Here is a 57671-nt window from a genome sequence, read left to right on the forward strand (position 1 = left end):
GCTGGACGGCCTCAGCCTGTCATTGGCCACCGGCGAGTTCGGCATCGTCATCGGCTCCAACGGCGCCGGCAAGAGCAGCATGCTCAACGCCATTTCCGGAGCTCTCGTCCTGGATTCCGGCAAGATCCTGATCAACGGCGCCGACGTGACAGCCATGCCGGTGTACAAGCGCGCCACAAGACTGGCGCGTGTCTTCCAGGACCCGATGCGCGGCACCGCCGCCAGCATGACCGTGGCGGAGAACATGCTGCTGGCCGATCTGCGCAGCCAGAAACGCACGCTGCGGCAAGGGCTGTACGCCACGCGGCTCGCGTCCTACAAGGAGCGCCTGGCGATATTGGGCCTCGGCCTTGAAAATCGTCTCGACACCCGCGTCGACCTGCTCTCGGGCGGGCAGCGGCAGTCGCTGTCGCTGATCATGGCGGTTGGCGGATCGCCTGACCTGCTGCTGCTCGACGAGCATACCGCGGCGCTCGATCCGCGCACGGCCGAGATCGTCATGCAGGCGACGGTGCGTGCCGTCAACGCGCTGAAGCTGACCACGCTGATGGTGACCCACAACATGCAGCACGCCGTCGACTATGGCAGCCGGGTGATCATGCTCGACGCGGGCCGGGTCCTGCTGGAGGTCACCGGCGAGGAGAAGGCAAGGGTCACGGTCATCGACCTGATCGGGCATTTTTCGGTCAAGACCGACCGCATGTTGCTGGCGAGCTGATCACCATGGGCTTTGTTCAGGAGGTTCTCACCAGCTTCGTCGCGATCATGCCGGTCACCCTGGCGCAGAGCCTGATCCTGGCCTTTGTCGTGCTCGGCATCATGATCCCGTTCCGCATGCTGAATTTCCCCGATCTGACCAGCGAAGGCGCCTTTCCGCTGGGCGGCTGCGTCTGCGGCGTGCTGCTGGCTGCCGGTGTATCGCCGCTGACCTGCATCGTCGTCGCATTCGCGGCGGGCTTCGCGGCGGGCTGCTGCACCGCCTTCATCCATCTGCGCTTCCGCATCCACACGCTGCTGGCCGGCATCCTGATGATGACGATGCTCTACAGCATCAACCTGCGCATCATGGGCAAGTCCAATCTCTCCGTCTTCGGCTCGCCCACCGTGTTCGACTGGGTGCCGTTGGCGCGGCCGGGTTTTCCGGCCAGCAAGATCGTCGTCGCCGGCCTTCTCGCGCTCATCGTCTTCGTGGCGCTCTACATGTTCTTCAGGACAGAGAAGGGGACCGCCGTGCGCGCTGTCGGCGCCAATCCCGACATGGCCGAGGCGCAGGGCATCAATGTCTGGGCGGCGACCATCGGCGGTGTTGGACTGGCGAGCGCGTTTTCGGCCTCGAGCGGCGCGCTGATGGTGCAGTCGCAGGGATTTGCCGACGTCAATATGGGACTGGGCATCCTGATCAACGGCCTGGCCGCGCTGATGATCGGCGAGGCGGTCGTCGGCAAGCAGACAGTCTGGCGCCAGCTGCTGGCGCCCTTTGCCGGCGCGATCATCTACTACCAGCTGGTGTCGTTCTGCCTCGCCGCCGGCATGCCGCCTCCCGACCTGAAGCTCGCCACGGGCCTGTTCGTGCTCGCCATGCTGGCTCTGCCCAGCCTCAAGCGCAGCCGGGGACCCGCACCGGCTCGCGAAGCCATCCGTGAATAATCAGGGAATGTCACAAATCATGCGTGCAACGATCGATCTCGCCGCAGTCGAAGCCATGGATGCGGCGGATCCGCTGCGTGCCATGCGCGACCGCTTCATCCTGCCGGAAGGTGTGATCTACCTCGATGGCAATTCGCTGGGTGCCGCGGCGCCCGCCGTCTTCAGCGAACTGCAGAAGGCGGCGACGCAGGAGTGGGCGCAGGACCTCATCCGCGCCTGGAACACCGCCGGCTGGTTCGACATGCCGGTCGCGCTTGGCGACCAGCTCGGACGTCTGATCGGCGCCGCTGCCGGCCAGACGGTGGTCTGCGACACGACCTCGATCAACATCTACAAGGTGCTGCATGCAGCCCTTGGCATGCGCCCGAACCGCTCGGTCATCGTCGCCGAGGGCGACAGTTTCCCGACCGATCTCTACATGGCCGAAGGCGTGGCCTCGACGCGGCCGGGCACGGTGCTGCGGCTCGAAGGCGTCGACGCGCCAACCATCGAAGAGCTGATCGATGAGCGCGTCGCGGTCATCCTGGTCAACCACGTCAACTACAAAACCGGACAATTGCGCGACATGGCCGCGCTGACATGCAAGGCCCATCAGGTCGGCGCGCTAATCGTCTGGGATCTCTGCCACACCGCCGGCGCATTGCCGGTCGAACTCGATGCCGCGAATGCCGATTTCGCCATCGGCTGCACCTACAAATATCTCAATGGCGGTCCGGGTGCGCCCGCCTTCATCTATGCCGCGAAGCGCCATCACGACGATGTCCATCAGCCGCTGAGCGGCTGGTGGGGCCATGCGCGGCCCTTTGCTTTCGAACAAAGCTACACTGCGGGCAGCGGCATCCGCCGGTTCCTGTGCGGCACGCAGCCGGTGCTGTCGATGCGGGCGCTGAAAGGGGCTCTGGACATCTGGGACGATGTCGACATGGCGGCGGTGCGCAAGAAGAGCATCGCGCTCACCGACCTGTTCATCCAGCTCGTCGAAGCCAGATGTGGCGCCCACGGCCTCGAACTCGAAGGTCCGCGCGACGGCAATGCGCGTGGCAGCCAGGTGTCGTTCCTCCACCCCAACGGCTACCAGGTGATGCGGGCCTTGATCGAGCGCGGCGTGATCGGCGATTTCCGTGCGCCGTCAACCATCCGCTTCGGCTTCACGCCGCTCTATGTCGGCTACAAGGACGTCTGGCAGGCGGTCGAGGTGCTTGAGAACATCCTGCGCACCGGCGCCTGGCAGGAAGCGCGTTTCGCGGTCAAGACGGCGGTTACCTGAGAAGTCAAAGCCGGGTGCGGACCGTCCACAGTTCGGGAAACAGCACGACCTCGAGCATCTTCTTGAGGTAGGAAGCGCCTGACGTGCCGCCGGTGCCGCGCTTCAGGCCGATGATGCGCTCCACCGTGGTGACATGGTTGAAGCGCCAGCGGCGGAAATAATCCTCGAAATCGACCAGCTTCTCGGCCAGTTCATAGAACATCCAGTAGCGCTGCGGATCGCGGTAGACGGTCTGCCAGGCGACCAGGACTTCTTCGTTTTCGCTGCGCGTCTCGCGCCAGTCCGTGCGCCTGGCGTCGGCGCCGATGTCGAACCCGTTGCGCGCCAGAAGCAGCAACGCTTCATCATAGAGCGACGGCTCGGCCAGGATCGCCTCCAGCTTGCCGCTGAGGTCCGGCCGGTGCTTGTGGGGGCCGAGCATCGCCAAATTGCGGTTGCCCGCCATGAACTCGATGGCGCGGTATTGCCAGGACTGGAAGCCGGAGGACTGGCCGAGCGCGTCGCGGAACTCGGTGTATTCGCTTGGCGTCATCGTGCGCAGCACGTCCCAGGCATTGTTGAGCTGCTCGAAAATGCGGGCGACACGCGACAGCATCTTGAAGCTCGGCTCCAGCCGGTCTGCGCGAATGGAGCGGATCGCGGCACCGATCTCGTGCAAAGCGAGCTTCATCCAGAGTTCCGAAGTCTGGTGCTGGATGATGAACAGCATCTCGTCATGCGCCGACGACAGCGGCGTCTGCGCGTCGAGCACTTTTTCCAGGTGCAGATAGTCGCTGTAGGACATGCGCTCCTTGAACGACATCTGTGCGCCTTCGGACGCCGGATCGTAGGGCTCGCTCAATTGATTTTCTCCGTGCGCAGCCGGAAACGCTGGATCTTGCCGGTCTGGGTCTTGGGCAAAGCGGCGATGAATTTGACCGAGCGTGGATATTTGTAGGGCGCGATCGTCGCCTTGACGTGGTCCTGCAGGCGCTTGACGGTCAGCGCGTCGGGCGCCACGCCTTGCACCAGCACGACATGCGCCTCGACGATCTGGCCGCGTTCGCCATCCTCGGCGCCGATGACGGCGCATTCGGCGACATCGGGATGCGACAGCAACGCCGCCTCGACTTCTGGCCCGGCAATGTTGTAGCCGGCGCTGACGATCATATCGTCGGAACGCGCGGCGAAATGGAAGAAGCCGTCCTCGTCCTGGGCGAACGTGTCGCCGGTCAGGTTCCAGCCGTCGCGGACATACTCCTTCTGCCTGTCGTCGGCCATGTAGCGGCAGCCGGTCGGGCCGCGCACCGCCAGCCGTCCGGTCTCGCCGCGCGGCACCTCGCGCATCGTGTCGTCGACGATGCGCGCCTCATAGCCGCCGACCGGCTTGCCGGTCGACGCAGGCTTCCTGTCGTCGAAACGGTTGGAGATGAAGATGTGCAGCATTTCGGTGGCGCCGATGCCGTCGAGGATCGGCTTGCCGGTCTTCTGCGTCCACTCTTCGAAGACTGGAGCCGGCAAGGTCTCGCCGGCCGAAACGGCGACGCGCAGCGATGAAAGATCGGCGCCTTCATCCATGGCCTTAAGCATGGCGCGATAAGCGGTCGGCGCGGTGAAAGAAATGGTCGCTTTGTAGGTCTCGATGATGTGGATCATGTTGGGTGGCGTTGCCTGCTCCAGCAACGTTGCCGCCGCGCCGAAGCGCAAGGGGAAGATGGCGAGGCCGCCAAGGCCGAAGGTGAAGGCGAGCGGCGGCGAGCCGACGAAAATGTCGTCCGGCGTCACCTGGAGGATTTCGCGGGCATAGGCGTCGGCGATGATCAGGAGGTCGCGGTGGAAATGCATGGTCGCCTTCGGCACGCCCGTCGTGCCGGAAGTGAAGCCGAGCAGGGCGACATCGTCGCGGCCGGTGTTGACGGCGGTGAAGGTGACCGGCTTGTCGAGCGCGGCGCGGTCGAGTTCGGCATCATGGTTGGCGGTGCCGTCAAAGCCGATCACCTGTTTCAGGAAAGCGCTGTCCTTGGCGCAGGCGGTCATCTCGTCCATCAGCCTGGTGTCGCAGAGCGCGATGGTGATTTCCGCCTTGTCGACGATCTTGGTGAGTTCGCCGGCGCGCAGCATCGGCATGGTGTTGACGACGACCGCGCCGACCTTGGTGGCGGCCAGCCAGCAGGCGACCATTGCCGGGTTGTTGGCGGAGCGGATCAGCACACGGTTGCCCGGCTTGACGCCGTAATTCTCGACCAGCGCGTGCGCCAGCCTGTTCGTCCAGTCGGACAGTTCCTTATAGGTGCGGCGGCGGCCATTGCCGATGAGGGCGGTGTGATCGCCAAGACCCTTCTCGACCAGCCTGTCGGTCAATTCGACGCCGGCGTTGAGACGTTCGGGGTAGTCGAAGCCGTCGAGCAGGAAATCCGGCCATTGATCCGGCGGCGGCAGGTGATCGCGCGTGAACGTGTCGATATGCGCTGAAGGCCCAAGCATGTCGCCGCCATCCCATTTGCTGCCTGGCCGATGCTCGAAGCACGCGTCCCAGGTGGTGGATATGAAGTTCCCGTCTTTTCGCGAGAGGCTTCGTGCAGCCAGTTACACCTGTTCGGCGACGCACCGCAGGGCGGGCATCCGCAGGTTTGGACGGCACAGCAGACCTCCCATTGTCGGCTGTTCTTCGGGGAGGATCGCACCAGTCGAAATTTGTTTCAAGCCTAAAATGTTTTTGCCCTGACGCATTGACGCATGGCATGGTGACAGCCATTGCTAGCGCCAAACGGATGCGCTTTTGGGGAGGGTGCCAGTGCCTAGACATCGCATAGCCGATTGGAACAACGCCTACGCCAACGGCGCCAACATCGCCGGCAGCGATCGTTGGCCGGCCGCCTGGGCAGAACCGGCACAGGCGTTTCGCGACGCGCTGTCGGCTGAGGGGCGAGCACGCATCGATGTCGCCTATGGCGAGCGACCGCGCAATCGCTTCGATCTTTTCCTTCCCAAAGATTCGCCAAAGGGCCTCGTCGTGTTCATCCATGGCGGTTACTGGATGGAGTCCGACAAGAGCGATTGGTCCCATCTTGCAAATGGCGCGGTCAGCAGCGGTTTCGCAGTGGCGATGCCATCCTACACGCAGTGCCCGGACATACGCATCGCGGGTATCGTCCGCGAAATCGGCGCGGCGATCGAAAAAGTGGCGGCCATGGTCGACGGACCGCTGATGTTGACCGGACATTCGGCCGGCGGCCATCTCGCCAGCCGCATGGTGACCACAACGACGCCGTTAGCCGCCAATGTGGCCAAGCGCATACGCCACGTCGTCTCGATTTCAGGCCTGCATGACCTGCGCCCGCTGATGCGCACCGGCATGAATGCGGCGCTGGCAATCGACGAGGCTGAAGCCCAGGCCGAGAGCCCGGCGCTGCTGCGGCCCCAGGACGGCGCCCGCATCACCTGCTGGGCCGGCGGCGGCGAGCGTTCCGAGTTCCTGCGCCAGAATGCTCTGCTGGCCAATATCTGGACCGGCCTCGGCGCTACCACCAGCTGCGTGGTCGAGCCCGACCGGCATCACTACGACATTGTCGATGGCCTCGCCGATCCGGTGCATGCGCTGACGCGGACCCTGATCTCGGAATAGCGGATATTTATGTATTATCAGCTACTTATGTGGCTGATCTTCAGCGCAGCATCAGCACGCTGCAGGAATCTCCGGCAGCGGATGCAGGGGCAAATGGCGCTCGCACGATGAGGCCATTGGCATCGGCCAGCATCCTCAGCATGGACGAATCCTGGATGCTGAACGGCGTCGCCACCAGTCCGCCATCGTCTTCCCTGATCACCGCCCGCACATAATCCTGGCGCAGATCATTGGCCAGCATTGCGGCGCCCAATCGTGCTTGGCGTATGTCCTGGCGATGATCGCGGCCGCCGAGCCTTGCCAGAAGCGGCTTCAGGAACAATTGCGAGCAGACCAGGCTTGCCACCGGATTGCCGGGCAGGCCGATGCACCTGATAGCGCCGAGGCGCCCAAACATCAGCGGCTTGCCGGGGCGCATGGCGATCTTCCAGAAGCCGAGCGTCATGCCTTCGCCGGTCAGCACGTCATGGATAAGATCGTGGTCGCCGACCGAGGCGCCGCCAAGCGTGACGATGACATCCGCACCGGCCGCGACCGCCTTTTTGACCAGCGCGGCGATGGCGCCCTTGCGGTCGGCGGCAATGCCGAGATCGAGCGCGCGAGCGCCGACCGATTGCGCGGCGGCGGCAACGCCGTAGGCGTTGGATGAGATGATCTGGTCCGGTCCGAGCTCGCTGCCGGGCGGCAACAACTCGTCGCCGGTGGCGATGATGGCGACCAGCGGCCGTTTGACCACGCTCACTCTGGGGTGGTTGGCCGATGCCGTCAGCGAGAGCGCTGCCGGGTCGAGCAGGCGGCCTCTTTCAAGCAGGACGTCGCCTTTGGAAAAGTCGAGGCCGATGCGGCGGATGTTGCGCCACTCCGCCGTCGGTTCGATCACTTCGATCTCACCGCCGCCGATATCCCGGACGTTTTCCTGGATGACGATGGTGTCGGCGCCTTCAGGCAGCGGCGCGCCGGTGAAGATGCGCACCGCCTGGCGCTCGCCGACGGTGCCGTCAAAGCCGCGCCCGGCGGGCGCCATGCCGATGACCGAGAGTTTCGATGGCACGGACGCCACGTCGGCGGTGCGGACCGCGTAACCATCCATGGCCGAGGCATTGAAGGGCGGCTGGGTGCGCAGTGCCGCGACAGGCTCCGCCAACACGCGATCGACCGCCTCGAAGAGAGAAACGCTTTCGCCCGCCAGGGGTGCCGCACCATCCAGCAGGCGCTCGAGCGCCTCCGACACAGGAACCAGCGCCATCAGGCGCCCACCTTGTAGTCGACGGACTTGCCACCGGTCTTTTCGACCAGCCGGATGCCGGAGATGACCATGGCGCGGTCCACGGCCTTGGCCATGTCATAGATAGTCAGGCAGGCAACGGAAGCTGCGGTCAGCGCCTCCATCTCGACGCCGGTCTTGCCGGTGACGCGCGCCAATGCCGTGACTTTCAAGCCCGGCAGCGCATGGTCGGGCTCGATGTCGACGGAAACCTTGGTCAAGAGCAGCGGATGGCAGAGCGGGATCAGCTCATGCGTCTTCTTCGCCGCCATGATACCGGCGATGCGCGCGGTGCCGAGCACATCACCCTTCTTGGCGTTGCCGGCAAGGATGGTTTTCAGCGTCTCGGGCTGCATCGAGACGAAACCTTCGGCGATCGCCGTGCGGGTCGTTTCTTGCTTGTCGCCGACATCGACCATATTGGCCTCGCCCTGCGCGCCGAGATGGGTGAGGGCCGATGTCATCGTCAGATGGCCTCGGCCAAAGCCTTACCCGTCAGCAGGATACGGGTCGCCGCGGTGACATCTTCCTGCCGCATCAGGCTCTCACCGACAAGGAAGGTGCCGATGTCCTTCTTCTGCAGCCTGAGGCAGTCATCATGGGTGAAGATGCCGCTCTCACTGACCAGCAAGCGGTCGGCCGGCACCATCGTTGCCAGCCGCTCGGAGGTTTCGAGGCTGGTCTCGAACGTTCTCAGATTACGGTTGTTGATACCGATCAGCCGCGACGACAGCTTTAGCGCGCGTTGCGTCTCGGCTTCATCATGTACCTCGATCAGCGCATCCATGCCGAGTTCGAACGCAGTCGCTTCCAACTCGCTCGCCAGGGCATCGTCGACGCTGGCCATGATGATCAGAATGGCGTCCGCGCCCCAGGCGCGCGCCTCATAGACCTGATAGGGATCGAACAGGAAATCCTTGCGCAGCGCGGGCAGGGCGACGGCTGCCCGTGCCCTGGTGAGGAATTCCGGCGCGCCCTGGAAGGACGGCGCATCGGTCAATACCGAAAGACAGGCTGCGCCGCCCTGTTGATAGGCCCGCGCCAGCGCCGGTGGATCGAAATCGGCACGAATCAACCCTTTGGAGGGGCTCGCCTTTTTGATTTCGGCGATCAGGGCGAAGCGGCCCGATCTGCGCTTGGCCTCCAGTGCGGCGAGAAAACCGCGTGGCGCGTCGGCGTTCTTCGCCCGCGCCTTGATCTCGACCAGCGGTATCAGTGCCTTGGCCGCCGCGATCTCGTCGCGCTTGTAGGCCTCGATCTTGCGCAGAATGTCAGACACGGTTCACCCGTTGGAAATTTCGACCAGCCGGTCCAGCACTTGCAGCGCCCGGCCGCTGTCGATGGCTTGCGCCGCGAGCGCGATGCCGTCGCCGAGCGGCGTCGCCTTGCCCGCGATCACCAGCCCGGCGCCGGCATTCATCAGCACGGTGTCGCGGTAGGCACCGACAGCGCCGCTCAGCATGTCGCGCAAGGCCTTGGCATTGTAGGCAGCGTCGCCACCGCGCAACTCGTCCTTGGTATGCCGCTTCAGCCCGACCTCTTCGGGGGTCAGCGTGAAGCTGCGAATCTCGCCACCGATCAGTTCCGCCACCTGCGTCTCGCCTGTGGTGGTGATTTCGTCATAGCCATCGCCATGGACGACCCAGGCATGCTCGGTGCCCAGCGCCTTCAATGTCTCGGCCACCGGCATGATCCATTCCGGCAGGAACACACCGACCATCTGCCTGACGACGCCAGCCGGATTGGAGAGAGGGCCGAGAAGGTTGAAGATGGTGCGGGTGCCGAGCTCGACGCGGGTCGGGCCGACATGTTTCATCGCCGGATGGTGCGCGGGCGCGAACATGAAGCCGACGCCGGCTTCGTGGATGCAACGGCCGATCGCCTCGGGCGCAATGTCTATCTTGACCCCAAGCGCGGTCAGGACATCGGCCGCGCCGGTCAGCGAGGACAGGCCGCGATTGCCGTGCTTGGCGACCGGTACGCCGGCGGCGGCGATGACGAAGGCCGACCCCGTCGAAATGTTGACGCTGTGGGAATTGTCGCCGCCCGTGCCTACGATATCGATGGCGCCCGCAGGCGCCTCGACGCGCAGCATCTTGGCCCGCATCGTGGCGACGGCGCCAGAAATCTCGCTCACCGTTTCACCGCGCACGCGCAGCGCCATCAGGAAGCCGCCGATCTGCCCGGGGGTCGCGTCGCCCGACATGATGATGTCGAAGGCCTCGCGCGCTTCCTCGAAGGAAAGCGCGGTGCCTGCCGCCACCTTGGCGATATGGGTTTTCAGCGCGCTCATCTTGTCGAGGCTTGGGCAACGGCGGCCTGGTCGATGCGGACGTCATACTGCGTCTGCAACTGCGCCACCAATTGGTCGAGCAGATCGTCCGACATGCCGGAGGTGAAGGATTTCTGCGCGTCTTCCGGCACCGAGCTGGCATCGGCTCCGGCGGGCTCGAACACTTCGGCGACCTTGAACAGGATCTGTCCGTCACCGGTGGGCGAGGGGATCAAGCCGGTGCCGCCTTCGCCGACGCCAAACATCACGGCAGCACCTTCCTTGCCGAAGTCGGCATCGTCGGCTTCGCGCTTCAGGCCCCGCTTGGTCTGCTTCTCCAGCTTGAGATCACCGGCGATGACATCGAGCGTGGCGCCGGCCTTGAGCCGCTTGTCGAGCTCGCTCGCCTTGGCGGCGAGCCGCTTTGTGGCCTCGGCCGCAGTCCAGTCGGCGACGACTTTCTGGCGAACCTCGTCCAATGTGCGGTCGCGCGCCGGCGTGATCGAAGCAACCTCATAGAAGACAAAGCCGTTGTCGGCCGTGGTCAGCGCTTCGTTTTCGGTGTTGGGTTCGGCGTCGAAGACCGCCTTGATCAGCGCCGGCGATTCCGGCAGATCCTTGACGATCGAGCCGTCCGGCCTCTGGCCGCTGCGATCGATGGCGTCGATGGTGACGTCCTTCAGCTTCAGCTTGGCGGCAGCGTCCGCCAGCGAACTGCCGGAAGCACGGGTGTCTTCGTAATTGTCATGCACATCCAGAAGGATGCGGCTTGCCTCGCCCAGCGCCAAGTCCTTGCGGATCTGGTCGGACACTTCGGCGAGCGGCTTCACCACCTCGGGCTTGACCTCGGTGACGCGCAGCAGCACCGGACCGAAGGCGCCCTGGACGACCTGGCTGACTTCATTGGCGTTGAGCGCGAAGGCGGCATCGGCAACCGCCTTGTCGGCGATCTTGTCCTTGGCCAACGTGCCTAGCAGCGTGTCGGCAGGCGTCTTGCCTTCGGCGGTCACCAGCTTTTCGAAAGTGGCGCCGGCCTTGAGCGAATCGAGCGCGGCCTTGGCCGCATCCGGGGTCTTGAACACAAGCTGCTCGATCGTGCGCATTTCGGGCGTGGTGTAGCGCGCCTTGTTCTTGTTGTAGTCGTCGCTGACCTGCTGGTCGGTAACGGCGGTAGGATCCATGATGTCCGCCGGTTCGAGGCGGACATAGGAGAATTTGCGGTACTCGGGTGCAGCGTAGGTCTTCTTGTTGGCCTCGAAATAGGCCTGAAGCACGCCGTCGCTCGGTGCCTCGATCGGCTCGACGAGCGTCTTTGGCAAGACCAGATAGTCGACGGTGCGGTCCTCACCGCGGTAGAGCGCGACCGCCTTGAAGAAAGCGTCCGGCGCCTTGAGGCCATCCGAGACCGCCTCGACGATCTGCTGGCGCACCGCCACCTGGGCGCGGTTCTTCAGGTAATCCTCGGGCCGCATTCCGACCTGGCGCAGCATGTACTCGAATGTTCTCCTGTCGAACTCGCCGCCTGGGCCCTTGAACGCCGGATCCTCGCGCGTCAGCTCCGCCAGCCGGTCCTTGGACAGGCCAAGGCCAAGCTTGCGCGCCTGTTCGTCGAGAACGGCGCCGGAGACAAGCTGAGCCAGGACCTGGTTGTCGATGCCAAGCGCCTTTGCCTGTTCGTGGGTGAGGCGCTGACCGAACTGCTGCGACATCACGGCGAGCTGGCGATCATAGGCGAGGCGGTATTCGTTGATCGACACCTTGGTGCCGCCTGCCGTTATCACCGAATCGTGGCCGGCAAAGCCGCCCATCAGCCGCCCGGAGATGCCCCAGGCGGCGAAACTGACCACCAGCAGCGAAAGCAATGTCTTCGCGACCCATGTACCCGCCGCGCTTCTCAATATGCCAAGCATCGTTACTTCCGATTTATGCGCATTTTCGCATGCGCCGAGTCTGAAACAAGCGCAATAGCGCCCTTCCGGCCCACTGTCGATTGCTTTGTGGCCTGATTTTGGTAGTGAGGGCCAGAGCCTGATATTGCCCGGAGAAGCAGACCATGACGCCAGGAATTCGCCCGCTTGTCGCCGGCAACTGGAAAATGAACGGCACCAGCGCCTCGCTGAACGAGCTAAGGATGATCGGCAACGGGTTCATGAGCGGGCTCGACGCGGAGACCGAGGCGCTGGTCTGCGTTCCCGCGACGCTGCTTTCCCATGCCGCGGAGATTATGTCGCGCACGCCGGTCCATGCCGGCGGTGAGGACTGCCACACCAAGGAAAGCGGCGCATACACCGGCTGCATCTCGGCGGAGATGCTGAAGGACGCCGGCGCGAGCCATGTCATTGTCGGCCATTCCGAATGCCGAGAGCAACGCGGCGAGGACGACGCGACGGTCCAGGCCAAGGCGGCCGCCGCATGGCGTGCCGGGCTCGTGGCCATCATATGCATCGGCGAGACGCAGCAGCAGCGTGAAGCGGGCGCCACGCTCGACGTGCTGTCGCGCCAGGTCGCCGGTTCTGTGCCGCCGAGCGCCACGCCATCCAACACCGTCATTGCCTATGAGCCTGTGTGGGCGATCGGCACCGGCCTGACGCCGACCGCCGCCGATGTGGCCGAAGCGCATGCGCATATCCGCGAAAAGCTGTCGGAGAAACTTGGTGCCCCTGCCGCCAAGATGCGCATTCTTTACGGTGGCTCGGTCAAGCCGTCCAACGCGGTGGAACTGCTGGGCGTCAGGAATGTCGATGGCGCGCTGGTCGGCGGCGCTAGCCTGAAAGCAGCCGATTTCCTCGGTATCGCCGAGGCCTATCGCAGCATTTCAGGCTAGATTCACGACGAAAGACGGGGCTCATCCCGTCCAAATTCGTTGCAAAGGGCGCGTTGCTTCCCATATTCCGGCCACGGGCTTGGAAATGCCGTGAAAGCATTGTATTGAGCCGCCTCCAATTCACCGGTCGTGTCCGCGGCCGGGCAAGGCCTTGCCAGGATAAACTATGCAAACCGTACTGATCGTCATCCATCTCATGGTCGTGCTCGCCCTCGTCGGCGTGGTGCTGCTGCAACGCTCTGAAGGCGGCGGCCTTGGCATTGGTGGCGGATCGGGCTTCATGACGGCGCGCGGTGCTGCCAACGCGTTGACGCGGGCAACGGCGATCCTGGCGGCGGCTTTCTTCGTCACGTCGCTGACCTTGTCGATCATCGCCCGCTACGGCGAGAAGCCGATCGACATTCTCGACCGCGTTCCCGCGACGTCGGACGGGGCCGGCAAGGGCGTGCTCAACCAGCTGCCCGGCACGACGACCCCGGCGCCCGCCGGCAGCACCACCCCGACACCGCCGTCGGGCAATGGCGCGGCGACGACGCCTGCGCCGGCAGCTCCGGCCACCGCGCCGGCCTCTGGCGCGACGCCGCCGGCAACCAACGGCGCCACCAACACGGCCCCGGCGGCACCGCAGGTCCCGAACCAGTAACCACTATCTGGTCCAAACCGCGACCTGTGATCGTTTGAACACAGTCGCGGCAAATGCTGCGCGATCACGAAGATTCCACGGGCAGCAGCGCGGTCTCGCGCTTGAGGCATCCGCGCTTATTCGACTATAGATTGCGCGCGGCATTTTCGGTGTCCTTGGGGGACGCCGGGCGACGCCGTGGGCAACAAGCATTGAACGATCGGATCTTCGCCATGCAGCTTCGCAGCTTCATTTTCCTGGGACTTTGCGCCGTACTCGGCCTGAGTTCCCCGGCTTTCGCCGGCGTGCCGTCCAATTTGGCCGCCAATCAGTCGGTCGACAAAACCGACGCCGTCCACGTCGCGGTCAAGAGCGATGCGGCGCAGTTGAGGCTTCTCAAGAAGAAGAAAAACCCGACACCGGACGATCTCGCCCAGATCAAGAAAATCGAGGCCAAGATCGTTGCCGACAAGGAAGACGCCAAGGCCAAGGCGCTCGAAGCCAGGAAGCTGGCGATGCGCGAAGCGGCCAAGGCCAAGGCCGACGCCGAACGGCAGGCCTTCCTGGCCAAGAAGGGGAAGAGCAGCGCTTCCGCAACCACCGAAGTGGCTGACGCCAAGCCGGCCAAGAAGACCACCAAGGTCATCGAGCCGGTCGAACCGATCACCCCCATCCAGTCGGCCGAGCCGCTTCCGGCAGAGGCGATGAATGTCGCGCTGACAGGTAACAATGGTGAGCTTCGCAGCGAGGTCATCGGCCAGAAGCAGCCGAGCGCTGGCGGCCTTTTCGCCGGCCTGTTCGGCGGCACCTCGTCCGGATCGTCGATCAGCTATCTGCCAGAGACGCGGGCGCTCGACCAGGCTCTCGCCAAGAAGGACGCCAAGAAGCCGTTCAAGGTAAAGCCGGAATTCGTGCCGCAGGATGTCGAGTTCACCGGGTACGAGCCGGGTACCATCGTCATCGACACCAGCGCGCGCCGGCTTTATCTCGTCGAATCGTTTTCGACCGCGCGTCGCTACGCAATCGCGGTCGGTCGTGAAGGCCTGCAGTTCAAGGGCACGGTCGCGGTCGGCGACAAGCAGGAATGGCCGCGCTGGATCCCGACGCTCGACATGCAGAAGCGCGAGCCCAAGCATTACGGCCAGTACAAGGACGGCATGCCTGGCGGTGGGCAGAACCCGCTCGGCGCCCGCGCCATCTACCTCTATGACGGCAAGAAGGACACGCATCTGCGCATCCACGGCACCATCGCGCCGCAGTCGATCGGAACCAGCGCTTCCAATGGCTGCTTCCGCATGATCAACGAGCATGTCATGGACCTCTACAGCCGCGTCAGGGTCGGCACCAAAGTCGTCATCATCTGACGGTCCCGTCATCCTGCCGAAAGGGCCGGCTCAGCCGGCCCTTTTGTTTTGCCTCGATCACGACCAGGCCTGCTCAGTCGTGATCCCTCGGACAACGGAAACCGTTTGTCCGAGAAAGCCGGGTTCCACTCTTCGGGATCATGGTCCGACGCCTTCTTGGGAAAAAACCTTCGCGGTGGTTTTTTCTCTGGCGGAATCAATCCAGCCGCGTTAAGCGATGACTCCCATGGCGCGATATGTATTCATCACAGGCGGCGTGGTTTCCTCACTTGGAAAAGGCATTGCCGCAGCGGCCCTTGGGGCTCTCCTGCAGGCGCGAGGCTATCGCGCACGCATCAAAAAACTCGACCCGTACCTCAATGTCGATCCCGGCACGATGTCGCCGTACCAGCATGGAGAGGTGTTCGTCACCGATGATGGCGCGGAGACCGATCTCGATCTCGGCCATTACGAGCGCTTCACCGGCCGCTCTGCCAATCAGCAGGACAACATCACCACCGGCCGCATCTACAAGAACATCATCGAGCGCGAGCGGCGCGGCGACTATCTCGGCGCGACCGTGCAGGTCATCCCGCACGTTACCGACGAGATCAAGAATTTCGTCCTCAACGGCAATGACGACTATGATTTCGTGCTGTGCGAGATCGGCGGCACGGTGGGTGACATCGAGGCGATGCCGTTCCTCGAGGCTATCCGCCAGCTCGGCAACGATCTGCCACGCAACAACGCCGTCTACGTGCACCTGACCTTGATGCCCTACATCCCGACGGCGGGCGAGCTGAAGACCAAGCCGACCCAGCATTCGGTCAAGGAACTTCGCGGCATCGGCATCGCCCCCGACATCCTGCTGGTGCGTGCCGACCGGGCCATTCCCAAGGAAGAGCGCAGAAAACTGTCGTTGTTCTGCAACGTCAGGGAAAGCGCCGTCATCCAGGCGCTCGACGTGCCGCACATCTACGACGTGCCGATGGCCTACCACAAGGAAGGGCTCGATTCGGAAGTGCTGGCCGCCTTCGGCATCGACCCGGCGCCCAAGCCGCGCATGGAGCCCTGGCAGAAGGTTTCGGACCGCATCCACAATCCGGAAGGCGAGGTGACCATCGCCATCGTCGGCAAATACACCGGCCTCAAGGATGCCTACAAATCGCTGATCGAGGCGCTTTCGCATGGCGGGCTGGCCAACCACGTCAAGGTCAAGCTCGACTGGATCGAATCGGAGATCTTCGAAAAGGAGGATCCGACGCCGTGGCTGGAGAAGGTGCATGGCATCCTGGTTCCCGGCGGCTTTGGCGAACGCGGCTCGGAAGGCAAGATCCTGGCGGCGAAGTTCGCCCGCGAGCGCAAGGTGCCGTATTTCGGCATCTGCTTCGGCATGCAGATGGCCTGCATCGAGGCGGCGCGGTCGCTGGCGGGCGTCGAGCATGCCTCTTCGACCGAGTTCGGTCCGACCGAGGAGCCCGTCGTCGGCCTGATGACGGAATGGCTGAAAGGCAACATGCTGGAGAAGCGGCGTGAGACCGGCGATCTCGGTGGCACGATGCGTCTCGGCGCCTATCAGGCCGACCTCGCCAAGGGCTCCAAGATCGCCGACATCTATGGCGACACGCAGATTTCCGAGCGCCACCGCCACCGCTACGAGGTCAATATCGATTACAAGGAGCGGCTGGAGGATTGCGGCCTGGTGTTTGCCGGCATGTCGCCCGACGGCGTGTTGCCGGAGACGGTCGAATATCCCGACCATCCCTGGTTCATCGGCGTGCAGTATCACCCCGAGCTGAAGAGCCGGCCGCTCGAGCCGCATCCGCTGTTCGCCAGCTTCATCGAGGCGGCGGTGGAACAGAGCCGATTGGTGTAGGCGACCGCCGGGCGAGGCCTCTCCTGTGCAGACCTATGTCGCGCTCCTCTACAGCATCATCCTGGGCGAGGGCCGCCGGGTGGTCATGGCGGACCTCAAGGCGATGGCGGAAGGCCTCGGCTTGAGGAATGTTCGCACGCTGGTGGCGACCGGCAACCTCGTCTTCGAAGCGCGGACGACCGATAGCGGCAAGCTGGAACAGCGGCTGGAAACGGCCTTCGAAAAAACCTTCGGCCGCCATGTCGACATTATCGTGCGCAGTGCCGAGGAATGGCTCAAACTTGCCGCCGGCAATCCGTTCCCGGGGGATTCAGCCGAAGCAGGCGACCAGGTGGCTGTGCGGGTGATGCGCAAACCCGCGCCTGTGGAGGGCGTCGCGGCGCTGCAAGCCTATGCCGCCGAGGACGAAAAGGTATTGCCTTTCGCCGGCGACATCTGGGTCGTCTTTTCGCGCGAGAGACCAAGCTCGCGGCTGCTGGCGGCAATGAACCACAAACGCCTCGGCATCGGCACCTCGCGCAACTGGAACACGGTTCGCAAGCTGGCGGAAATGGTAGGCAGTAGGGCAGTAGGGAAGGGTCGTATTCCCTAACCCCTACTGCCTACTGCCTACTGCCTAATTTCAAGCCTTTGCCGTCTTGGCGCCCGCACCCACGGCGGCGGTGCGCAGCACGTAGTAGATGATGCCGGCAATCGCCACGCCGAAGAACCAGCCATAGACGCCCCACCAGGACGGCAGCCAGTTGGTGAAGTTCGGCAGGATCGACGAGAAGACGGCACCTATGCCGGCGGCGATGAAGGCGTTGACGTGCCAGCCGCCCTGGAAGCGGAACTCGCCATCCTCGCGATACAGCGCCTCGACGTCGACCTCGCCTTTGCGGATCAGATAGTAGTCGACCATCATCACGCCGAAGATCGGCCCCATCGTCGCGCCGATGATGCCAACGAAATGCGCGGCGCTGCCTTCCCACGGTGCGAAGGGATAAAGCACGAGTGCGATAATTGCCGCGATGTAGCCGCCCTTCTTGAAGTCGATCTGACGCGGGAAGACGTTGGAGAAGTCGAAGGCCGGCGAGACGAAGTTGGCGACGACGTTGATGCCGAGCGTGGCAACCGCGAAGGTCAGGGCGGCGAGTGCCGCCAGGAACCAGCTGTCGAACTTGGCCGAGATCTGGTCGGGGTGCAGCAGCACTTCGTGATAGACGTCATAGGCGGCAATGGTGGTGACGCCGGCGACGAGCGAGAACAGGATCAGATTGACGGGCAAGCCCCAGATGTTGCCCTTGCGCAGCGCGGCCTTGTCCGGCGCGTAGCGGGCGAAATCGCAGAAATTGAGATAGAGCGCGGAGAAATAGGTCACCCAGATCGCCGCGACCCCGAAGAGTGCCGTCCACGAGCCGGGGTCTCCCGGAATGCCGGCATCGGCGGTCTTTTCGCGCAGCACGTCCATCGGGATGTCGCTGGTGAAGGCGAAACTCCCAGATTTGACGCAGAGATAGATGGCCAGGAGCAGCATCATCACCCAGACCGCAGGACCAGCCCAGTCCTGGAAGCGGCGCACCGTTTCCATGCCCTTCTGGATGATCAGCAGTTGCAGCGCCCAGATGATGACGAAGCAGATCACTTCCAGCGTGGAATGGCCGAGAAGATGAGAGGTCTTGTTGAATTCGTCGAACCATTGCAGGCGGGTGAGCAATGCCACGATGGCGCCGGAGGCGGCGGCCGTCTGCGCGCCGTACCAGAAGCAGGCGACGATGGCGCGCACCAGGGCCGGGATGTTGGCGCCCCAGATACCGAAGGAGGCGCGCGCGAGCACGGGGTAGGGCACGCCGGTCTTCACGCCGGCATAGCCGACCATGTTCATCAGCGCGTAGATGATCAGCGAGCCGATGCCGATGGCGACGATGAAATTGACGAAGCCGCCGCAGAACAGGAACAGGCTGGCGGCGAGATAGTAGCCCCACAGGCTGTGGACGTCCGATGTCCAGACGTTGAAGATCGAGAACGGTCCCCAGTTTCGAACCTTGGCCGGAGCGAGATCCTCGTTGTACAGGTCAGGCGAAGCGCCTTGTATGGTCACTGCAATGTCCTCCCCTTGATTGGCCGCGCGCCTCCACGCGATGGCCGTGCAGGTTAAGCCTGACGCTGGGGAACCGACAAGCAATCCATTTGCCGGCTTTGGCCTTAAAGATATTCAATGCGAACCGAGATTATCGGGGGCGCGCAATGGTGGGCCGCGGTTGAACCGGCAGGGCGGTGATTCGGAATTCAACCGCCTAAAGCGCGTCGCGTTGGTACGGATTCTGGCGACGCGCTTTAGGTTTTTGTTTCATGCATGTCATTCTCCCAAAACCGAAGTCACTTTTGGGCGACATGCATTAGGCGATAGCCATGACCCGCTTGTGGTCCTCGACTTCCGACAACAGCCAGTCCTGAAACAGGCCGGTGCCCGGCTTGTTGCCGATGCTTCGGCGCTGATGCAGGTAGATGCCGGCCGGATAGGTATGACGGGCCTGAAACGGCGCGACGAGCTTGCCTTGCTGCAGAAAATCCTGCGCCATCATCGTGTCGGCAAGCGCTATTCCGGCGCCATTGATCGCCTCGCGCATGATCAGCGTGCAATCATCCAGCGTCGTGCTGGATTTCGGCGTCGTATCCGAAACGCCTTCCTGCTCCAGCCATCGTCTCCATCTCATGCTCTCGCATTCATGGATCAGATGATGGTTGACCAGATCGGCGGGCGATCGCAGCGGCACGGGGCCATCGAGCAGCGAGGGCGCACAGACCGGCGTCAGGACCAGCGGGATCAGCAGCGTCAGAGCCGGGCCGGCCTTGTAGACGAACTCGTCGACAATGGCCAAATCGAAGTTGGCGCGCTTGCCTGAGGTCGAGATCTCCAGTTCCACGGCCGGATGCAGCCGGCGAAAATTCGGCAACCGGTCCGCCAGCCAAAGGTTCAGGACCGCCGGGACGCACAAGACCCGGACACGTTGGGTCCTGCCGTGGCTCGGGCTGTTGGCAAGGCTGACGTCGTCGGTGGCGCGCCAGATGGCCTCGAACGCTTCGGAAAGGCTGCGCGCATAGTAGGAGCCCCGGATGGTCGGCGTTATTTGGCGAAAGCCCCGCTCGAACAAATCCTGGCCGAGATTCTTTTCAAGCGCGCGGATGTGGCGGCTCACGGCGGAGGGTGTGAGGTGCAATTCCTCGGCCGCATCTTTCACGCTGCCGAGACGTGCGGCGGCCTCGAAAGCGCGCATGCCATTGAGTGAGGGTAGGGCCATTGGCCGATCATGAATTGTCAGTTGAGTTTTTGTCAATCGACTTGGGCAAAATTGGCGTTTGATCGCTTGCCCCGTTCGGGGATACCCAAAAGGCAAGAGCGATCAAGTCGCCATCAGAAAACGATTATTTGGGGCCTCCGGCACCATTCCACCAACGGCAGGGGCCCGTAACAGGGCTTCCGCGGTTGGCGGGCGAAGCTTTGCGCTCACGCTGCGCCGAGGCCGGAGTCATCTGCAAGTGGGAGAATGCCAGCCTATGCCTCAATCGCCAGTGCCGGTCTTTGAAGCGGCGGACGAGATTTCCGCGGAAACCTCGGTCGTCGTGATCCTGCAAACTGCTCAGACAGGCTTTGGCCTGCGGGCGGCGGCACTGGACGCTGAGATGGGCGGAATCCTCTCTCGTGCCTGCTCCGAACCGGCCACCCTGGCCGAATCCGGCACCTGCATCGATCTCATCGCCCCGCAAGGCGTATCGGCCCGGCGAGTGATCGTCCTGGCCCTGGGCAAAGCCGAGGCTGTCAGCGCCCTGTCCCTGACGCGCGCCGGTGGTTTGCTTGCCGCGCATCTGGAAGGCAAATGGGAATGCGCGGCCACACTTGTCCTCGACCCGATCGCCGGCGTCGACCTGCCGGCAGCCGAGATCCTGGCGCGCGTCGCGCTGGGCATGCGGCTGCGGCGCTACCGTTTCGACATGCGCAACCGGCGGCAAGGGGCGGGAGCGGACCGGACGTTGCGGGTACAACTGGTAGGAGCAAGCAGCGTAGAGTTGACCCCGGCACTGGCGCGGATCAACGCCATCGCCGATGGCGTCGAATATGCGCGCACGCTGGTCAACCTGCCGCCGAACCATCTCCATCCCGACAATTTCCACGATCATCTGGAGCCGCTGCGCGAAGCCGGCATAGATGTCGAGATACTCGATCCGTCGCGATTGAAGGAACTCGGCATGAACGCGATCCTGGCCGTGGGCTCCGGGTCGGTGCGGCCGCCGCGCGTGGCTGTGCTGCGCTATCGCGGCAAGGGCGCCCCTTCCCAACCGATGGCTTTCGTCGGCAAGGGCGTGTGCTTTGACTCCGGCGGCCTTTGTATCAAGCGCGGCGAGCAGATGTTCGACATGAAGGCCGATATGGGGGGCGCGGCCGCCGTGGTCGGTCTGCTGATCGCGCTCGCCCGGCAAGGCAGCCCGGTACACGCCGTCGGCGTGCTGGGCATTGCCGAGAACATGCCGTCCGGCACCGCGCTCAAGCCGCGCGACATCATCACCACGGCGTCGGGACAGACGGTCGAGGTGTTCGACACGGACGCGGAGGGGCGCCTGATCCTGGCCGACTGCCTCTACTACGCCGCCTCGCGCTTCAACCCCTCGGTGATCGTCGATCTGGCGACGCTGACCTATTCGGTGATGCGCGGCCTCGGCTCGGTGTTCGCCGGTCTTTTCAGCACGGACGATGCCATCGCGTCGCAGATGATCGCTGCGGGGGAAAGGGTCGGCGAGCGGTTCTGGCAGCTGCCGCTCGACAAAGCCTATGACGAAGGCTTGCAGTCGCCCTTCGCCGATATCCGGCACCACGCCAAGGACATGGAAGACGGCGACGCGCCTTACGCCGCGGCGTTCCTGCGCCATTTCACCGAGAATCGTCCCTGGGTGCATCTCGATATCGCCGGCAAGGAAATGGCCGACGCGGATCGGCCGCTCGGCCGCGAAGGCGCCACGGCGTTCGGTGTGCAGATGCTGGAAGAGTGGGTGCAGGCCAGGGTGAACTAGCCGCCTGCTGTCAGGACAACAACGAGATGCGCTCAAACGGGATGGGAAATCGGAATGTCGTCTGAGATTAAGGGCAGGGAAGGGCGCGCTACCTTCGGCGGCTACGAAACCTGGTATCGCGTCTCCGGCGACCTTGGCGCCGACAAGGCCCCGGTGGTGATCCTGCATGGCGGGCCGGGGGCCGCCCACAACTATGTCGATGCCTACAAGCTTCTCGCCCGACGGGGCCGTGCCGTCATCCACTACGACCAGTTGGGCTGCGGCAACTCCACTTTGCTGCCGGAGAAGGGTGCCGATTTCTGGACACCCCGGCTCTTCATCGACGAGCTTGAAAACCTCGTCGATCATCTCGGTATCCGCGCGGGCTTCCATGTGCTCGGCCAAAGCTGGGGCGGCATGCTGGGCGCCGAATATGGGGTCACACGGCCGAAAGGGTTGAAGTCCCTGACCATCGCCAACTCACCGGCTTCCATGAAGCTGTGGGTCGAAGAGGCCAACCGGTTGCGCGCCGACTTGCCTGAGGATGTGCAGGAGACGCTGACCCGGCACGAACAGGCGGGCACGACGGAAGATCCAGCCTACCAGGAAGCCACGATGCGGTTCTACGAGCGGCATGTCTGCCGGGTCGTGCCGTTCCCACCGGAGGTGACGGAAACCTTCGCCCAGGTCGCGCGCAACCCGACCGTCTATCATCTGATGAACGGGCCAAACGAGTTCCATGTCATCGGAACGCTGAAGAATTGGAGCATCATCGACCGGCTGCCGGCCATCGATGTTCCCACGCTGATCATCTCCGGACGTTATGACGAGGCCACGCCCGCGACCGTGCAACCCTACAAGGACGGCATCAAGGGATCGCGTTGGGAGATATTCGAGCATTCCAGCCACATGCCGCATGTCGAGGAGCAAGAGGCGTGCATGCGGGTGGTGGGCGACTTCCTGGACGACAACGACAACTGAGAAAAGGGGAACTAAAACATGAAGAAACTGCTTTTGGCGGCATCGGCCGCCGCATTGCTGGCCGGTGCGTGGCTCGCTCCGGCACAGGCCGAATACCTCAAGGAGCACCGAGGCGGTACCATCCGCCTTCTGGCCCGCTCCGCGGCGGGAACGCTCGATCCGCACATCAACTACACCGACCAGGGCTGGCAGATGTACCAGCCGATCTATGACGGCCTGGTGGCCTTCCGCAAGGCCGAGGGCATGGACGGCTTCACCGTCGTGCCCGATCTGGCCGAGGCGCTGCCTGCGGTTACGAATGACGGCAAGACGTTCACCTTCAAGCTGCGCAAGGGCATCAAGTTCTCCAACGGCCAGGAGCTTGGCGTGAAGGACGTCGTCGCCTCCTTCCAGCGCATCTTCAAGGTTTCCGGGCCGACTTCCGGCACCTTCTATGCCGGCATCGTCGGCGCCGACAAATGCCTTGCCGACACCAAGAACTGCACGCTGGAAGGCGGCGTTGTCGGCGATGAAGCGGCCGGCACCATCACCCTCAATCTCACCAAGCCCGACGCCGAGATCCTCTACAAGCTTGCCTTGCCGCATGCCGTGGTGCTGCCGGCGGATACACCCGCCGAAGACATGGGCTCCAAGCCCATTCCCAGCACCGGCGCCTACATGATCTCCGCCTTCGATCCCAACAAGGGCATGACGGTTTCCCGCAATCCGAACTTCAAGCAGTGGAGCGAGGAAGCGCAGCCGGACGGTTACCCGGATGTCGTACAATATGATTTCGGCCTGTCCGAGGAAGCGGCCGTTACCGCGATCCAGAACGGCGAAGCGGACTGGATGTTCGACGCGCTGCCGAGCGACCGCCTGGGCGAACTTGGCAGCAAGTCCATGGATCAGCTGCACATCTCGCCGCTTTCGGCGTGGTGGTATGCGCCGCTGAACAACCGTCTGGCACCCTTCGACAACGAAAAGGCGCGCCAGGCCGTTGCCTATGCGATCGACCGCAACACGCTGGTCAAGCTGTTCGGGGGCAAGGTGCTCGCCTCGCCGGTCTGCCAGGTCCTGCCGCCGGATTTCCCCGGCCATGAAGACTACTGCCCCTTCACCAAGAACCCCGGCGCCAAATGGTCAGCGCCCGATCTCGACAAGGCAAAGCAGCTCGTCGAGGAATCCGGCACCAAGGGCCAGAAGGTGACCATTATCGTCGAAGACACCGCCATTTCACGGTCGATCGGCGTCTATCTGCAGAGCGTGCTGACCACCATCGGCTATGTCGCCGACGTCAAGCCGATCTCGTCCAACATCCAGTTCACCTACATCCAGAACACCAACAACAAGGTGCAGATGTCCGTTACCCAGTGGTACAAGGACTATCCCGCGGCCTCGGATTTCCTGAACATCCTGTTCAGCTGCGCCTCCTTCCGTGAAGGTTCGGATGCGTCGATCAACATCGCCGGCTTCTGCGACAAGGACATCGACGCCAAGATGCAGAAGGCGCTGGACCTCGGCGTCACCGACCAGAAGGCCGCCGACAAGATGTGGGCCGAAATCGACAGAGAGGTCACGGACAAGGCACCGGCCGTCGGCCTCTTCACCCCGAAGCGGCTTGACTTCGTCAGCAAACGGGTCGGCAATTTCAAGTTCAACCGGCAGTTCAACTGGATGATCACCCAGTCCTGGGTGCAGTAACGAGCTGCGGAGGGACACGTCCGTGTCGAACCAAGCCATCGCCATGCCGCGCAGGACGCGAGGGCCCTGGGCCATCGCGTTTGCCAAGCTGGCAAGGGACAGGGCTGCCATGGCATCCCTGGCCGTGTTCCTCCTCATCGTGCTCGCCTGCCTCAGCGCGCCTCTCTACGCGCAATGGGCAGGCGTCGACCCGTTCGCCTCGACGCTCGACGCCGTCATCCAGATCGACGGCGCCGACGTCCCGGTGATGGAACAATCGACGGAAGGGCTCGGGCTCGGCTACACGCCGCTCGGGCCCACATGGCGGCTCGGCAATTATTTCCTCGGCGCCGACAGCCAGGGGCGCGATGTCATGGCCCGGATGCTCTATGGCGGGCTGAGCTCGCTGCTGATCTCCGCGGCGGCCACCATCTTCACGCTGATCATCGGCACGGCGGCGGGATTGATCGCCGGCTATTTCGGCGGCATCACCGACACGGTGCTGTCGCGCTTGCTGGATGTGCTGTGGGCGTTCCCGATCTATCTGCTGGCGATTTCGCTTTCCATCGTCACCATCGCGCAAGGCATCAGGATCGGGCCGATCGATATCGAGTCCGGCAGTCTGTGGTTGCCGGTCATCATCATCGGCATCGTCTACGTGCCCTATGTGGCGCGCCCGATACGCGGGCAGGTGCTGTCGCTGCGCCACAGCGAATTCGTGCTGGCCGCGATCAATCTCGGCGTGCCGGGATGGCGCATCCTGTGGCGCGATATCCTGCCCAACATCACCACCACGCTCATCGTCTTCGTGCCGCTAATGATGGCGCTGAACATGCTGACAGAATCGGCACTTTCCTTCCTGTCGATCGGCGTGCAGCCGCCGGCGGCAAGCTGGGGCACCATCATCCAGGACGGACAAGCTCTGCTTTATACCAGGCCGCTGGTGGCGCTGGTGCCGGGCCTGGCGATCGCGGTTTCGGTCATGGCGCTCAATGTCTTCGGCGACGGCCTGCGCGACGCGCTCGACCCGCGCTCCAAGGTTCGATTGGGGCGCGACTGATGCTTTACGCCATCCTGCGCCGTTTCGGTCAGATGCTGTTCGTCATGTTCGGCATCTCGGTCATCGTCTTCCTGATCTTCTTCGCGACGCCGGGCGCCGACCCGGCGGCGCGTATCGCCGGCCGCAATGCATCGCCCGAAGTGCTGGAAGCGGTGCGTCACAATTTTGGCTTCGACCGGCCGCTCTACGTGCAATATGTGAAGATGATGGAGAAGATCTTCGTCACCGGCGACCTGACCTCCTTCGTCAATCGCGGCTGGAAGGTGGTGCCGGCGGTCATGGATTCCATCCCCGTCACGCTGTCTTTGGTGTTCGGAGCGGCGATCCTGTGGGTGGTCGTCTCCATCATCATCGGCATCGTCGCCGCCGCCACGCGCGACAGCTGGCTGGACAAGCTTCTGATGGCGCTCGGGCTGCTCGGCATTTCCATGCCGGTCTACTGGCTGGGCGAGGTGATGAACCTGATCACCCAGAGCCGCTACCATGACAGCTGGGCGTTCTCCTGGGTGCCGCCGCTCGGCTACAAGAGTTTCTCCGACGATCCCAAAGGCTGGTTCCTGACCCTGATCATACCGTGGATCACCCTGGCCATCCTGTACATCGGCATTTACGGGCGCGTGCTGCGCGCGGCCATCATCGAATCCCTGCAGGAAGACTTTATCCGCACCGCTCGCGCCAAGGGCCTGTCGGAGACGCGCATCCTGCTGCGCCATGCCTTGCGCACGTCGCTCATTGCGTTCGTCACCTTGTTCGGTCTCGACTTCGGCGCGCTGGTGGGGGGCTCAGCGTTGCTGACCGAAGTGGTGTTCGGGTTGCACGGCATCGGCAAGCTCACCTATGACGCATTGCAGAACCTCGACCTGCCGATGATCATGGCAACGGTGATGTATGCGTCCATGTTCGTGGTCATCGCCAACGCGGTCGTCGACTTCGTCTACATCCTTCTCGATCCGCGCCTGAGGACATCATGATACTGTCGGTGCGCGACCTCAAAGTATCCTTCCGCACCAATGACGGACTGGTGCGGGCCATTGATGGCGTGTCCTTCGACCTCGAGGAAAGTGAAATCCTTGGCGTCGTCGGTGAATCCGGTTCCGGCAAGACGGTGTCGCTGCTGGCGGTGATGGGCCTCATCACCGATCCCAATGCCACCATAGAGGGCTCGATCCGCTACAAGGGCCGCGAACTCGTCGGTCTGCCACCGCGCGAATTGAGGCGCCTGCGCGGCAACGAGATCGCGATGATCTTCCAGGATCCGATGACGGCGCTGACTCCGGTCTACACGATCGGCTGGCAGATCGCCGAGCAGATCCGCGCGCACCAAAAAATCAGCAAGGCCAAGGCGATGGAGCGCGTCGAAGAACTGCTGGCCGAGGTGAATTTTCCCAATCCGCACGAAGCGATGTCGCGCTACCCGCACCAGCTTTCCGGCGGCATGCGCCAGCGCGCGGTGATCGCGATGGCGCTGTCGTGCAATCCGGCCCTGCTCGTGGCGGACGAGCCGACCACGGCGCTTGACGTCACCGTGCAGGCCGGCATTCTCGACCTCGTGCGCAAGCTGCGCGCCACGCACAAATCGGCGGTCGTGTTCATCACGCATGACATGGGCGTGGTTTCCGAACTCGCCGACCGGGTGATGGTCATGTATGCCGGGCGCGTTGTGGAACGCGGCAGCCGCATGGAGCTGTTTTCCGACCCTCGGCATCCCTACACGCGCGCGTTGCTCGGTTCGATCCCGCCATTGACCGGCGAGAAGCCACGCCGTCTGCCGGCCATTCCCGGTTCGCCGCCATCGCTGTTGCGCTTGCCGCAGGGCTGTGCCTTTGGCCCGCGATGCCCGGTGCATTACGAGCCCTGCGTGACAGGCAAGCCCGACCTCGGCGTCGGCACACACGCGGCGGCGTGCTTCCGGGAGGTGCCGGCATGAGCGGACCGATGACCGACAGGCCAATCCTCGAGACGCGCTCACTCGGCAAGCGCTTCTCGATCGGCACCCGTTTTTCGTCCGAAGGCAAGCGAACCGTGCATGCGGTCAACAATGTCTCGCTCACCGTGCGGCGCGGCGAGACGGTCGGCCTGGTCGGCGAATCAGGATGCGGCAAGTCCACGCTGGCGCGCTGTCTGGTGAGGCTTTACGAGATCACAGATGGCGAGCTGCTGTTCGAAGGCGAGGACATCACCTCGAAGTCGCTGTCCGAACTCAGGCCGCTGCGCCGCCGCCTGCAAATGGTCTTCCAGGACCCGTCGGCATCGCTCAATCCGCGCCGGCGCGTCGGCGATCTGGTGGCCGAGCCGCTGCGTATCCACGGCAAGCTTTCCTCCCGCGAGATCACCGCGCGCGTCGCCGAACTGTTCGAACTCGTCGGCCTCTTGCCCGACCATGTCATGCGCTACCCCCATGAATTCTCGGGCGGCCAGCGCCAGCGTGTCGGTATTGCGCGGGCGATTGCCTTGAATCCCGATCTGGTCGTGCTGGACGAACCGGTCTCCGCGCTCGACGTCTCGGTGCAGGCCCAGATCGTCAACCTGCTCGCTGACCTGCAGGAGAAGCTGAACCTCACCTACATTTTCATCGCGCACGACCTGTCGGTGGTGCGTCAGGTATCGACCCGCATCGCGGTCATGTATCTCGGTTCGATCGTCGAGGAGGGGCCTGCGGAGGAGGTGTTTGCAGCACCAGCCCACCCTTACAGCCAGGCGCTGATCTCGGCGGTTCCCGTCGTCGAGACGACGCCGAGCGGGACGCGCAAGCGCATCATTCTCACCGGCGACGTGCCGAGCCCGCTCAAGCCGCCATCCGGCTGCCGCTTCCATCCCCGATGCCCGATCGCGGTCGAGCGATGCCGCACCGAGCGGCCGGAACTGAGGGAGCATCGACGCGGCCGCAAGGTGGCCTGCCACTTTCCCACGGTTTAGCTGGCGACAAAAAATTTTAGAAAGATTCTGTTTCCTGTATGGAACCAACCGCAGGCCGGTGCGTTTTATAAGGTTCGATCGGGCGGCACCGCGATCGACCGGGAGGAAACGATGGACTACCTGCATTTCTTTGCGCCTGTGCGAATCTCGCGCGGGCAGGGACACCCTGTAGAAGAAGTGGATAGTGTGGCCGAGGCGATGGTTTTCTTGCGTAAATGGCCGACGGGACGACGTGGGCCAGTGTATCAGTGCGCGCTGAATTGCTGCTCGGCAGCTTTGTCGGGACAGATGTCGGCGGAGGAGGCCAGAAAGGCATTCACCGGCTTTGCCCGGATCACGCGGCTTCTGGATGACGACATGGCGCTGCCCGTCGCCGGCGAAAACATGGCCGGCGTATACGCGCTGCGGCGGTAGCCGCACCAGGATTGCTGAATGCTACGACTGCGGCCATGACCGGCCGCAGCGTCTTTGTGCGTCTGCGGGACGTAGCCGCACGGCTTTTTTGGATGACGCAGATGGTTGGCCCTGGGCCAAGGCCTTAATCCCAAGCGACCGAATAGCGATCGATCACCCAGAGCCAGGAGCCGTCGGCTTGCCGCCTGGCAACCTCGCTGGTCACATCACCGTCGGGCAGTCGGGTCGAGGTGAGGGCAAGGTCGCCGCAAATCAGCGCCGGTCGCTGTTCGCCGACCGCAAACTTCCGTCCTGACGCGACAATTTCGGCATAGTATTCACGAATGGCTTGGCGGCCGCGCAGAAAAAATCCGCCACCGCAGTCGATCACCGCATCCGCCTCGAACAGCGCGACCATGCCATCGATGTCGCCCGCATGCTGTCTCGCTATCAGCATGGGTTCCAGTTGCTGCGGGTCGGAGGCGGGCCTTCCCGCTTTCGGATCGTTCATGACGGCAACCCCATAAATACTTGGCGCCTTTCGAAACTAGCTGATTCCATAGCCTTGGAGATAAGAACCCTCATACATGTACAATACATCAAAGTGTAAATTAGAATTGTCTTATGAATTGAGTGAAGATTTTCTTGGTCGGTTTCTTCACAGGCCCTTAACAGCCCATCACGGGTATGTTACTTCTGCGTGAGGGAGATGCCCTGACCAGTCGCATTGGGTCGAAAAGGGGCTTAAACCCTTCATTGTGCGGGTGTCGCATTTGGATTTGCAGCTGGTGACGCCAGGCAGGTGCACCTTGCAGTAGCGGTTTAGGTTTTAGTCGATTCTGCTTTGGCCTCTTGTGTAGTTCTTTTGACAAGAATCTATCGAAGAGGTGGCACGTGTTATCTGCAAGACATTCCCATAAATGACAGATGATATGAGTGCATAATTGGCTCATGCCTCTGACAAAACTGCGTTTTTTTGGCGACGCATAGAGATTTTTCCTAAAATCTTGCGAATTATATTCCGATCCGTCGCTGGTTTCCGCCGCTATGAAGAATATACACACTTGACATCGCAACGATCGATGATTGTATTGATAATAGATTGCGGCGAGGGAGTGTGTGATGGCTTTTTGTCAGTCACATGAGCATGATTGTGCATCAAATACTAAATTAAACTCCTCTAAAATTAGCCAATTTTACTTTCTGCTATTTGAGGCGCGCTTCGTTCGCATGTTCCGGGGCGCGGCCATGCTGGGTGCCCGGCTTTGCGCGGCGCTGCTTGTGATCGTCGCGCTCGGTTTTGCGACAGTTCCAGCAACCGCCCAGACGTTGCACGGCGGATGGGGCGCCGGGTACGGCGGACCGTTCGCGACCGCGCGGGAGGCCTGCTATGCCGTATGGGCTCACTACCATCCGCCCGGCACCGATCCAAACGAATCGCCCGTTGCTGGAGCCTACAGCCGATTCACTGGCGCGTTCCCAGGACAGGATCCAAATACGCAACGGTGTCATTGGACGCACTTTCAGGATGGCACCTGCCCCGGTGTCTTTGCCTGCACGACCATTCTGCCGGGGAATGCTTCCTTCAGCTGTGACAGTGGTTACCATCGTACGATCGACGATCGGTGTGTTGACGATTTAAAGCCGGAACGCCCTCTATGCGATGGGGAAACGCCAAACCCCACTGAAGGCGATCCGATCATTCTAGGGTCGGGGGCCCAGTACTATCGGGTCGACGATTTCGCCACGCAGGACGGCCGGTTCCGCATCGGGCGGGAATACCGGAGTTTCGCCGGCGGCAGGGTCAGCAGCTACAATGGGCCTGCTCTTGCGCCCTCGGCCGGCTGGCAGTTCAATTTTGGCTATGAGCTGCATCTCGGAGAGTTTTCGGGATCGCCGAGCTCGCCAACCGGCAAGGTCACTCTGCTGACGCCGGACGGGTCGGGCTACGATTTTGTGCTGCAGTCGAACGGCACGTGGCAAGGCCAGGCCGCGATGGGGGCCGTATCAGATACCTACAGGCTGGCATTCGTCGGAACCTTGCCGAGCAATCTTGCCGACATGAAGACCCTGCCAAGGCAATGGAAGCTGACCGGCCCAGACGACCGCGTCTGGACCTTCGTCACCATGTCGCCGGTCAATCTGAGCCCTGCGAGCTACAGGGTTGGCCGCCCGACAGGCATGCGCGAGCGTGACGGCTACTCCTGGGAACTCAACTATTCGACGGACGGGGCACTGACGTCGCTCGTGGACAGCTTTAGCCGCACGGCGTCTTTCACCTGGAACATCTTCTATCCGATGGTTGACCCGAACGCCTCCTGGCCGCGGCGGATGCCCGAAGCGATCAAGGACATCACCTTCCCGGATGGCACGAAGGCGACTTATCTCTACGACCCGGCGCCCACCGGCACGTCCCCGTCGCGTGCCGTAATCCAGCGTCTTGTCGGTGTGCAGTGGCGCGATGCATCCGGTGCGGTGGTGGATTCCAATACCTATCACTATGAGGATGCGAACTACCCGAAATTCCTGACCGGCATCAGCGACCATCGCGGCGTGCGCGTTGAAACTTACGCCTATGACGCGGATGGGCGGTCTGTTTCAGCCGCAGGCGCCGGTGGCGCCAACGGGGTCACGGTTGCCTATGGCACGTCCGGTTCGCAGCTCACCCGAACCGTCACCAATGCGCTTGGACGGGTGAAAGTCTACAAATTCGACCCTGTCTCCGGCAGCAGCTGGGATATCCGCTTTGCCGGCGTCGATGGTCAGGCCTCGACCAATTGCCCGGCATCGGCCCGCGCGCTGACCTATGACGGCGCGGGTTTCGTCGCGTCGCGGACCGACGAGGAGGGCCGCGTCACAAGCTATGTCAGGGACAGTCGCGGCCGGCCGACCGAGATCGCCGAGGCGGATGGCTTGCCGGAGGAGCGGCAGACCACGATCACCTGGAACGCTACGTTCAACGTGCCCGATACGAAAGTGGCCCCCGGCCTCACCACGCAATATACCTATAACGGGTCCGGCCAGCTGACCGGGATGACGCAGACCGACACCACCACGCAGACCGTTCCCTATTCGACGAACGGCCAGACGCGAAGCTGGGCCTACACCTACACGACATCAGGCTTGTTGTCCTCGGTCGATGGACCGTTGCCGGGAACAGGCGACACAGTGTCCTACAGCTATGACGCGGCGGGCTACCTCGCCAGCGTCACGGACGAAGTCGGAAATGTAACCACGATCGGTGGCGTCAACGGTCGCGGTCAGCCGACTGCCATCGCTGACGCAAACGGTCTCATCAGCGAACTGACTTATGATGCCAGGGGCCGGCTCACGGCCAAGGTCGACGACCCCTCGGGCATCTCGGCCACGACGGAGTTCGCCTACGATAATGCCGGCAATGTCACCACGCTGACCAATCCGGACGGTTCAGTGCTGGCGATGGAGTATGATGGCGCCAATCGCGTCACATCCGTCACCAATGGCCTGGGCGACAAGGTGACCTACGCCTATGATGCCATGGGCAACCGCACCAGCGAACAGTCCACGGACGTCAATTCGCAGCTGTTCTTCGAGGTCACCCGGACCTTCGACGAGCTCGGCCGGTTGCGGCAGGTCATTGGCGTCGGCCCGGCAACGTGGACCTACGGCTATGACAAGGTCGGCAATCCAACCTCCGTCACCGATCCCAACAGCAATGCTGCGACATCAGCTTATGACGGGCTCGACCGGCTGATCAGCCTTGCCGATGAGCGCAACAGCACCACGACGCAAGGTTTCGACGCCACCGACAATCCGACTTCCGTTACTGATCCGCGCAATGTGGTCACCACCTATGTCCGCAACGGCTGGGGGGAGGTGATCCAGGAAAGCAGCCCCGACATCGGCACGGTGGTCTATGTGCGCAATCGGGACGGTCAGGTCACCCAGAAGACCGACGCGCGCGGCATCATCACCGTCTACACCTACGACTATGCCGGGCGGATAACGACGCGGAGCTATCCGTCGGAGACCGCTTCCGATGTCGCCTACACCTATGACAGTGTGGCCGGCGGCAATCCCGGCAAGGGCCGCCTGACGAGTGTCACCGATGCCGCTGGTACGGTTGCCAACACCTATGATCTGCTCGGCCGCGTTGTCCAGGAAGTGCGAACGATCGGGGTGAAATCCTACACGGTCGGCTACAGCTGGGACGATGCCGGCAACCTGTTGAGCATCACCTATCCGTCCGGCCGCATCGTCGAATATGGCCGCGGCGCGGCAGGCGAGGTGCAACAGGTCCGCACGAGCCCGGATGCGCTGTCGTCGCCGACGGAACTGGTGTTGTGGGGTACTTACACGCCCTTCGGCCCGCGTTCCATCACGGCCTTCGCCAACGATCTCCGGGAAACCCGCGACTATGACACCGATGGCCGCATCGTAGGCTATGGCGTTGAGGACCAGTCGCTCGGCCAGGACCTCATCCGGCGCGCGCTGCAATACCAGGACAAGCGCAACCTGACCTCCATCGAGCACCAGCTCAACGCCGCCAACAACGAGACTTACACCTATACGGCCAACGGCTTCATCGAGAACGCCGACGGTCCATGGGGCAGCCTCACGTATACGATCGACGGCGTCGGCAACATCACCCAGCGCACGATCACCATCGGCGGCGTCACCTCGACCGACACCTACAGCCTGCAGGCCGGCTCGAACCGGCTGACCGGCATCGTCACCAACGGTGCGCCGAGCCGCGGCTTCCAGTCGGACCTGGCCGGCAACGTCACGCAGGACGCGACGGCTTCCCCAGCTCTGACCAAGGCCTACACTTACAATGCCGCAGGCCAGCTCTCGGGCGCCACCACCAGCGGCGCGGCGAGCGGCTCTTATATTTATGACTACCAGTCCCGCCTAGTCTCGCGCACCATCAGCGCCTCCTCGACGACGCTGCACATGGTGCACGACCTCGATGGCAATGTGATCGCCGAGTACAACGCCTCCGGCACGCTCGTCACCGAATACATCTCGGTGGACGGAAGGCCGCTGGCCATGGTCGACAACACCGGTACGGCACCGGCGCTGTACTATGTGCTGACCGATCATCTCGAGCGGCCGATCATGATGACGGATGAGAGCCGCAACATCGTCTGGCAAGCGAGCTATCTGCCCTATGGCGAGGTGCGTACCATCAGCGGCACGGCGACACTTAACCAGCGCTTCCCCGGCCAGTGGTTCCAGATGGAAACGGGGCTGGCCTATAATTGGCATCGGCATTACGATCCTAGCATCGGGCGTTATGTGCAGCCCGATCCGCTTGGCATGCCGGATGGGCCCTCGAGGTGGGCCTATGCTAAGAACTCGCCATTGATGAATGTCGACAGAATGGGACTGCAAATACTTCAATCGCAACCTCAGCCTAGACCAATCCCTAATTCTTGCATGGCGCCAATTGACGAGGATTTCTGCAAGGAAGATAAAGAAAAGGCTAGAGATAAATGCTGGGAGTTGTATGAAACATTCCAGAATTTTAACAAAAGATTATTTGGACCAGATCCGCACGACATCAATATGTGTATGAAAGGTTACATGGCAGAAATATGCGGAGGGAACCCTGTTGATTGGGGTGGAAATAGAAAAAGAAGATAATTCTTCGGGTAGATAGCATGAGCGAATCAGATCGGATATTTGGCATAAAGAAGAAATTTCTACGAGAGAAAGACTATAATGGACTGAGAGAATTTCTTGATGAGGCATACGGGGTAGGTACAGTGAGGCGCCACGTAGCCGAGTGTCAGGTTATGTGGGAAGAGGGTCGTAGAGATGAGGCTATTGATGAGATCGTATACAAGCTAAGAGGTGACAGCTATAGTGTAATGCATATAATACTGGCATCTGAATATGCATTAAAATTAAGGAGATTGGATGTGGCTGATTTTCTAGAATTCTCATTTAAGTCGAAATTTCTTGAAAAATCATCTATATTGGCAGCGAAGTTTGTCTATCGTGAATTGAATGGAATTGAATCGAGCGAAGATATGAAGGACGCGGCACGAACGTTGCTAATGCCGTGATCGTAGAAACTATCTCGCAAATGACCGAGGATTTAACTGAACACCCGATCCCTCAGCCACATGGCTTCGCCCTCGTCGCCGTCCTGGTCTTCCTCCTCATCGTTTCCGCTATCACCTCGACCTTCGCCCTGACCGCCTGGACGCGGCTCAAGATGGCTGCCAACGAGACCGAAAGTCAGCGGCTCGGTCTGCTTGCCGAAGGGCTGACCAATGTGCTGGCGGCGCGGCTGTCGGGGGACGGGGCCGATCTCCGGCTGCCGCTGAATTTCGAACCGGTCTCCTGCACCGTTGGCGACCTCGCTGTCGTGACGCGGGTGCAGGGGCATTCGGGGCTGATCGACCTCAACGCCGCCGATCACAATCTGCTTGCCCAGGGTTTTGCCTCGCTCGGCGTCGATTCTGAGATGTCCAACCGGCTTGCGATCGCGGTCGAATATTCGCGTAGCGGCGCCAGCATCTTTGCCGCGGCCGCCCAGGAGAAAATCGAGGTCGCGGGTGGCTTCAAGCACGCGCCGTTCGAAGCGGTGGCCGAGCTGCAGGATTTTTCAGGGCTGCGTACGATACCCTTGCTGGATCTCTATCGAACATTCACGGTCAATTCCCGCCGTGGCTCGCTGATAACAAGCCGGGCCAATCCCGTTCTCGCCAGCATCGTCAAGGTCGGTACACCTGCGGGCGAAAAGACGCCCGAGCAGGCTTTCACGATCGCGATTTCCGTCAGCCGGCGTGGGTCGCCGATCGCTGGTGCCGCCGGTTACGTCTTCGAGAGCCGTGCGGGCGAGCATGCCGGCCTGCAGCGCATTGCGGCCTATCCCGAAATCGCAGCCGATGAAGCGGGCGCGAAGCGCGGTGCTGTCGGCGGCTGCGACGAGGTTTTCGGCGCGCCAGTCGCCGGCATGCTTGCGACCCTGCACTGAACCATTGCAGGCGGCCGGCTCTCGTTCGCAGGAGAGGGATAGAGCGGCGGCCAATTCCTTTGCCAGCTAGGTCAGTAAACAATCCGGTAAGTATTTTTCCCGGCGAGTCTTGTATGACAAACAAAATTGTAATGCAGAGGCTTGGATTCCCCAAAAATTCAGTAATACTCACCTTAGCAAGAGCTCTATCGATCCAATATATTAAGTATATCTAATGTTTCTGGACGGAAGGGGATAGCCGATGTCAAGCGGGAACGACACCATCACCGGCACGAGCGCGGCCGACATCATCGATGCGGGCGAGGGTGACGACATCGTCAATGCGCTTGCGGGCAACGACACCATCACTGGCGGCAAGGGCGACGATATCCTCAATGGCGGCGCCGGAAACGACACCTATAATTATATCAGGGGTGACGGCAACGACACCATTACCGAGTTGAGCCTGGGCGGTTCCAGCGACCGCCTGGTCTTCACCGACATCAATCAGGCCGATGTCACCCTGGTGCGCAACGGCACCGACGTCACGCTCGTCATCGCTGAAAGCGCGCCCGGCGCCGGCGATGGCGGCTCGATCCTGCTCAAGGACAATTTCGAGGACGTCACCGATCGTGGCATCGACCGGATCGTCTTCGCCGACAATTCGGCGTGGACACGCGCCTCCATGCGGGCCGCCTGGCTGGCTCAGGTCTCGACCTCGGGCAACGACACCATCACCGGCTTCAATGCCGCCGACACCATCACCGGCGGCGCCGGCAACGATGTCATGGACGGCGGCAAGGGCAACGACATCTACAATTACGCGCGCGGCCACGGCAACGACACCATCATCGAGGCGGCTTCCGGCGGAACCGATGACCGGCTAGTGCTGCAGGGGATCAACCCGTCGGCGGTGAGCCTTGTGCGCAACGGCAACGACGTCACGCTCGTCATCGCCGAAAGCACGCCTGGCGCCGGCGACGGCGGGTCCGTCCTGCTCAAGGACAATTTCGAGGAATATTACGACCAGGGCATCGACAAGATCGTCTTCGGCGACGGCACGATCTGGACCCGGGCCGCACTGCGCACGGCATTCCTTGCCCAGTCCTCGACGTCGGGCAACGACGTCATCACCGGCTTTGCCGTCAACGACACGATCAATGCCGGCGACGGCAACGACCAGGTCTTCGCCGGCGATGGCGCCGACACGCTTACCGGCGGCAAGGGTGCGGACAGTCTTTACGGCGGCGCCGGCAACGACACCTACATTTATGCCCGCGGCGACGGCAACGACACGATCCAGGAAGACAGCGGCGGCGGCGCCGGCGACCAGTTGGTCCTGACCGGGATCAATCCGTCGGCCGTGACGTTGGTCCGCAACGGCGCCGATGCGTCGCTGGTGATCGCCGAAAGCGCGCCGGGCGCCGGCGATGGCGGCTCGATCCTGCTCAAGGCCAATTTCGACGAGAACAATGGCCAAGGCGTCGATAAGATTGTCTTCGCAGACGGCACCATCTGGACGCGGGCGGAGCTGCGGGCGATGTACCTTGCCCAGGTGTCCACGGCGGGCAACGACACCATCACGGGCTTCGGTGGCGCCGACATCATCAATGCGGGTGCCGGCAACGACGTTGTCGATGCCGGCGGAGGCAATGACGATCTGCGCGGCGGCACCGGCAATGACACGCTCTCCGGCGGCGATGGCAGCGACACCTATCATTATGCCCGCGGCGACGGGGACGACATCATCATCGAAGGACCTTCCGGCGGTGGACAAGACAGCCTCGTTCTCGAGGGCATCAGCCGCTCGGATGTGACGGTGGTGCGCAACGGCAATGACGTGACGCTTTTCATCGCCGAGAGCGCGCCGGGCGCCGGCGACGGCGGATCCATCCAGTTGAAGAACAATGCGGACCCGTACCCCAACAGCGGCGTCGACGGGATTGTCTTCGCCGGGGGCACGGCATGGTCGAAAAGTGACCTGTTCACCAACATCGATTTCGTCGGCGGCACTGCTGGAAACGACACGGTAACGGGAACAAGCGGAAACGACCTGGTTCGCGCCGGCAGGGGCAACGACACTCTTCTCGGTGGCGGCGGCAATGACGAGTATCACTATCAACGCGGCGACGGCAACGACACCATCGTCGAAGACATCAATGGCGGCACCGATGACCGGCTGGTGCTGGAAGGCATCAACCCGGCCGATATCAGCCTGGTGCGCAACGGCAACGACCTGACGCTGGTGATCGCCGAAAGTGCGCCGGGCGCCGGTGACGGCGGCTCCGTCCTGGTCAAGGAAACGCTGGAAGACAATTCCAACCGCGGCATCGAGAAAATCGTCTTTGCCGACGGCACGGTCTGGACCAGGGCCGATCTCAGGGTGATCGTGCTCGACCGGGCGGGTACGAGCGGCAGCGACACGATCGCCGGCTTCAGCATTGCCGATACGATCCAGGGCCGCGCAGGCAACGACGCGCTCAGTGGCGCTGGCGGGGATGATACCTACCTGTACGCCCGCGGCGACGGCAACGATACCATCACAGAAGACACCAACAATGGCAGCAACGACCGGTTGGTGTTCAGCAATATCAATGCCGCCGCCGTGAGCCTGTCGCGCAGCGGCAATGACGTGACGGTGGTGATCGCCGAAAGTACGCCGGGTGCCGGTGACGGCGGATCTGTCTTGCTCAAGAACAGCCTCGACGAGTATTACGGCCAGGGCGTCGACAAGGTGGTCTTCGCCGACGGCACGATTTGGACCCGGGCCGACATCAGGGTCAAACTGCTGGATCAGGCTGCAACAGCCGGCAACGATACCATTGCCGGCTTCAACACCGCCGATACGATCCAGGGCCGCGCGGGCAACGACGCGCTCAATGGCGCCGGTGGCGACGACACGTACCTCTACGCCCGCGGCGACGGCAACGACACCATCACCGAGGACACCAATAATGGCGGCAACGACCGGTTGGTGTTTACAGACATCAATCCTTCGGCCGTGACCCTGGTGCGCAACGGCAACGACGTGACGGTGGTGATCGCCGAGAGCACGCCGGGCGCCGGCGACGGCGGGTCGGTGCTGCTCAAGAACAGCCTCGACGACTATTACGGTCAGGGTGTCGACAAGGTCGTCTTCGCCGACGGCACGATCTGGACCCGGGCCGACATCAGGGCCATGCTGGTTTCGGCATCCGGCACAAGCGGCGATGACACGATCAACGGAACGGGTTCATCCGATATCATCGCCGGCCATGCCGGCAACGACACGCTCAATGGTGGCGGCGGCGACGACACCTACCTCTACGCCCGTGGCGACGGCAACGACACAATCAACGAAGGAACCAACGGCGGCGGCAACGACCAACTGGTGTTCAGCGACATCAACCCTGCTGCCGTCAGCCTGGTGCGCAACGGCAATGACGTGACGGTGGTGATTGCCGAAAGCACGCCAGGCGCCGGCGACGGCGGCTCGGTCCTGCTCAAGGACACGCTCAACGACAGTTACGGCCAAGGCGTTGACAAGGTCGTTTTCGCCGATGGCACGATTTGGACCCGGGCCCAGCTGCGCGACATGCTGCTGACCGGCACTGCCGCCAATGAGACGTTTGCCGGGTTTTGGGGCGATGACACCTTCCGCTATGCCCGCGGCGGCGGCAACGACACGATTGTTGAAGACACGAACAGCGGCAGCGGCGATCGGCTGTTGCTGACCGACATCAATCCCTCGGCCGTGAGCCTGGCGCGCAACGGCAACGACGTGACGGTGGTGATCGCCGAAAGCACGCCGGGCGCCGGGGACGGCGGCTCGGTGCTGCTCAAGAACAGCCTCGACGACTATTACGGCCAGGGTGTCGACAAGGTTGTCTTCGCCGACGGCACGATTTGGACCCGGGCCGACATCAGGGTCAAACTGCTGGATCAGGCTGCAACCGCCGGTAACGACACCATTGTCGGCTTCAACATCGCCGATACGATACAGGGCCGCGCCGGCAACGACGCGCTCAACGGCGCCGGTGGCGACGACACCTACCTCTACGCTCGTGGCGATGGCAACGACACCGTCACCGAAGACACCAACAATGGCGGCAACGACCGGCTGGTGTTTATTAACATCAACCCTGCCGTCGTCAGCCTGGTGCGCAGCGGCAATGACGTGACGGTGGTGATCGCTGAAAGTACGCCGGGCGCCGGCGACGGCGGCTCGGTGCTGCTCAAGAACAGCCTCGACGACTACTATGGCCAGGGCGTCGACAAGGTCGTCTTTGCCGATGGCACGACATGGACCCGGGCCGATATCAGGGTCAAGCTGCTGGACCAGGCCGGAACCGCCGGCAACGACACCATCACCGGCTTCAACTCCGCCGATACGATACAAGGCCGCGCCGGCAACGATACGCTCAACGGCGCTGGTGGCGACGACACCTACCTCTACGCTCGTGGCGACGGCAACGACACCATTTTCGAGGGAACCAACAACGGTGGCAACGACCGACTGGTGTTCAGCGACATCAATCCTGCGTCCGTAAGCCTGGTGCGCAACGGTAATGATGTGTCTGTGGTGATTGCCGAAAGCACGCCGGGCGCCGGGGATGGCGGCTCGGTCCTGCTCAAGGACACGCTCAACGACTATTACGGCCAAGGCGTCGACAAGGTCGTCTTCGCCGACGGCACGATCTGGACCAGGGCCCAACTACGCGACAGGCTGCTGACCAGCACCGCGGCAGATGAGACGTTTGTTGGATTCTCAGGCAGCGATACCTACCGCTACGCTCGCGGCGGCGGCCACGACACGATTGTTGAAGGTGCGAGCAGCGGCAACGCCGATCAGTTATTGCTGACCGACATCAACCCAGCGGCCGCAACGTTAGTGCGCAATGGCAATGATGTGACATTGGTCATCGCCGAGAGTGCGCCCGGCGCAGGAGACGGCGGGTCGGTGCTGCTCAAGAACAGCCTCGACGACTACTACGACCAAGGCGTCGACAAGGTCGTCTTTGCCGACAACACCGTTTGGACACGGGCCGACATCAGGGTCAAACTGCTGGATCAGGCTGCAACCGCCGGCAACGACTCCATTACCGGCTTCAACTCCGCCGATACGATCCAGGGTCGCGCCGGCAACGATACGCTCAATGGCGCCGGAGGTGACGACAGTTACCTCTACGCCCGTGGCGACGGCAACGACACCATTTTCGAGGGAACCAACAACGGCGGCAATGACCGGCTGGTGTTCAGCGACATCAATCCTTCAGCCGTAAGCCTGGTGCGCAACGGCAATGATGTGTCGGTGGTGATCTCCGAAAGCGCGCCGGGTACCGGCGACGGCGGCTCGGTCCTGCTCAAGGACACGCTCAACGACTATTACGGCCAAGGCGTCGACAAGGTCGTCTTCGCCGACGGCACGATCTGGAACAGGGCGGATCTGGTTGCACGGGCCAACGCGACGGTCAGTTATGCGTCGAATGCTGATGCGGTATCGGTCGATCTGGCGCTTGGAACGACCGTCGTGAACCATGCGGCCCTGGTCGGGCAATTCGTCCGCGTCTACCAGACCAATGGCAACTACCTTTCTCTTGCCGAAGTGCAGGTCTTCGAAAACGGGCAGAATGTCGCATTGGACGGCACGGCAAGCCAGAAGACCACCGGCTGGGGAGGCGACGCCAGCCGCGCCATTGACGGCAACACCGATGGCGTTTTCGACCACAATTCCGTGACCCACACCGGAACGCCCAACGTGGGCGAATGGTGGCAGGTCGATCTCGGTCAAGCGGCCACGATCGATCAAATCGTCATTTTCAACAGAGCGGATTACTCGAACCGTCTTGGCGATTTCGACGTGGTTATCACCAGCCAGGAACTGTCATCGTCGGCGTCACTGCAAGATGCCATCTCGCAACCTGGTGCTCAGGTCGTGCATTATTCCGGCACTTTCCCCTCGAGCGATACCGTGTTCACAACCAGCGAAACGCATACGTTGACGAACATCAAATACGTCATAGGATCCGCCTTCAATGACATCCTCCGTGGAGACGCATCGGCCAACATGCTCCTCGGTGGCGGCGGCAACGATACGATAGAAGGGCGGGGCGGTCAGGACCTTTTGTCGGGCGGAGCCGGCAACGACACCTTCATCTTCAAAGCCGGGTTTGGCCTCGACACCATCACGGACTTCACCGCTGGAGCCGCGTCGGACGATGTCATCCAGTTCGGCAATGATGTCTTCGCCGACTTCGCCTCGGTCCTCGCCGCAGCCACCCAGGTCGGCGCCGACACGGTGATCACCCATGACGCCGGCAATACGCTGACCCTGAAGAATGTTGCGCTGGCAAATCTTCATCAGGATGATTTCCAGTTCATCGCCGCCTGATGCCTGAACTGGAAATCATTTGAAGGCGATGCCGCAGTCCCGTCCGTCCGAGCCGCCGCGAACCACCCTCGCGGCGGTTCTTGGTTCCTTCCGGCGTGCCTTTGCCGGCATCGCGCTGATGAGCGGTGTCGTCAACATATTGGCGCTGACCGGCTCGTTCTTCATGCTGCAGGTCTACGACCGGGTCATCCCCGGCCGCAGCGTGCCGACGCTGGTCGGGCTTGCGGTGTTTGCCGGCACGCTGTTCGTCTTCCAGGGCGTGCTCGAGCTCATCCGGTCGCGGCTGCTGGTGCGCATCGGCATGGGGCTGGACACACGGTTGAGCGGGCAGGTCTATGCGGCACTCATGCGGCTGCCCTTGCGCACCAAGCTCGCCGGCGATGGCCTGCAGTCGCTGCGCGATCTCGACCAGGTGCGTTCGTTTATGTCGAGCGCCGGTCCGACGGCGCTTTTCGACTTGCCATGGATGCCGCTCTATCTCGGCATCTGCTTTCTCTTCCATTTCTGGATCGGCATGACGGCGCTCGCTGGCGCCATCGTCCTGTTCAGCCTGACGCTGTTTGCCGAGGCCCGCACGCGCGAGCCCGCCAAGGAAGCCAACCGCCAGGCCGCCGCGCGCAACACGCTGGCCGAAGCGACACGGCGCAATGTCGAGGTGCTGCAGGCGATGGGCTTTGGTTCGCGCATCGCCGGACGCTGGGCCGATATCAACGCCGAGTATCTCGGCACCAACGCCAAGGCGAGCGATCTGGCCGGCACGCTCGGAACCATCTCCAAGATCCTGCGCATGATGCTGCAGTCCGGCATACTGGCGATCGGCGCCTGGCTCGTCATTCACCAGGAAGCGACAGGCGGCATCATGATTGCGAGTTCCATCATGATGAGCCGGGCGCTGGCGCCGATCGAACTGGCCATCGCGCACTGGAAGGGCTTCGTCACCGCCCGCCAGGCCTGGGCGCGGCTCACCCAGCTGCTGGCGCTGCTTCCCGAAGCGGCGACGACGGTTTCCCTGCCGGCGCCGACGGCCACTCTCGTGGTCGAAGGCATCAGCGTCACGCCGCCGGGCGAGCGGCGGGTGGTCGTGCAGGATGCGGGCTTTGCCCTGGAAAAGGGCGCCGGCCTCGGCATTATCGGGCCGAGTGCTTCCGGCAAATCCTCGCTGGTGCGGGCGATCGCCGGCATCTGGCTGCCGGGCCGCGGCGCCGTCAGGCTGGACGGCGCAACGCTTGACCAGTGGTCGCCGGAGGAGCTTGGCCGGCATGTCGGCTATCTGCCGCAGGATGTGCAGCTGTTCGACGGCACCATTGCCGAGAACATCGCGCGTTTCGAGCCCGAGGCGCCTTCGGACAAGATCCTGTCTGCCGCCCGGGCGGCAGGCGTGCACGACCTGATCGTCCATCTGCCGGAAGGCTACGAGACACGCATCGGCGAGGCCGGATCGGCCCTGTCGGCCGGCCAGCGGCAAAGGGTTGCGCTGGCGCGTGCGCTTTATGGCGATCCGTTCCTGGTCGTCCTCGATGAGCCCAATTCGAACCTCGATGCCGAAGGCGAGGCCGCCTTGACCGAGGCGATCCAGGGCGTTCGCGCCCGCGGCGGCATCGCCGTCGTGGTGGCGCATCGCCCAAGCGCGCTGGCAAGCCTCGACCAGGTCCTGGTCATGGCGAATGGCCGGGTCCAGGCCTTTGGCCCGAAGAACGAAGTGCTGAACAAGGTCACCCGGCCGGGTGGCGTGCCATTGAAAGTCGTATCCGCGCCCGAGGAGAACGCATCCTGATGGCCGTGGCCCCCACCATCGACCGGACCATCCGGCGCTATTTGCTTGCCGGCGTGGCGGCGTGCATTCTTCTGGTCGGTGGCGCGGGCAGCCTGGCGGCGGTCACCGAACTGTCCGGCGCCGTGATTGCGCCGGGCAAGCTGGTCGTCGATTCCAGCGTCAAGAAGGTGCAGCATCCCACCGGTGGCGTGGTCGGCACCATTCTGGCGCGCGAAGGCGATGCGGTGAAATCCGGCCAGGTGCTGCTTCGTCTCGACGAGACGGTCACCCGCGCCAATCTGGCGATCGTCATCAAGGGGCTCGACCAATTCGAGGCGCGGCTGGCCCGTCTCGAAGCCGAGCGCGACAACCATGCCGACATCGCCTTTCCGGCTTCATTGACATCGAGGCGCGATGACCCCGCCGTTGCGCGCGCCATGGCTGGCGAACAGTCGCTGTTCGAGTTTCGCCGCCAGGCCCGCGCCGGGCAGAAGGCGCAATTGGAAGAGCGTATTGCGCAGCTTGCCGAGGAGGCCTCGGGGCTCACCGAGCAGCGGGAGGCCAAGAGCCAGGAAATAAAACTGATCGGCACCGAGCTCGACAGCATCCGCACGCTCTGGCTGAAGAAGCTTGTCTCGATCGACCGCATGACGGCGCTGGAGCGCGACGCGGTGCGGCTCGACGGCGAACACGGGCAGCTGACGGCCTCCATTGCACAGGCCAAGGGCCGGATTGCCGAGACCCGGCTGCAGATCATCCAGGTCGACCAGGATCTGCGCAGCGAGGTCGCGACCGAGCTGCGCGATGTTCAGGGAAAAATATCCGAATTCGTCGAACGCAAGGTGTCCGCCGAAGACCAGCTTAAGCGCATCGACATCCGCAGCCCGCAGGATGGCGTGGTCCACCAGCTCGCCGTCCATACGATCGGCGGCGTCATTTCGCCGGGCGAGGTCATCATGCTCGTGGTGCCGGTGGCGGATGATCTGACCGTCGAGGCCCGCATTGCCCCACAGGACATCGATCAGCTCTCGCTGGGCCAGGACGTGACGCTAAAACTCTCGGCGTTCAATCAGCGCGTGACCCCGGAACTGAACGGCGTGGTCAACGAGATTTCAGCCGATCTCAGCGTCGACGAGCGCAGCGGCGCGGGCTTCTACACGGTTCGCGTCAGCCTGCCGCGCACGGAGCTGAAGAAACTGAAGGGTCTTACCCTGGCGCCGGGCATGCCTGTCGAGGCGTTCTTCTCCACCGGCAGCCGGACCATGCTGTCCTACCTGGTGAAACCTCTGGCCGATCAGATAGCGCGCGCGTTCCGGGAAGAGTGACATGGACCGGGATCGGTCCAGCCTTCGTCGAGTTGTGCCCTCGTCTTTGATTGGAAAATACTTATACGATTTCCCCGCGGACTATCTTTAAACCTGTTGACGCGATCCCTACGTCATCTGCCGTTATGTCTATCAAGGCAACACCGATGTGACATCGCCGAGGCCACGCCTCCCTCACTGGGGACTCGGGACGCGCGGTCATTTTCCTAGACAATGAGCAGCCCAAACGTTCGACACGCCCTTGGTGCGTCGGGCGTGTCGGTGCGCGATCTCCCCATCATCAATCAACACCAACCGGGTGGCCGTTGGGTGAACAAACCCGCGCGCCCCGCAGGAGAGAAGAGATGGAAGCCCTACAGTATCTCGGCCCGATGGAATGGATGGCGATCGAGGCAGCCGTGCTGGTCATCGTGCTGGCAATCCTGTTCTGGTGGAGCGGTGTGGTCCGCTACATCCCGAACGACAGGCTCGGCATCCTGGAAAAACTGTGGAGTTTTCGTGGCTCCGTCAGCAATGGCTTCATCGCGCTCAACCGTGAGGCAGGCTACCAGCCGGAAGTCGTGCGCGGTGGCCTGCATTTCTTCATGCCGTTCCAATATTCGATGCATCGCGCCAATCTTGTCACCATCCCGCAAGGTCAGATCGGCTATGTCTTTGCCCGTGATGGCAAGCCGCTGCCGTCGACGCAGACTCTGGCTTCCAACACCGAAGCCGATGATTTCCAGGATGTACGCGGCTTTCTCGAAAAAGGCGGACAAAAAGGACCGCAACGCAAGATCTTGCGTGAAGGCATCTATGCCATCAATCTCGCACAATTCATCGTGCTGACCGCCCAGTCGATCTATGCCGTTAATCTGAGCTCGTCGGAACAAAACCTTTTTACCAATATGTCCAGCATGATCTCGGAGCGGGGCGGCTTTGAGCCGATCGTCATCCATAATGCCGAGGATATGATCGGCATCGTCACCATCCATGACGGTCCGGCCCTGCCGGATGGCGAGATCATCGCACCGACCGTCGCCAACGATCCGAACGACCCGAACTTCCACAACAATTTTCAGGACCCGGAGAAGTTTCTCAATGCCGGTGGCTACCGTGGCCGGCAGCTGCAGGTGCTGGCCGACGGCAGCTACTTCCTCAATCGCATTTTCGCGACCGTCGAACTGGTCAAGAAGACGATCATCGACGTTGGCACGGTGGGTGTCGTCGTCTCCTATAACGGCCGCCACGGCACGGATATATCCGGGCAGGCATACCGTCACGGCGAGCTGGTCGAAATCGGCGCGCGCGGTGTCTGGTCAACGCCGCTGCTGCCGGGCAAGTATGCGTTCAATACCTATGCCGGCAATATCATCACCGTGCCGACCACCAACTTCGTGCTCAAATGGACGAAGGAGCAGTTTGGCGAACACAGGCTGGACGAGAACCTGTCTGAAGTGTCGCTGATCACCAAGGATGCGTTCGAGCCTGTGCTGCCGCTCTCCGTCGTTGTGCATATCGACTATATGAAGGCGCCGCTCGTGGTGCAGCGTTTCGGTGACATCAAGCGGCTGGTCGAACAAACGCTCGACCCGATGGTTTCCGCTTACTTCAAGAACATCGCCCAGACAAAGACGCTGATTCAGCTTTTGCAGGAGCGTAGCGATATCCAGCGCAAATCGGGCGAGGAAATGCGCGCGAAATTCAATACCTACAGCCTCGAGCTGCAGGAAGTGTTGATTGGTACGCCCCGTGCCGCCAATGGCCAGAACAGCATAGAGCAGATCCTGATCCAGCTGCGCGAGCGCCAGATCGCAGTCGAAAAGGTCGAGACCTACAAATTGCAGGAGAAGGCGGCCATTCAGGAACGCACGTTGCGTGAGAAGGAGGCGCTCGCCGAACAGCAAGCCAAGATCACGGCGTCGGCGCTTACCATCGAGATCAGTGAGAACGAAGGCAAGGCGCAACTCGCCCGCACCCGCCAGCAGGCGGAAACCATTCAGGTCACTGCCAAGGCAGAAGCCGAGAAGGTGCGCCTCGCCGGCCATGGCGAGGCCGACATGATCAAGGCTATCGCGCTTGCCGATGCCGAACGCATCAAGGCGACCGGTTTTGCGGATGCCGAGAAGGTGCGCGCCATCGGCCTGGCGGAGGCCGAGGCCACCGAGAAGAAGGTCGCGGCCTTCGGCGGCCCGGACTATCAGCTCAACGCGCAGGTTCTCATGCGCTTCGCCGAGGCGATCGAGAATGGCAGGCTGCCCATCGTGCCGCAGATCCAGATCGGCGCTACCGGTGGAGAAAAGGGGGCCGCCAACGGCCTTGTCGAGATGATGCTCTCTATGCTCGTTGCCGACCGGGTTGGACGGCAAATCGTTCCGGATGAGATCCCGGCACCCGTCGAGGAGGATTGATTTGATATGGTCCGGCTGTACCGGCCCACTTCTCTTCCATTTTCGTTCACACGAAGGACCGGCCCACGCCGGCACTGGCGCTATTTGCCCGCGGCATTGGTACCCGCTGCCGCCGATTGGCGAGCTTCTGAATGTTAGGCAAGCTATGATAACGGGTGATTAGTAGGGTCGAGTTGACTGCAAGAAGAGGGGAAACACTTGAGACGCATTTTAGTAACGGTCATCGCTGCAATCTGCTTCACGATTTCGGCTGCTTCGGCCGGGCAGGAAGAGAAAAATATCGATTACTTGGTGCGTATGCCGGATGGCAAATTGCATCTGGCTGCAGCAATTTCAGGTAGGATCTATGGCGTATTGAAAAGGTGCCCGGCGCTGAGCCCAAGCCCAAGTGGAAAAGCCATGATGGCCGTCTTCCTCCTTTTGCAGCACGGGCTGGATAGACACTTGGCACCTAATCCAGCCAAATTCGAGAGGGCTATGCGCGTGTTTGAGGACGCCTACCGCAAGGCTGTCTTGAGCAAGGTGGATTGCCGGGCCGAGAGGGCCAAGGACCGAGACAATTACCGGTAGATGTGTGCCACTCCATGTCGCGCGTTGCCGCCATCGACCGCAGGTTCTCCACTGCTCAAAGAGTCATCGGTCCAATACCTTGGGCGGCTGTTCAAAACGAATGAGCCCAGATGTCTTTGGGGCATATCGAGGGCTTCAGCCTTGGAGCGGCGAGGGACTTGCCTACATCGCACAGGTCGTCGATATGAAGGGTTGGCGTCTCACTATGGTCGATTTGTCGCTCGGCTCGTGTGCACTCGGCAGGTTCTAACGATTTTATGTTAAAGAAAAATGCTGAAATATCAAGACCATAGACTAGCCATTGCGCCCATGATGGACTGGACGGACCGGCATTGCCGGTTCTTCCATCGCCAGCTGACGAGCCGTGCGCTGCTTTATACCGAGATGGTAGTGGCCGATGCGGTCATCCAAGGCGCGCGCGACAGGCTGCTTGGCTTCGATGTGGCGGAACATCCGGTCGCGCTGCAGCTTGGCGGCTCGGACCCGGCGAAGCTTGCCGAGGCAGCGCGCATCGGCGAAGCGTTCGGCTATGACGAGATCAACCTCAATGTCGGTTGCCCGTCAGACCGCGTCCAGTCGGGCACGTTCGGCGCCTGCCTGATGAAAGTGCCCGATCTTGTCGCGGACTGCGTCGCGGCAATGAAAACGGCGGTGACAATCCCCGTCACCGTGAAGTGTCGCATCGGCGTCGACGAACAGGATCCGGAGCCGGCGCTCGATGCGCTGGCGGACGGGGTTTTCGCGGCCGGCGCAGACGCGCTTTGGGTGCATGCGCGTAAGGCGTGGCTGGAGGGGCTTAGCCCCAAGGAAAATCGCGACATCCCGCCGCTCGATTACAACAGGGTCTATCGGCTCAAGGCCAAAAAACCAAACGAATTCATCGGCATCAATGGCGGAATTCAGTCGCTTGAAGAGGCCCGGGCGCATCTCGATCATGTCGACGGCGCCATGCTTGGCCGCGCGGCCTACCACACACCAGGCATTCTGGCCGGCGTCGATGCCGGCTTCTATGGCGCGAAGCCCGAGGCATTCGATTTCGCCGCGCTGATCGACGCCATGGTGGATTACGCGGCACGCCACATCGAACAGGGCGGGCGGCTCGGCCATGTCACCCGCCATATGGTCGGGCTGTTCCACGGGCTGCCCGGCGCGCGCCGCTACCGCCAGATCCTGTCGACCGACGCAAACCGGCCCGGTGCCGGGCCTGAGGTGCTGAAGACGGCTTTCGCGGCGGTCGAATTCGGTAGAGGGGCAGCCGAAGCGGCCTGAGTTCAATCCCGCAGGATCATACGGTCGCCGCGCACGTCGAAGCCTGACAGCGAGCCGATGAAATTCATGCCGAGCAGGCTCTGGCTCAGCATGCCGGGTGCCGCGACCATGACTGACATGTCCTTGCGCACGATGCCGCCGATCGCCACCGCGTCGGTCTTGACCGCCGCGGCGCGCGCCATGCCGTTGGCTGTCGAAACCGGTATCGTGTAGTTGAGCGCGGCCGGGTTGAAGCCGGCGGCCTGCGCATCTTCAGACGTCAGCACGGTGCTGGTCGCGCCAGTATCGACAACGGCCCGCACCGGATTGCCATTGACCAGGATGCGCGCTTCGAAATGGCCGTTGTCGGCCTTGTCGAGGGTCACAGTGGCGTGGCCGTCTTCGACACCAAGCGCCAGCGGGCTGCCGGGAACGAGACCAGCGGTCACCCGGCTGGCGATGTCCTGCAATTCGTAGCGATACTGGTAGCCGGCGATCAGCGCCAGCACGATCGCCGCCCAGGCGCCGAAATTGCGGGCCATGTCGCCCAACGGGCGGCCCGAGCGCAGCAGGCCACCAGCGATCAGGGCACCAAAGGCGCCAAGCCAGATCAGCCGGCCGAAATCATGGTTCTCGACCCCCAGCGTGCTGCCGGCAGAATCGTTGAGCATGAGCAGCGCTGCTCCCACGCCGATCACCGCCATCAGAATCCAGAACAGTCGGCTGCTCATCCGTGCCTCGCTAGAGCAATTCCAGGAAAAGTGTGAGACGGCTTTTCGTCCGGAATTGCGGTAAAACAATGAGTTAGAGCGTTTCGTCGTTTCCGTGAAACAGAGAACTGCTCTAGATTGCGTCGCGCTCGCGCGCCATGCGCGTGCGGCGCGTTTCCCGGCGGGGCCGGCGCTCGACCGTTTCCAGCCTGGCCGGAAGTTCGGCCATCACATTGCGGCGCGTTTCGGGCGTCATCCCCATCCAGGCGCCGATTTCCTCGCGCGTGCGGCCGCAACCGAAGCAGAAGCCGGTTTTCATGTCGATCGAACAGACCAGGATGCAGGGGGATTCGATGGCCGTCATGACTTTCTCTTGGGGATTCCATTCGGAATCCTGAGTTCCATCTCCACATGGTGCAACGGCAAAGCCAATGCAAGCCCTCGCGATCGCGCCTTCCCAGGCCATCTTTGCGGCAATCAAGGCGGATGTTTGGGAGAGGTTGTGCCGATCACGCAACGCGGCTATGCCGCTCACCAAATCCAGGAATGATTGCTCACGACATGACCAGCGCACTGCCTTTCGACGATTTCCGCAACCTGCTCGACAATCTGCCGTCAACCGATCTCAAAGCCGAAGCGCGGGTGCGCACGCTGTTTGCCAAGGCCGACAAGCCGGTGCATTCGCTCGGCCGGATCGAGGACATTGCCGCGTGGCTTGCCGCCTGGAGCGGCCGGGCTCCGCCCGCGGTGACAAGGCCGCTGATGGCGGTCTTTGCCGGCAAACATGGTGTCGTCAGGCATGGCATTTCGCCACGTCCGGTGGCGGCGACAGCCAACGCGGTCGAACTTTGCGCGGCCGGTGGTGCGGCGATCAACCAGATCTGCATTGCCAACGACCTTGGGCTGAAGGTGTTCGATCTCGCCCTGCACATCCCGACCGGCGACATCACCGATGACGCAGCGCTCGACGAACGCGGTTGCGCGGCGACCATGGCCTTCGGCATGGAAGCGATCGCCGGCGGCACCGACCTGCTTTGCCTCGGCGATCTCGGCGTCGGCAATTCCACCGTCGCCGCGGCGCTGCTTGCCGCACTGTTCGGGGGCAGGGGTGCCGACTGGGTTGGCCCGGGATCCGGCGCCGACGCGGCGATGCAGGCGCGCAAGGCCGATGTGGTCGATGCGGCGCTGGCCTTTCATGAGAACCATCTCGAGGACCCGTTGGAGGTGCTGCGCCGGGTCGGCGGCCGTGAGTTCGCGGCGATAGCAGGCGCCATCCTCGCCGCGCGGATGCAGAAGATTCCGGTCCTGCTCGACGGCTTTGCGGCAACGGCTGCCGCTGCGGTGCTTTATGCCGCGGCCCCCGCGGCGCTGGACCATTGTCTTCTCGCCAGCCTGTCGCCTGAGCCCGCGCATGCCAAGGCCGCCGAACTGCTTGGCTTCCGTCCGCTGCTTGACCTCGGCATAAGCCATGGCGAAGGGGCAGGGGCAGCACTTGGCGCGGGCCTGGTCAAGGCGGCGGCGCTGACCAGTTCGGGCATGGCGGCGGCTGTGCGGGCCTAGGGTTTCAGGTCCCCGGCGCATCAACGCCTGGGATTGGGGATGTGATAGACGACCGAAATGTATTTCGGGTTGGAGCGGGTCTCGACGATCGAACCGCCGAGGCCTTCCGCGATTCTTCGGCTCGCCACGTTCTCTTCGGCGACAGGGTACGCGAAGCAGTCCGGATCGAGTTCCCCGGACGCCCATGCCGCCACGGCAGCGACGGCCTCCCGGCCGATGCCGTTCCCATGGACGTCCTCTCTTATCCAAATTCCGATCTCAGGACGAACCGTCTTCGCCGCATGCAGGCCGACCAGCCCCAGACAGCGATCGTCCACCAGCGAGCGCACAACAAAATGCAGATCCGATCCGTCAAGGATCGGCGCTAGCCAGGATCGCCAGACCTCGGCGAAGGCCGTTGGTGATCGCGGCAGTTCCCACTGCATGAAACGAGTGATCGCGGGCGTGATGGCGGCAAAGACTTCGTCAGCATCATCGGCCGTAAACAACCTAAGGTGAAGCCGCTCCGATTTGATTTCGACGCCGCCGGCATCCCAACCTGCGCTCATTGCGGTCTGCGTTCCTCTTTGGGCAATGAAGGCAGGTCGCTGGGGTCGCCTACCGCCGTCGTGCCGCCACTGCCGCGGTTGGCAACGCCGGCAGTTCTTCCATCACCCGGCTCAGCGGGAAGATGGCGATCGCCTCGGTGCCTTCGCGCAGCTTGGAATGGAGCTCGAACTCGCCGCCATGCATGGCAAGCAAGCCTTGCACGATCGGCAGGCCAAGCCCGGTGCCCTGTTCGGCGCTCTTGATGGCGATCGAGCCCTGGCCGAAGGCCGAGAGCACGACCGGAATTTCGTCCTCGGGAATGCCGGGGCCATTGTCCTTGACGGAGATGTATTGCCCGCCGCCTGCCGTCCAGCCGACACGGACGCGGATTTCGCCGCCGGTGGCGGTGAACTTTATGGCGTTGGACAGAAGGTTGAGCGTGATCTGGCGCACGGCGCGCTCGTCGGCGAACAGCCGCGGCAATGTCTGTTCGAAATCCTGGATGACGCGGATATCCTTGTTACGCGCCCTCAGTTCCATCATATGGCAGCAGTCCTCGACGATGTTCAGCAGCATCACCGGCTCCTCGTTGAGCTGGTAGCGGCCGGCCTCGATGCGCGACAGGTCGAGGATTTCGTTGATCAGGTCCAGCAGATGCTGGCCGGAATCATGCACGTCATTGGCGTAGTCGCGATAGGTGGGGTTGCTCATCGGCCCCAGCACCTCGTTCGCCATCACCTCGGAAAAGCCGAGAATGGCGTTGAGCGGCGTGCGCAGTTCATGGCTCATCGAAGCAAGGAAACGCGACTTTGCCAGATTGGCATCCTCGGCCCGCCGCCGAGCTTCGTCCGACATCGATTTTGCCGTCTCCAGTTCGGCGATCAGCGCATCCTTTTCGGAGCGGAACGACAGCAGCATCAGCGAGGAGCGGTTGATGTGACGGGCGACATAGACGAAGAAAGGCAGAGACAGGACAAGCAGTCCGGCCATGATCGCCTCGACCGGCATCCACAGCCTGGCGCCGAGATAGGCATAGAGCGCCACCGGCACGGCAAAGGTCGCCAGCAGCGCGCCGCTGAGCGACGAGGCCATGAGGGCTGTCCCGGCCATGGCAAACAGCAACACCACCGCCTTGACCACCTGGAACTGGTCAACGGCGCAGGTGCCGCAGCCGAGCAAGACGAACCAGGCCCAGCCGAGGCCGCAAAGGAAATGGCCGACCAGGAATTCCCGTCGTGCCTGCAAGGGGTTGAGCTCAGCAGCTTCCGTGCGCTCGATGCGCCGCGCCATGAAGGCGACGACCGTATAGCAGGTAAGCGTGGACAGCGCCCAAAGCCCGATCTCGTTGCCGACACCGGCGAGCCTGCCGGCCGCGGCGATCGCCAGGACGAGAAGCGGGATCACGACGGCGCCGCTTGTCATGGCGCGCGCGTGGAGTTTCAAGAGTTCGCGGTCGAAATCGGGATTGCCGGCCTGCTGCGAAAGACGGTCGCGCGTCTTGCGCACCGCGCGCGCCACATCGCTGTTGCGATGAGGTTTCCTGCGGTCCACAATGAACTTGTCCGCTGTGTTCGAGCGTTGCAAGGGCATCAAAAGCTTCAATTTATGCGCGCAGCGATTTCAAGGTGTTAAGCTACGTTCGAATGATTAACCAACCGTTTGCCATATGAGCCGTTTCTGGTCGCCGAGATCGCGCCAACGGTACGCACCGGTGCCCAGAAGCCCGTGGCGGCGGCTTCTGGATTATGGGCTTACGACAGTTATTCTGGGACTGCTGATCCTGCTGGCGGCGCGCCTCGATCGGGTGGAAACGCGCCAGACGCAAGGCGCTGCCATCATCAATGACGGCGATTCGATCACGCTCGGCACCGAGCGCATCCGCATGCGGGGCATCGATGCCCCCGAGTACACCCAGATCTGCCGCAGGAATGGCGCCGACTATGCCTGCGGCACGCTAGCGCGCCAGTCGCTGGTGCGCCTGGTTGCCGGCAGGCCGGTCACCTGCAGCGGCTGGCAGCGGGATCGCTATGGCCGGTTGCTTGGCGACTGCAGGGCCGGCGGGACCGACCTCAACCGCGCCCAGGTCGAGGCGGGCTGGGCCGTCGCCTTTGGTGAGTTCGAAAGCGAGGAAGCGACCGCCCGCGCTGCCAAGATCGGCATCTGGGCGGGTACGTTCGATCAGCCGCAGGACTGGCGCGACAGCCATCACGGCGTGGTGGTGGAGCGAAAACACGGTACGCTGGCGTCGATCGGCGACGCCATGCGGGAGATTTTTCGCTTCTGGTGAAGCGTATCGGCCTGAAACGGGAAAGGGAGGATCGAATGAAGCTCTTCGACGGCGGCCGGGCGCCCAATCCGCGGCGGGTACGCGTGTTTCTTGCCGAGAAAGGGATCACGGTTCCGCTGGTATCCGTCGACATGGGGGCGCTGGAGCACAAAGGCCAGACTGTTAGCTCGCGCAATCCCCTGCAGCGCCTGCCGGTGCTGGAGCTCGACGACGGCACCGTCATCACCGAATCCGTCGCCATCTGCCGCTATTTCGAGGAGTTGCATCCCGAGCCGGCCCTGTTCGGGCGCGGCGCGCTCGGCAAGGCGCAGGTCGAGATGTGGCAGAGACGGATGGAGTTCAATCTGCTCAGCTGCGTCGCGCAGGCCTTTCGCCACATCCATCCGGCCATGAAGGAATGGGAAATTCCCCAGATTCCCGAATGGGGCGAGGCCAACAAACCCAAGGCGATTGCATTCCTCAGACTCCTCGACGGCGAGTTGGCGAACCGTGAATTCGCCGCCGGCGACAGCTATTCGATCGCCGATATCACCGGCCTGATCGCGATCGACTTCATGAAGCCGGCACGCATCAAGGTGCCGGAGGAATGCCCCAATGTGCTGCGCTGGCATCAGGCGATCTCCAGTCGGCCGAGTGCCGCCGCTTGAGCGTGGAACTGGACCATTTTGCAGCCAAGGTCCGGGCCTGCCGCATCTGCGTCGAAAATCCCGTCGGCAAGCCGCTGCCGCATGAGCCGCGGCCGGTGCTGCGGCCCTCATCCAGCGCCCGCATCCTGATTGCCGGCCAGGCGCCGGGGACCAAGGTCCACCTGTCGGGTATGCCGTTCACTGATGCCTCTGGTGACCGCTTGCGCGGCTGGCTCGATGTGACCAGCGACGAATTCTACGACACCGAGAAATTCGCCATCGTGCCGATGGGCTTCTGCTTTCCCGGCCAGGATGCCAAGGGGGGCGACCTGCCGCCAAGACGCGAGTGCGCTCCCGCCTGGCGTGCGCCGTTGATGGCCTTGATGCCGCGGATCGACCTGGTGCTGACGATCGGCCTCTACGCGCAGTCCTGGCACATGGGCGCCGCGCGCCGCCCCTCGCTGACGGAAACGGTGATGGACTGGCGCGCCATCTGGGAGAGTTCGGTGGGTGCGAAAGTGCTGCCGCTGCCGCATCCGTCCTGGCGCAACAGCGGCTGGCTGAAGCGGAATCCGTGGTTTGAAATGGATTTGCTGCCTTTCCTGCGGTCGGAAATCCGCTATCGCCTTGATTAGGCATTCAGCAAGAAATCACTCGCTTTTGTGGCGATTGGCAGAATTTCTTTCTTGTGAAAGCCTGGAATAAGAGGGAGTATAGCCAAACTATTCCTCCAGGAGCCTCTAATGGACCGCCTTGACCGAAAAATTCTCCGCCTCCTGCAGGAGGACGCGACGCTCGCGGTGGCCGATGTCGCCAAGAAAGTCGGCCTGTCGACCACGCCCTGCTGGCGCCGCATCCAGAAGCTCGAGGAGGAGGGCGTCATCAAGCGGCGCGTCGCCATTCTCGATCATGAGAAGGTCAATGTGCGGGTCACCGTGTTCGTCTCGATCCGCACCAATTCGCACAGCCATGAGTGGTTGCGGCGGTTTTCCGAGGTTATCCAGGAGTTTCCCGAGGTGGTCGAATTCTACCGCATGAGCGGCGATGTCGATTATCTCTTGCGCGTCGTGGTGCCCGACATCGCCGCCTACGACGCCTTCTACAAGCGGCTGATCGCGAAGATCGAAATCCGTGACGTGTCGTCGTCCTTCGCCATGGAGCAGATCAAGTACACGACCGAAATCCCGCTCGACTACATGGTGCTGGACAAGGAATCGGGCGCCAACGCTGCCTGAGTGGGCGGCACCCGATCAGTTCTTCTTCTTGTTGAGGAAACTCCAGGGCGAGTTCACCGGCAAGGTGATGGTGTCCGGCACGGTGTCGACCCCGACCACCTCCGCCTTGCGCACGGTGTAGCCGGACTGGATGACGCTGACGCCATCCAGAATGAACAGCTGGCTCTTTTCCATGTCCGGCTTCAAGGCACCGGTGACGGCGACCGACTGGTAGGCTTGTGACATCCTGTAGGGATGGGCCGGCGTGACCAGCACGATCTGGTTGGGCGGCGGCGTCGGCATGTGGCTGCATGCGCCTGTCCATGGCACGAGCAGGAACTCATAGACGAGGTCGCCGTCGCGATCGACCGGCAATGCATAGCCGGCTAATTGTATCGTCTTGTCCTGCAGGGTGAGCGACAGCGTCTCGCCATGATCGGGCAATTTTGCCGCGATCATCGGAAGGCCGGCGTCTTCGGCAACCGCCTGGCTCGCCGGCCGCAGATCCTTCCAGAAGATGTGCATGGTCTCGGCCGAGGCGCCGGCAGCGGAGAGAGACAGCGCGGCCGCGAACGCCAGAATTGATTTGAGATGAATGCTCATGCCGCTTCCTTTTTGGGCGAGTAGAGACGCCGTGCCCAATGACGTCAATGCTCGAGCCGCATCACATGTCGGCGAGAACCGGCCATGCCAGCCTCATGGAATCCCCGAGATGCAAACATGTCGCGAAAGCCCATGAAGCGGTAACTCGGCGACGCCTCGGCCACGGGATAGGCCTCGATGATGCGCGCGCCCTTGGCGAAGGCATGATCGATGGCGGCATCGAGCATGGCCGAAGCAAGGCCGCCGCCGCGCAGCGCCCTCGGCACATAGAAGCAGGCGATCGACCATACGCCAGTCTCGCCGTCGTCCTGCTGCTTTGAAAGCTTGCGATAGGTTTCGCGTGGCGCGACCGAGCACCAGGCAACGGTCTTGCCGTCGATCTCGGCGAGGATGCCGACTGGGGTGCCGGCATCGATGAGCGCCATCATCTGGCGCTTTTTCTCATCGTTCTGGAGGTGCTCGCGGCCGGAATGCCGCCAGGCCATGCACCAGCAACATTTTGGCGCGCCCGGCTGCTCGAACAAAGCCTCGAAGCTACCACGGGTCACCGGCGTCACCTCGGTGAAGCGGATATTGGCGAGGTCAAATTTTTCTGGCGGCGAGGCGTTTGAGTGTTTTGGCATCCGACAATTCCTTGACGGCATCCTTGCCGATCCAGCGCGCGGTCTTGTCCGGGGAGCCGGCAAGCTTCTGCGCCAGGGCCAGGGCAGGGGCGTGCAGGCTCATCGAGCGCTTGCCGATCTGCCGCAGCGCCCAGTTGACGGCTTTCCTGACGAAATTCCGCTCAT

General features: G+C 62.7%; 48 protein-coding genes (2 of these 48 only partly in view). 31 read left to right on the forward strand and 17 right to left on the reverse strand.

What is annotated here, in order from left to right; translation table 11 throughout:
- The 3 genes in view from JG746_RS19965 to kynU are tightly spaced (at most 19 nt apart) and all read left to right on the forward strand, a layout consistent with a single transcriptional unit that may run on beyond the window.
- Positions 1–718, forward strand: partial view of an ABC transporter ATP-binding protein gene (locus JG746_RS19965; protein WP_202354359.1) — the 3' portion only. Its footprint begins 62 nt before the window's first position; 718 of the gene's 780 nt are visible here — the last part of the coding sequence; its start codon lies beyond the left edge, outside the window; it ends in the stop codon at positions 716–718.
- A 5-nt stretch (positions 719–723) separates the two neighbouring features.
- Complete coding sequence (locus tag JG746_RS19970; protein ID WP_202354360.1) at positions 724–1647, forward strand: ABC transporter permease; 924 nt, start codon at positions 724–726, stop codon at positions 1645–1647.
- Between the two features lie 19 nt (positions 1648–1666).
- Positions 1667–2914, forward strand: coding sequence for a kynureninase (kynU, locus tag JG746_RS19975; RefSeq protein ID WP_202354361.1), 1248 nt, complete (start codon positions 1667–1669; stop codon positions 2912–2914).
- A 4-nt stretch (positions 2915–2918) separates the two neighbouring features.
- Here the strand turns inward: kynU and kynA are convergent, their stop codons facing one another.
- Both kynA and JG746_RS19985 read right to left on the reverse strand, forming a co-directional pair.
- Positions 2919–3755, reverse strand: a complete 837-nt coding sequence (kynA, locus tag JG746_RS19980) for a tryptophan 2,3-dioxygenase (RefSeq protein ID WP_244730338.1) — start codon at positions 3753–3755, stop codon at positions 2919–2921.
- Complete coding sequence (locus JG746_RS19985; protein WP_202354362.1) at positions 3752–5377, reverse strand: AMP-binding protein; 1626 nt, start codon at positions 5375–5377, stop codon at positions 3752–3754. The genes kynA and JG746_RS19985 overlap by 4 nt, the downstream gene beginning before the upstream one ends.
- 310 nt (positions 5378–5687) lie before the next feature.
- Here JG746_RS19985 and JG746_RS19990 point away from each other — a divergent pair, with 310 nt between their 5' ends.
- Entirely contained in the window at positions 5688–6518 is an 831-nt protein-coding gene (locus JG746_RS19990) for an alpha/beta hydrolase (RefSeq protein WP_202354363.1), read from the forward strand.
- 40 nt (positions 6519–6558) lie between these two features.
- Here JG746_RS19990 and JG746_RS19995 read toward each other — a convergent pair whose 3' ends face one another.
- Genes JG746_RS19995 through JG746_RS20015 form a run of 5 tightly spaced genes read right to left on the reverse strand, consistent with a single transcriptional unit; the run spans position 6559 to position 11964 of the window.
- The gene (locus JG746_RS19995; protein ID WP_202354364.1) at positions 6559–7764 is read right to left on the reverse strand and encodes a molybdopterin molybdotransferase MoeA; all 1206 of its coding nucleotides are present in this window, start codon (positions 7762–7764) and stop codon (positions 6559–6561) included.
- On the reverse strand, positions 7764–8246 hold the full coding sequence (moaC, locus tag JG746_RS20000) for a cyclic pyranopterin monophosphate synthase MoaC (protein ID WP_202354365.1): 483 nt from the start codon (positions 8244–8246) through the stop codon (positions 7764–7766). Before moaC ends, JG746_RS19995 begins: the two co-directional genes overlap by 1 nt.
- Positions 8247–8248: 2 nt before the next feature.
- The gene (gene trpC, locus JG746_RS20005) at positions 8249–9061 is read right to left on the reverse strand and encodes an indole-3-glycerol phosphate synthase TrpC (RefSeq protein WP_202354366.1); all 813 of its coding nucleotides are present in this window, start codon (positions 9059–9061) and stop codon (positions 8249–8251) included.
- 3 nt (positions 9062–9064) lie between these two features.
- On the reverse strand, positions 9065–10075 hold the full coding sequence (gene trpD, locus JG746_RS20010; RefSeq protein WP_202354367.1) for an anthranilate phosphoribosyltransferase: 1011 nt from the start codon (positions 10073–10075) through the stop codon (positions 9065–9067).
- Positions 10072–11964, reverse strand: coding sequence for a SurA N-terminal domain-containing protein (locus tag JG746_RS20015; RefSeq protein ID WP_202354368.1), 1893 nt, complete (start codon positions 11962–11964; stop codon positions 10072–10074). The genes trpD and JG746_RS20015 overlap by 4 nt, the downstream gene beginning before the upstream one ends.
- Before the next feature lie 143 nt (positions 11965–12107).
- On the opposite strand from JG746_RS20015, the gene tpiA reads away from it, so the two are divergent.
- From tpiA to JG746_RS20040, 5 genes are all read left to right on the forward strand, one after another.
- Positions 12108–12878, forward strand: a complete 771-nt coding sequence (tpiA, locus tag JG746_RS20020; RefSeq protein WP_202354369.1) for a triose-phosphate isomerase — start codon at positions 12108–12110, stop codon at positions 12876–12878.
- Between the two features lie 166 nt (positions 12879–13044).
- Positions 13045–13521 carry a preprotein translocase subunit SecG gene (gene secG / locus JG746_RS20025; protein ID WP_202354370.1) on the forward strand — a complete coding sequence of 159 codons (477 nt, stop codon included), beginning with the start codon at positions 13045–13047 and terminating at the stop codon, positions 13519–13521.
- 212 nt (positions 13522–13733) lie between these two features.
- On the forward strand, positions 13734–14864 hold the full coding sequence (locus JG746_RS20030) for a L,D-transpeptidase (RefSeq protein WP_202354371.1): 1131 nt from the start codon (positions 13734–13736) through the stop codon (positions 14862–14864).
- A 217-nt stretch (positions 14865–15081) separates the two neighbouring features.
- A complete protein-coding gene (locus JG746_RS20035) occupies positions 15082–16719 on the forward strand; it encodes a CTP synthase (protein ID WP_115143350.1) in 1638 nt (545 codons plus the stop codon).
- Between the two features lie 25 nt (positions 16720–16744).
- The gene (locus JG746_RS20040) at positions 16745–17311 is read left to right on the forward strand and encodes a DUF1697 domain-containing protein (protein ID WP_202354372.1); all 567 of its coding nucleotides are present in this window, start codon (positions 16745–16747) and stop codon (positions 17309–17311) included.
- Positions 17312–17341: 30 nt separating this feature from the next.
- Here JG746_RS20040 and JG746_RS20045 read toward each other — a convergent pair whose 3' ends face one another.
- Both JG746_RS20045 and JG746_RS20050 read right to left on the reverse strand, forming a co-directional pair.
- On the reverse strand, positions 17342–18799 hold the full coding sequence (locus JG746_RS20045; protein ID WP_202354373.1) for an NCS1 family nucleobase:cation symporter-1: 1458 nt from the start codon (positions 18797–18799) through the stop codon (positions 17342–17344).
- Positions 18800–19097: 298 nt separating this feature from the next.
- Entirely contained in the window at positions 19098–20000 is a 903-nt protein-coding gene (locus tag JG746_RS20050; protein WP_202354374.1) for a LysR substrate-binding domain-containing protein, read from the reverse strand.
- Positions 20001–20256: 256 nt separating this feature from the next.
- Here JG746_RS20050 and JG746_RS20055 point away from each other — a divergent pair, with 256 nt between their 5' ends.
- The 8 genes from JG746_RS20055 to JG746_RS20090 all read left to right on the forward strand — a co-directional run bounded on the left by JG746_RS20055 (position 20257) and on the right by JG746_RS20090 (position 28774).
- Positions 20257–21765, forward strand: coding sequence for a leucyl aminopeptidase (locus tag JG746_RS20055; protein ID WP_202354375.1), 1509 nt, complete (start codon positions 20257–20259; stop codon positions 21763–21765).
- A gap of 54 nt (positions 21766–21819) precedes the next feature.
- Positions 21820–22725 (forward strand): proline iminopeptidase-family hydrolase, encoded by a 906-nt coding sequence (locus JG746_RS20060; RefSeq protein WP_202354376.1) that lies wholly within the window; start codon positions 21820–21822, stop codon positions 22723–22725.
- 18 nt (positions 22726–22743) lie between these two features.
- On the forward strand, positions 22744–24405 hold the full coding sequence (locus tag JG746_RS20065) for an ABC transporter substrate-binding protein (protein WP_202354377.1): 1662 nt from the start codon (positions 22744–22746) through the stop codon (positions 24403–24405).
- Positions 24406–24427: 22 nt separating this feature from the next.
- Complete coding sequence (locus JG746_RS20070) at positions 24428–25444, forward strand: ABC transporter permease (protein WP_202354378.1); 1017 nt, start codon at positions 24428–24430, stop codon at positions 25442–25444.
- Positions 25444–26415, forward strand: coding sequence for an ABC transporter permease (locus tag JG746_RS20075; protein ID WP_202354379.1), 972 nt, complete (start codon positions 25444–25446; stop codon positions 26413–26415). Before JG746_RS20070 ends, JG746_RS20075 begins: the two co-directional genes overlap by 1 nt.
- Complete coding sequence (locus tag JG746_RS20080; protein WP_202354380.1) at positions 26412–27371, forward strand: ABC transporter ATP-binding protein; 960 nt, start codon at positions 26412–26414, stop codon at positions 27369–27371. Before JG746_RS20075 ends, JG746_RS20080 begins: the two co-directional genes overlap by 4 nt.
- Complete coding sequence (locus JG746_RS20085) at positions 27368–28360, forward strand: ABC transporter ATP-binding protein (protein WP_446721043.1); 993 nt, start codon at positions 27368–27370, stop codon at positions 28358–28360. The genes JG746_RS20080 and JG746_RS20085 overlap by 4 nt, the downstream gene beginning before the upstream one ends.
- Before the next feature lie 111 nt (positions 28361–28471).
- A complete protein-coding gene (locus JG746_RS20090; RefSeq protein WP_202354381.1) occupies positions 28472–28774 on the forward strand; it encodes a DUF982 domain-containing protein in 303 nt (100 codons plus the stop codon).
- A gap of 124 nt (positions 28775–28898) precedes the next feature.
- On the opposite strand, the gene JG746_RS20095 is transcribed toward JG746_RS20090, so the two are convergent.
- Positions 28899–29264 (reverse strand): YybH family protein, encoded by a 366-nt coding sequence (locus JG746_RS20095; protein ID WP_202354382.1) that lies wholly within the window; start codon positions 29262–29264, stop codon positions 28899–28901.
- Between the two features lie 719 nt (positions 29265–29983).
- Between JG746_RS20095 and JG746_RS20100 the strand changes: the two genes are divergently transcribed.
- The 9 genes from JG746_RS20100 to dusA all read left to right on the forward strand — a co-directional run bounded on the left by JG746_RS20100 (position 29984) and on the right by dusA (position 49376).
- Positions 29984–34378: an RHS repeat-associated core domain-containing protein gene (locus tag JG746_RS20100; protein WP_202354383.1), complete on the forward strand. Its 4395-nt coding sequence runs from the start codon at positions 29984–29986 to the stop codon at positions 34376–34378.
- A gap of 17 nt (positions 34379–34395) precedes the next feature.
- Positions 34396–34803: a hypothetical protein gene (locus JG746_RS20105; RefSeq protein ID WP_202354384.1), complete on the forward strand. Its 408-nt coding sequence runs from the start codon at positions 34396–34398 to the stop codon at positions 34801–34803.
- Positions 34804–34823: 20 nt separating this feature from the next.
- Complete coding sequence (locus tag JG746_RS20110; protein WP_202354385.1) at positions 34824–35720, forward strand: general secretion pathway protein GspK; 897 nt, start codon at positions 34824–34826, stop codon at positions 35718–35720.
- 241 nt (positions 35721–35961) lie between these two features.
- Complete coding sequence (locus tag JG746_RS37675; RefSeq protein WP_274609305.1) at positions 35962–42069, forward strand: calcium-binding protein; 6108 nt, start codon at positions 35962–35964, stop codon at positions 42067–42069.
- A gap of 28 nt (positions 42070–42097) precedes the next feature.
- Entirely contained in the window at positions 42098–43843 is a 1746-nt protein-coding gene (locus tag JG746_RS20185) for a type I secretion system permease/ATPase (protein WP_202354386.1), read from the forward strand.
- Positions 43843–45147 (forward strand): HlyD family type I secretion periplasmic adaptor subunit, encoded by a 1305-nt coding sequence (locus JG746_RS20190; RefSeq protein ID WP_202354387.1) that lies wholly within the window; start codon positions 43843–43845, stop codon positions 45145–45147. Before JG746_RS20185 ends, JG746_RS20190 begins: the two co-directional genes overlap by 1 nt.
- A gap of 344 nt (positions 45148–45491) precedes the next feature.
- Positions 45492–47537, forward strand: a complete 2046-nt coding sequence (locus tag JG746_RS20195) for an SPFH domain-containing protein (protein WP_202354388.1) — start codon at positions 45492–45494, stop codon at positions 47535–47537.
- Between the two features lie 198 nt (positions 47538–47735).
- Positions 47736–48107, forward strand: coding sequence for a hypothetical protein (locus JG746_RS20200; RefSeq protein ID WP_202354389.1), 372 nt, complete (start codon positions 47736–47738; stop codon positions 48105–48107).
- Between the two features lie 270 nt (positions 48108–48377).
- Positions 48378–49376, forward strand: a complete 999-nt coding sequence (dusA, locus tag JG746_RS20205; RefSeq protein WP_202354390.1) for a tRNA dihydrouridine(20/20a) synthase DusA — start codon at positions 48378–48380, stop codon at positions 49374–49376.
- A 2-nt stretch (positions 49377–49378) separates the two neighbouring features.
- Here dusA and JG746_RS20210 read toward each other — a convergent pair whose 3' ends face one another.
- Entirely contained in the window at positions 49379–50086 is a 708-nt protein-coding gene (locus tag JG746_RS20210) for a TIGR02281 family clan AA aspartic protease (protein WP_202354391.1), read from the reverse strand.
- A gap of 112 nt (positions 50087–50198) precedes the next feature.
- On the reverse strand, positions 50199–50429 hold the full coding sequence (locus JG746_RS20215) for a DUF1289 domain-containing protein (RefSeq protein WP_096446020.1): 231 nt from the start codon (positions 50427–50429) through the stop codon (positions 50199–50201).
- A gap of 197 nt (positions 50430–50626) precedes the next feature.
- Here JG746_RS20215 and JG746_RS20220 point away from each other — a divergent pair, with 197 nt between their 5' ends.
- Positions 50627–51625, forward strand: coding sequence for a nicotinate-nucleotide--dimethylbenzimidazole phosphoribosyltransferase (locus JG746_RS20220; RefSeq protein ID WP_202354392.1), 999 nt, complete (start codon positions 50627–50629; stop codon positions 51623–51625).
- Between the two features lie 20 nt (positions 51626–51645).
- Here JG746_RS20220 and JG746_RS20225 read toward each other — a convergent pair whose 3' ends face one another.
- Both JG746_RS20225 and JG746_RS20230 read right to left on the reverse strand, forming a co-directional pair.
- Positions 51646–52173 (reverse strand): GNAT family N-acetyltransferase, encoded by a 528-nt coding sequence (locus JG746_RS20225; RefSeq protein WP_202354393.1) that lies wholly within the window; start codon positions 52171–52173, stop codon positions 51646–51648.
- 49 nt (positions 52174–52222) lie between these two features.
- On the reverse strand, positions 52223–53743 hold the full coding sequence (locus tag JG746_RS20230; RefSeq protein ID WP_202354394.1) for a sensor histidine kinase: 1521 nt from the start codon (positions 53741–53743) through the stop codon (positions 52223–52225).
- A gap of 76 nt (positions 53744–53819) precedes the next feature.
- Here JG746_RS20230 and JG746_RS20235 point away from each other — a divergent pair, with 76 nt between their 5' ends.
- From JG746_RS20235 to JG746_RS20250, 4 genes are all read left to right on the forward strand, one after another.
- Entirely contained in the window at positions 53820–54440 is a 621-nt protein-coding gene (locus JG746_RS20235) for a thermonuclease family protein (protein ID WP_202354395.1), read from the forward strand.
- Positions 54441–54475: 35 nt separating this feature from the next.
- Positions 54476–55087, forward strand: a complete 612-nt coding sequence (locus tag JG746_RS20240; RefSeq protein WP_202354396.1) for a glutathione S-transferase — start codon at positions 54476–54478, stop codon at positions 55085–55087.
- Entirely contained in the window at positions 55027–55701 is a 675-nt protein-coding gene (locus tag JG746_RS20245; RefSeq protein WP_202354397.1) for a uracil-DNA glycosylase family protein, read from the forward strand. The genes JG746_RS20240 and JG746_RS20245 overlap by 61 nt, the downstream gene beginning before the upstream one ends.
- A gap of 108 nt (positions 55702–55809) precedes the next feature.
- Positions 55810–56301, forward strand: coding sequence for an Lrp/AsnC family transcriptional regulator (locus tag JG746_RS20250; RefSeq protein WP_006205209.1), 492 nt, complete (start codon positions 55810–55812; stop codon positions 56299–56301).
- 15 nt (positions 56302–56316) lie between these two features.
- Here JG746_RS20250 and JG746_RS20255 read toward each other — a convergent pair whose 3' ends face one another.
- The 3 genes in view from JG746_RS20255 to JG746_RS20265 are tightly spaced (at most 44 nt apart) and all read right to left on the reverse strand, a layout consistent with a single transcriptional unit that may run on beyond the window.
- The gene (locus JG746_RS20255; protein WP_202354398.1) at positions 56317–56883 is read right to left on the reverse strand and encodes a DUF3299 domain-containing protein; all 567 of its coding nucleotides are present in this window, start codon (positions 56881–56883) and stop codon (positions 56317–56319) included.
- Between the two features lie 44 nt (positions 56884–56927).
- Positions 56928–57506, reverse strand: a complete 579-nt coding sequence (locus JG746_RS20260) for a GNAT family N-acetyltransferase (protein ID WP_202354399.1) — start codon at positions 57504–57506, stop codon at positions 56928–56930.
- On the reverse strand, positions 57466–57671 hold the final stretch of the coding sequence (locus JG746_RS20265) for a DNA alkylation repair protein (RefSeq protein WP_202354400.1). Its footprint extends 499 nt past the window's final position; the window shows 206 of its 705 coding nt (coding positions 500–705); its start codon lies beyond the right edge, outside the window; the stop codon is at positions 57466–57468. Before JG746_RS20265 ends, JG746_RS20260 begins: the two co-directional genes overlap by 41 nt.

Origin of the sequence: Mesorhizobium sp. 113-3-3 (assembly GCF_016756495.1) — a bacterium.
GTDB lineage: Bacteria > Pseudomonadota > Alphaproteobacteria > Rhizobiales > Rhizobiaceae > Mesorhizobium.

Excerpts from the sequence above, each read along its gene's own strand:
- JG746_RS19985 (WP_202354362.1), bottom strand. The coding sequence starts at position 5,377 with ATGCTTGGGCCTTCAGCGCATATCGACACGTTCACGCGCGATCACCTG.
- JG746_RS20185 (WP_202354386.1), top strand. The coding sequence starts at position 42,098 with ATGCCGCAGTCCCGTCCGTCCGAGCCGCCGCGAACCACCCTCGCGGCG.
- JG746_RS20080 (WP_202354380.1), top strand. The coding sequence starts at position 26,412 with ATGATACTGTCGGTGCGCGACCTCAAAGTATCCTTCCGCACCAATGAC.
- JG746_RS20230 (WP_202354394.1), bottom strand. The coding sequence starts at position 53,743 with ATGCCCTTGCAACGCTCGAACACAGCGGACAAGTTCATTGTGGACCGC.
- JG746_RS20035 (WP_115143350.1), top strand. The coding sequence starts at position 15,082 with ATGACTCCCATGGCGCGATATGTATTCATCACAGGCGGCGTGGTTTCC.
- JG746_RS20055 (WP_202354375.1), top strand. The coding sequence starts at position 20,257 with ATGCCTCAATCGCCAGTGCCGGTCTTTGAAGCGGCGGACGAGATTTCC.
- JG746_RS20195 (WP_202354388.1), top strand. The coding sequence starts at position 45,492 with ATGGAAGCCCTACAGTATCTCGGCCCGATGGAATGGATGGCGATCGAG.
- JG746_RS20060 (WP_202354376.1), top strand. The coding sequence starts at position 21,820 with ATGTCGTCTGAGATTAAGGGCAGGGAAGGGCGCGCTACCTTCGGCGGC.
- trpD (WP_202354367.1), bottom strand. The coding sequence starts at position 10,075 with ATGAGCGCGCTGAAAACCCATATCGCCAAGGTGGCGGCAGGCACCGCG.
- JG746_RS20090 (WP_202354381.1), top strand. The coding sequence starts at position 28,472 with ATGGACTACCTGCATTTCTTTGCGCCTGTGCGAATCTCGCGCGGGCAG.
- JG746_RS20110 (WP_202354385.1), top strand. The coding sequence starts at position 34,824 with ATGACCGAGGATTTAACTGAACACCCGATCCCTCAGCCACATGGCTTC.
- JG746_RS20030 (WP_202354371.1), top strand. The coding sequence starts at position 13,734 with ATGCAGCTTCGCAGCTTCATTTTCCTGGGACTTTGCGCCGTACTCGGC.
- JG746_RS20210 (WP_202354391.1), bottom strand. The coding sequence starts at position 50,086 with ATGAGCAGCCGACTGTTCTGGATTCTGATGGCGGTGATCGGCGTGGGA.
- JG746_RS20075 (WP_202354379.1), top strand. The coding sequence starts at position 25,444 with ATGCTTTACGCCATCCTGCGCCGTTTCGGTCAGATGCTGTTCGTCATG.
- JG746_RS20225 (WP_202354393.1), bottom strand. The coding sequence starts at position 52,173 with ATGAGCGCAGGTTGGGATGCCGGCGGCGTCGAAATCAAATCGGAGCGG.
- JG746_RS20015 (WP_202354368.1), bottom strand. The coding sequence starts at position 11,964 with ATGCTTGGCATATTGAGAAGCGCGGCGGGTACATGGGTCGCGAAGACA.
- JG746_RS20250 (WP_006205209.1), top strand. The coding sequence starts at position 55,810 with ATGGACCGCCTTGACCGAAAAATTCTCCGCCTCCTGCAGGAGGACGCG.
- dusA (WP_202354390.1), top strand. The coding sequence starts at position 48,378 with ATGCTGAAATATCAAGACCATAGACTAGCCATTGCGCCCATGATGGAC.
- JG746_RS19970 (WP_202354360.1), top strand. The coding sequence starts at position 724 with ATGGGCTTTGTTCAGGAGGTTCTCACCAGCTTCGTCGCGATCATGCCG.
- JG746_RS20085 (WP_446721043.1), top strand. The coding sequence starts at position 27,368 with ATGAGCGGACCGATGACCGACAGGCCAATCCTCGAGACGCGCTCACTC.
- JG746_RS19995 (WP_202354364.1), bottom strand. The coding sequence starts at position 7,764 with ATGGCGCTGGTTCCTGTGTCGGAGGCGCTCGAGCGCCTGCTGGATGGT.
- JG746_RS20065 (WP_202354377.1), top strand. The coding sequence starts at position 22,744 with ATGAAGAAACTGCTTTTGGCGGCATCGGCCGCCGCATTGCTGGCCGGT.
- JG746_RS20240 (WP_202354396.1), top strand. The coding sequence starts at position 54,476 with ATGAAGCTCTTCGACGGCGGCCGGGCGCCCAATCCGCGGCGGGTACGC.
- JG746_RS20220 (WP_202354392.1), top strand. The coding sequence starts at position 50,627 with ATGACCAGCGCACTGCCTTTCGACGATTTCCGCAACCTGCTCGACAAT.
- JG746_RS20100 (WP_202354383.1), top strand. The coding sequence starts at position 29,984 with ATGTTCCGGGGCGCGGCCATGCTGGGTGCCCGGCTTTGCGCGGCGCTG.
- secG (WP_202354370.1), top strand. The coding sequence starts at position 13,045 with ATGCAAACCGTACTGATCGTCATCCATCTCATGGTCGTGCTCGCCCTC.
- JG746_RS20050 (WP_202354374.1), bottom strand. The coding sequence starts at position 20,000 with ATGGCCCTACCCTCACTCAATGGCATGCGCGCTTTCGAGGCCGCCGCA.
- JG746_RS20190 (WP_202354387.1), top strand. The coding sequence starts at position 43,843 with ATGGCCGTGGCCCCCACCATCGACCGGACCATCCGGCGCTATTTGCTT.
- JG746_RS37675 (WP_274609305.1), top strand. The coding sequence starts at position 35,962 with ATGTCAAGCGGGAACGACACCATCACCGGCACGAGCGCGGCCGACATC.
- JG746_RS20235 (WP_202354395.1), top strand. The coding sequence starts at position 53,820 with ATGAGCCGTTTCTGGTCGCCGAGATCGCGCCAACGGTACGCACCGGTG.
- kynU (WP_202354361.1), top strand. The coding sequence starts at position 1,667 with ATGCGTGCAACGATCGATCTCGCCGCAGTCGAAGCCATGGATGCGGCG.
- moaC (WP_202354365.1), bottom strand. The coding sequence starts at position 8,246 with ATGACATCGGCCCTCACCCATCTCGGCGCGCAGGGCGAGGCCAATATG.
- JG746_RS20215 (WP_096446020.1), bottom strand. The coding sequence starts at position 50,429 with ATGACGGCCATCGAATCCCCCTGCATCCTGGTCTGTTCGATCGACATG.
- JG746_RS20095 (WP_202354382.1), bottom strand. The coding sequence starts at position 29,264 with ATGAACGATCCGAAAGCGGGAAGGCCCGCCTCCGACCCGCAGCAACTG.
- tpiA (WP_202354369.1), top strand. The coding sequence starts at position 12,108 with ATGACGCCAGGAATTCGCCCGCTTGTCGCCGGCAACTGGAAAATGAAC.
- JG746_RS20245 (WP_202354397.1), top strand. The coding sequence starts at position 55,027 with ATGCCCCAATGTGCTGCGCTGGCATCAGGCGATCTCCAGTCGGCCGAG.
- JG746_RS20260 (WP_202354399.1), bottom strand. The coding sequence starts at position 57,506 with ATGCCAAAACACTCAAACGCCTCGCCGCCAGAAAAATTTGACCTCGCC.
- JG746_RS20255 (WP_202354398.1), bottom strand. The coding sequence starts at position 56,883 with ATGAGCATTCATCTCAAATCAATTCTGGCGTTCGCGGCCGCGCTGTCT.
- JG746_RS20105 (WP_202354384.1), top strand. The coding sequence starts at position 34,396 with ATGAGCGAATCAGATCGGATATTTGGCATAAAGAAGAAATTTCTACGA.